This is a genomic window from Phycisphaeraceae bacterium, from assembly GCA_019636655.1.
GTDB lineage: Bacteria > Planctomycetota > Phycisphaerae > Phycisphaerales > UBA1924 > JAHBXB01.
The window spans coordinates 690,991-748,661 of sequence record JAHBXB010000002.1; the positions used below are offsets into that span (position 1 = coordinate 690,991).

At 68.8% G+C, this 57,671-nt stretch carries 50 protein-coding genes and 1 other RNA gene (2 of these 51 only partly in view); 19 read left to right on the forward strand and 32 right to left on the reverse strand.

The genetic code is table 11. From position 1 onward, the window contains the following. From plsY to KF745_08370, 3 genes are all read left to right on the forward strand, one after another. Positions 1 to 49, forward strand: partial view of a glycerol-3-phosphate 1-O-acyltransferase PlsY gene (plsY, locus tag KF745_08360; protein MBX3358427.1) — the end only. Its footprint begins 656 nt before the window's first position; the window shows 49 of its 705 coding nt (coding positions 657-705); its start codon lies off the left edge, out of view; its stop codon occupies positions 47 to 49. Positions 50 to 289: 240 nt separating this feature from the next. Continuing rightward, on the forward strand, positions 290 to 598 hold the full coding sequence (locus KF745_08365; GenBank protein ID MBX3358428.1) for a hypothetical protein: 309 nt from the start codon (positions 290 to 292) through the stop codon (positions 596 to 598). A gap of 97 nt (positions 599 to 695) precedes the next feature. After that, the gene (locus KF745_08370) at positions 696 to 1,922 is read left to right on the forward strand and encodes a Nif3-like dinuclear metal center hexameric protein (protein ID MBX3358429.1); all 1,227 of its coding nucleotides are present in this window, start codon (positions 696 to 698) and stop codon (positions 1,920 to 1,922) included. Positions 1,923 to 1,933: 11 nt separating this feature from the next. Here the strand turns inward: KF745_08370 and KF745_08375 are convergent, their stop codons facing one another. Both KF745_08375 and KF745_08380 read right to left on the reverse strand, forming a co-directional pair. After that, the gene (locus KF745_08375; protein MBX3358430.1) at positions 1,934 to 2,524 is read right to left on the reverse strand and encodes an LEA type 2 family protein; all 591 of its coding nucleotides are present in this window, start codon (positions 2,522 to 2,524) and stop codon (positions 1,934 to 1,936) included. 97 nt (positions 2,525 to 2,621) lie between these two features. Beyond that, entirely contained in the window at positions 2,622 to 3,068 is a 447-nt protein-coding gene (locus KF745_08380) for a hypothetical protein (protein ID MBX3358431.1), read from the reverse strand. 176 nt (positions 3,069 to 3,244) lie between these two features. On the opposite strand from KF745_08380, the gene KF745_08385 reads away from it, so the two are divergent. Next, entirely contained in the window at positions 3,245 to 7,606 is a 4,362-nt protein-coding gene (locus tag KF745_08385; GenBank protein MBX3358432.1) for a PQQ-binding-like beta-propeller repeat protein, read from the forward strand. Between the two features lie 86 nt (positions 7,607 to 7,692). On the opposite strand, the gene KF745_08390 is transcribed toward KF745_08385, so the two are convergent. Then, the gene (locus tag KF745_08390) at positions 7,693 to 8,700 is read right to left on the reverse strand and encodes a metallophosphoesterase (protein MBX3358433.1); all 1,008 of its coding nucleotides are present in this window, start codon (positions 8,698 to 8,700) and stop codon (positions 7,693 to 7,695) included. A 246-nt stretch (positions 8,701 to 8,946) separates the two neighbouring features. Here KF745_08390 and ybeY point away from each other — a divergent pair, with 246 nt between their 5' ends. From ybeY to KF745_08410, 4 genes are all read left to right on the forward strand, one after another. Beyond that, entirely contained in the window at positions 8,947 to 9,468 is a 522-nt protein-coding gene (gene ybeY / locus KF745_08395; GenBank protein MBX3358434.1) for an rRNA maturation RNase YbeY, read from the forward strand. Then, on the forward strand, positions 9,465 to 10,871 hold the full coding sequence (locus KF745_08400; protein ID MBX3358435.1) for an HlyC/CorC family transporter: 1,407 nt from the start codon (positions 9,465 to 9,467) through the stop codon (positions 10,869 to 10,871). Before ybeY ends, KF745_08400 begins: the two co-directional genes overlap by 4 nt. Positions 10,872 to 10,944: 73 nt before the next feature. Continuing rightward, a complete protein-coding gene (locus tag KF745_08405) occupies positions 10,945 to 12,576 on the forward strand; it encodes a hypothetical protein (GenBank protein ID MBX3358436.1) in 1,632 nt (543 codons plus the stop codon). Between the two features lie 10 nt (positions 12,577 to 12,586). Beyond that, entirely contained in the window at positions 12,587 to 12,952 is a 366-nt protein-coding gene (locus KF745_08410) for a DMT family protein (GenBank protein ID MBX3358437.1), read from the forward strand. 2 nt (positions 12,953 to 12,954) lie between these two features. On the opposite strand, the gene KF745_08415 is transcribed toward KF745_08410, so the two are convergent. The 3 genes from KF745_08415 to KF745_08425 form a co-directional block, all read right to left on the reverse strand. Continuing rightward, complete coding sequence (locus tag KF745_08415; protein MBX3358438.1) at positions 12,955 to 14,394, reverse strand: hypothetical protein; 1,440 nt, start codon at positions 14,392 to 14,394, stop codon at positions 12,955 to 12,957. A gap of 110 nt (positions 14,395 to 14,504) precedes the next feature. Then, positions 14,505 to 15,581, reverse strand: a complete 1,077-nt coding sequence (locus KF745_08420) for a DNA adenine methylase (GenBank protein MBX3358439.1) — start codon at positions 15,579 to 15,581, stop codon at positions 14,505 to 14,507. A 51-nt stretch (positions 15,582 to 15,632) separates the two neighbouring features. Next, positions 15,633 to 16,457 (reverse strand): 2-C-methyl-D-erythritol 4-phosphate cytidylyltransferase, encoded by an 825-nt coding sequence (locus KF745_08425; protein ID MBX3358440.1) that lies wholly within the window; start codon positions 16,455 to 16,457, stop codon positions 15,633 to 15,635. 61 nt (positions 16,458 to 16,518) lie between these two features. On the opposite strand from KF745_08425, the gene ssrA reads away from it, so the two are divergent. The 4 genes from ssrA to KF745_08445 all read left to right on the forward strand — a co-directional run bounded on the left by ssrA (position 16,519) and on the right by KF745_08445 (position 20,652). Continuing rightward, positions 16,519 to 16,872: a transfer-messenger RNA gene (gene ssrA / locus KF745_08430) on the forward strand. A 98-nt stretch (positions 16,873 to 16,970) separates the two neighbouring features. Next, on the forward strand, positions 16,971 to 17,648 hold the full coding sequence (locus KF745_08435) for a TlpA family protein disulfide reductase (GenBank protein MBX3358441.1): 678 nt from the start codon (positions 16,971 to 16,973) through the stop codon (positions 17,646 to 17,648). 727 nt (positions 17,649 to 18,375) lie between these two features. Then, entirely contained in the window at positions 18,376 to 20,028 is a 1,653-nt protein-coding gene (locus tag KF745_08440; protein MBX3358442.1) for a DUF11 domain-containing protein, read from the forward strand. Positions 20,029 to 20,217: 189 nt separating this feature from the next. After that, positions 20,218 to 20,652 (forward strand): hypothetical protein, encoded by a 435-nt coding sequence (locus KF745_08445; protein ID MBX3358443.1) that lies wholly within the window; start codon positions 20,218 to 20,220, stop codon positions 20,650 to 20,652. Between the two features lie 82 nt (positions 20,653 to 20,734). Here the strand turns inward: KF745_08445 and KF745_08450 are convergent, their stop codons facing one another. Beyond that, positions 20,735 to 21,235 carry a histidine phosphatase family protein gene (locus KF745_08450; protein ID MBX3358444.1) on the reverse strand — a complete coding sequence of 167 codons (501 nt, stop codon included), beginning with the start codon at positions 21,233 to 21,235 and terminating at the stop codon, positions 20,735 to 20,737. A gap of 79 nt (positions 21,236 to 21,314) precedes the next feature. Here KF745_08450 and KF745_08455 point away from each other — a divergent pair, with 79 nt between their 5' ends. Further along, positions 21,315 to 22,874 carry a DASS family sodium-coupled anion symporter gene (locus KF745_08455; GenBank protein ID MBX3358445.1) on the forward strand — a complete coding sequence of 520 codons (1,560 nt, stop codon included), beginning with the start codon at positions 21,315 to 21,317 and terminating at the stop codon, positions 22,872 to 22,874. 19 nt (positions 22,875 to 22,893) lie between these two features. Here KF745_08455 and KF745_08460 read toward each other — a convergent pair whose 3' ends face one another. The 6 genes from KF745_08460 to KF745_08485 form a co-directional block, all read right to left on the reverse strand. Beyond that, a complete protein-coding gene (locus tag KF745_08460; GenBank protein ID MBX3358446.1) occupies positions 22,894 to 23,361 on the reverse strand; it encodes a 6-carboxytetrahydropterin synthase in 468 nt (155 codons plus the stop codon). A gap of 71 nt (positions 23,362 to 23,432) precedes the next feature. Continuing rightward, a complete protein-coding gene (locus KF745_08465; GenBank protein ID MBX3358447.1) occupies positions 23,433 to 24,170 on the reverse strand; it encodes a 7-carboxy-7-deazaguanine synthase QueE in 738 nt (245 codons plus the stop codon). A 25-nt stretch (positions 24,171 to 24,195) separates the two neighbouring features. Beyond that, positions 24,196 to 24,975: a 7-cyano-7-deazaguanine synthase QueC gene (gene queC, locus KF745_08470; protein MBX3358448.1), complete on the reverse strand. Its 780-nt coding sequence runs from the start codon at positions 24,973 to 24,975 to the stop codon at positions 24,196 to 24,198. 24 nt (positions 24,976 to 24,999) lie between these two features. Further along, on the reverse strand, positions 25,000 to 25,872 hold the full coding sequence (locus tag KF745_08475; GenBank protein ID MBX3358449.1) for a fructosamine kinase family protein: 873 nt from the start codon (positions 25,870 to 25,872) through the stop codon (positions 25,000 to 25,002). 39 nt (positions 25,873 to 25,911) lie between these two features. Beyond that, complete coding sequence (locus tag KF745_08480) at positions 25,912 to 27,093, reverse strand: response regulator (GenBank protein ID MBX3358450.1); 1,182 nt, start codon at positions 27,091 to 27,093, stop codon at positions 25,912 to 25,914. 155 nt (positions 27,094 to 27,248) lie between these two features. Next, positions 27,249 to 28,223, reverse strand: a complete 975-nt coding sequence (locus KF745_08485) for a hypothetical protein (protein ID MBX3358451.1) — start codon at positions 28,221 to 28,223, stop codon at positions 27,249 to 27,251. Positions 28,224 to 30,231: 2,008 nt separating this feature from the next. On the opposite strand from KF745_08485, the gene KF745_08490 reads away from it, so the two are divergent. Beyond that, complete coding sequence (locus tag KF745_08490; GenBank protein MBX3358452.1) at positions 30,232 to 31,191, forward strand: hypothetical protein; 960 nt, start codon at positions 30,232 to 30,234, stop codon at positions 31,189 to 31,191. A 6-nt stretch (positions 31,192 to 31,197) separates the two neighbouring features. Here the strand turns inward: KF745_08490 and KF745_08495 are convergent, their stop codons facing one another. From KF745_08495 to KF745_08510, 4 genes are all read right to left on the reverse strand, one after another. Beyond that, complete coding sequence (locus tag KF745_08495) at positions 31,198 to 31,950, reverse strand: hypothetical protein (protein MBX3358453.1); 753 nt, start codon at positions 31,948 to 31,950, stop codon at positions 31,198 to 31,200. A 165-nt stretch (positions 31,951 to 32,115) separates the two neighbouring features. After that, entirely contained in the window at positions 32,116 to 32,943 is an 828-nt protein-coding gene (locus KF745_08500; protein MBX3358454.1) for a type II secretion system protein, read from the reverse strand. Positions 32,944 to 33,027: 84 nt separating this feature from the next. Then, positions 33,028 to 33,342, reverse strand: a complete 315-nt coding sequence (locus KF745_08505) for a hypothetical protein (protein ID MBX3358455.1) — start codon at positions 33,340 to 33,342, stop codon at positions 33,028 to 33,030. A gap of 84 nt (positions 33,343 to 33,426) precedes the next feature. Next, a complete protein-coding gene (locus KF745_08510) occupies positions 33,427 to 34,992 on the reverse strand; it encodes a DEAD/DEAH box helicase (protein MBX3358456.1) in 1,566 nt (521 codons plus the stop codon). A 242-nt stretch (positions 34,993 to 35,234) separates the two neighbouring features. On the opposite strand from KF745_08510, the gene KF745_08515 reads away from it, so the two are divergent. Next, positions 35,235 to 36,677 carry an alanine racemase gene (locus KF745_08515; protein ID MBX3358457.1) on the forward strand — a complete coding sequence of 481 codons (1,443 nt, stop codon included), beginning with the start codon at positions 35,235 to 35,237 and terminating at the stop codon, positions 36,675 to 36,677. Between the two features lie 26 nt (positions 36,678 to 36,703). Here KF745_08515 and KF745_08520 read toward each other — a convergent pair whose 3' ends face one another. Beyond that, positions 36,704 to 37,573: a glycosyltransferase family 2 protein gene (locus tag KF745_08520; protein MBX3358458.1), complete on the reverse strand. Its 870-nt coding sequence runs from the start codon at positions 37,571 to 37,573 to the stop codon at positions 36,704 to 36,706. Positions 37,574 to 37,637: 64 nt separating this feature from the next. Here KF745_08520 and KF745_08525 point away from each other — a divergent pair, with 64 nt between their 5' ends. Beyond that, positions 37,638 to 38,501 (forward strand): hypothetical protein, encoded by an 864-nt coding sequence (locus tag KF745_08525; protein MBX3358459.1) that lies wholly within the window; start codon positions 37,638 to 37,640, stop codon positions 38,499 to 38,501. A gap of 46 nt (positions 38,502 to 38,547) precedes the next feature. Further along, positions 38,548 to 39,588 (forward strand): class I SAM-dependent methyltransferase, encoded by a 1,041-nt coding sequence (locus tag KF745_08530; protein MBX3358460.1) that lies wholly within the window; start codon positions 38,548 to 38,550, stop codon positions 39,586 to 39,588. 42 nt (positions 39,589 to 39,630) lie between these two features. On the opposite strand, the gene KF745_08535 is transcribed toward KF745_08530, so the two are convergent. The 10 genes from KF745_08535 to KF745_08580 all read right to left on the reverse strand — a co-directional run bounded on the left by KF745_08535 (position 39,631) and on the right by KF745_08580 (position 49,407). Next, positions 39,631 to 40,101, reverse strand: a complete 471-nt coding sequence (locus tag KF745_08535) for a hypothetical protein (protein ID MBX3358461.1) — start codon at positions 40,099 to 40,101, stop codon at positions 39,631 to 39,633. A gap of 11 nt (positions 40,102 to 40,112) precedes the next feature. Continuing rightward, on the reverse strand, positions 40,113 to 40,658 hold the full coding sequence (locus KF745_08540) for an NAD(P)H-dependent oxidoreductase subunit E (GenBank protein ID MBX3358462.1): 546 nt from the start codon (positions 40,656 to 40,658) through the stop codon (positions 40,113 to 40,115). A 54-nt stretch (positions 40,659 to 40,712) separates the two neighbouring features. Next, entirely contained in the window at positions 40,713 to 41,471 is a 759-nt protein-coding gene (locus KF745_08545; GenBank protein MBX3358463.1) for a lamin tail domain-containing protein, read from the reverse strand. A gap of 15 nt (positions 41,472 to 41,486) precedes the next feature. Continuing rightward, positions 41,487 to 42,629, reverse strand: coding sequence for a glycosyltransferase family 2 protein (locus KF745_08550; GenBank protein MBX3358464.1), 1,143 nt, complete (start codon positions 42,627 to 42,629; stop codon positions 41,487 to 41,489). Between the two features lie 203 nt (positions 42,630 to 42,832). Continuing rightward, positions 42,833 to 43,213, reverse strand: coding sequence for a hypothetical protein (locus KF745_08555; GenBank protein MBX3358465.1), 381 nt, complete (start codon positions 43,211 to 43,213; stop codon positions 42,833 to 42,835). Beyond that, entirely contained in the window at positions 43,210 to 43,596 is a 387-nt protein-coding gene (locus KF745_08560) for a hypothetical protein (protein MBX3358466.1), read from the reverse strand. Before KF745_08560 ends, KF745_08555 begins: the two co-directional genes overlap by 4 nt. Position 43,597: 1 nt before the next feature. Beyond that, complete coding sequence (locus tag KF745_08565; GenBank protein MBX3358467.1) at positions 43,598 to 44,014, reverse strand: hypothetical protein; 417 nt, start codon at positions 44,012 to 44,014, stop codon at positions 43,598 to 43,600. 57 nt (positions 44,015 to 44,071) lie between these two features. Further along, positions 44,072 to 45,544, reverse strand: a complete 1,473-nt coding sequence (locus KF745_08570) for a glycosyltransferase family 39 protein (GenBank protein MBX3358468.1) — start codon at positions 45,542 to 45,544, stop codon at positions 44,072 to 44,074. Between the two features lie 121 nt (positions 45,545 to 45,665). Then, positions 45,666 to 46,976, reverse strand: a complete 1,311-nt coding sequence (locus KF745_08575) for an NADH-quinone oxidoreductase subunit D (GenBank protein MBX3358469.1) — start codon at positions 46,974 to 46,976, stop codon at positions 45,666 to 45,668. Between the two features lie 91 nt (positions 46,977 to 47,067). Then, complete coding sequence (locus KF745_08580) at positions 47,068 to 49,407, reverse strand: glycosyltransferase (GenBank protein ID MBX3358470.1); 2,340 nt, start codon at positions 49,405 to 49,407, stop codon at positions 47,068 to 47,070. 86 nt (positions 49,408 to 49,493) lie between these two features. Between KF745_08580 and KF745_08585 the strand changes: the two genes are divergently transcribed. Further along, positions 49,494 to 51,800, forward strand: coding sequence for a glycosyltransferase (locus KF745_08585; GenBank protein ID MBX3358471.1), 2,307 nt, complete (start codon positions 49,494 to 49,496; stop codon positions 51,798 to 51,800). Here the strand turns inward: KF745_08585 and KF745_08590 are convergent. The 4 genes from KF745_08590 to KF745_08605 form a co-directional block, all read right to left on the reverse strand. Continuing rightward, a complete protein-coding gene (locus KF745_08590) occupies positions 51,778 to 54,105 on the reverse strand; it encodes a hypothetical protein (GenBank protein MBX3358472.1) in 2,328 nt (775 codons plus the stop codon). The genes KF745_08585 and KF745_08590 overlap by 23 nt on opposite strands. A gap of 39 nt (positions 54,106 to 54,144) precedes the next feature. Next, positions 54,145 to 55,278, reverse strand: a complete 1,134-nt coding sequence (locus KF745_08595) for a hypothetical protein (protein ID MBX3358473.1) — start codon at positions 55,276 to 55,278, stop codon at positions 54,145 to 54,147. A 150-nt stretch (positions 55,279 to 55,428) separates the two neighbouring features. Beyond that, positions 55,429 to 56,931 carry a leucyl aminopeptidase family protein gene (locus KF745_08600; GenBank protein ID MBX3358474.1) on the reverse strand — a complete coding sequence of 501 codons (1,503 nt, stop codon included), beginning with the start codon at positions 56,929 to 56,931 and terminating at the stop codon, positions 55,429 to 55,431. Positions 56,932 to 57,041: 110 nt separating this feature from the next. Then, positions 57,042 to 57,473, reverse strand: coding sequence for a CBS domain-containing protein (locus tag KF745_08605; GenBank protein ID MBX3358475.1), 432 nt, complete (start codon positions 57,471 to 57,473; stop codon positions 57,042 to 57,044). A 135-nt stretch (positions 57,474 to 57,608) separates the two neighbouring features. Here KF745_08605 and KF745_08610 point away from each other — a divergent pair, with 135 nt between their 5' ends. After that, positions 57,609 to 57,671 carry the start of an HIT domain-containing protein gene (locus KF745_08610; GenBank protein MBX3358476.1) on the forward strand. The gene runs 600 nt beyond the window's last position, so 63 of the gene's 663 nt are visible here — the first part of the coding sequence; the start codon lies at positions 57,609 to 57,611; the stop codon falls past the right edge of the window.

Sequence of the window (57,671 nt, forward strand, 5' to 3'; positions counted from 1 at the left end):
GCCGCCAGACGGCGGCGCCGCCGGCGCGTCGTCGGGCGCCACGCCCTGATTGACCGATCGGTCGCGGCGGATGATCGGACCATGACCGGCTCGGGGTTTCCGCGGGGCCGAGCGAGGCCTACGCAGTTCGCGAGGGCCGGTTGCGGCAACCGCAACGGAGAGTTTGGTCCGCAGTCTGTGTAACCCGAATATGACGCTCAGACCGATTCATCTCAGAGCGTGGAGGGCCGATGAACGGGGGTCCGGGATCAGGGTCTGTCCGGCCCTCGCCCGGACCTGGAGTGACCACATGGTGACCAAGCTCAGGCTCATCGGCGATCGGTCGCCGACCCAGGAGAGAGAGCGGGACCACGGCCGTCGGCTGGTTTTCCCGGTCGAGGCGGCGCGCCAGCTCGGCGCCCGCCCGAACCGGCCGGAGGCTCGCGCGCCGGGGCGAGAGGCCCAATCGGACATGCTCCGCACGGACGACATCGTCCATGAGGTGGAGCGGCACCTCGACGTGCTGCAGCAGAAACTCGACCGGGTCAAGAAGGAAGTAGCCGGCGCTATCGGGCGCGAGGGCGGGGGCGATCGGACCGATCGCCCGAGCGCCGCGTAGGGCCCGGCCAACAGGTCTCACAACACATCTCCGTGCGCCAGCGCCCCGGGCCTTTTGCCCGGGGCGTTCTCGTTGGCGGCCTCGCGGACCGGTTAGGATGAACACGGAACGGGCGCCCGAGCGCGTGGAGGTGGCGATGAAGGTCCGCGATCTGATGGAGGCGATGCAGCAGATTGCACCGCTGCGGTACGCCGAGTCGTGGGACAACGTCGGGCTGCTGGTCGGCTCGGCGCGGAAGGAGATCCGCGGACCGGTCCTGCTCACGATCGACCTGACGGAGGCGGTGGTGCTCGAGGCCGCGGGGATGCGGGCCTCCGCGGTGGTGGCGTACCACCCGGTCATCTTTCACCCCATCCGGCGGATCGCCGACGAGGGCCTCGGCGGGCACGCCGCGATCCTGCTCAAGGCGATCGAATCGGGGCTGGCCGTGTACTGCCCGCACTCGGCGCTCGACGCGGCCCCGGGGGGGATGACGGACTGGCTTGCCGACGGCCTGCTGGACCGCAAGGGCGTGGTCAAGGCGGACCGGCGGGCCCTGGTGCCGCACATCCACCGCCACGACAGCCAGCAGGTCAAGGTCGTGACATTTGTTCCCGCCAAGGACGTCGAGCAGGTCCGTCTCGGGATGGCCACGGCCGGGGCGGGGCTGATCGGCAACTACGAGGTCTGCTCGTTTGCCTCGGATGGGCGCGGCACATTCCGGGGGCTCGACGGGTCCAAGCCGTCGGTGGGCGAGGCCGGCAAGCTGGAGGAGGTCACCGAGGTGCGGCTGGAGATGGTCTGCTCCAGGCACGCTCTTCCCCTCGCGGTGGAGACGCTGCGGCAGTTCCACCCCTATGAGGAGCCGGCGATTGACGTCTACGAACTCTCGGGCGTGCCCGAGAGGAGCGCGGGCGCCGGGCGGAGGCTGGTGCTGGACCAGCCCGTCAGCCTGGAGCGGCTCGCCGACCGGCTCAAGACGCACCTGTTCGGGCGCGGGCGCGGATCGGGCCCGCCCGGGGCGGTGCAGATCGCCGCGGCGGCGGGCGCGGAGGGCGCCCCGGTCTCGTTCGTCGGGATCTGCCCCGGCGCGGGGGCGTCGCTGGCGGGCGTCGCCAAGGCCGAGGGATGCCAGGTCTTCGTCACCGGCGAGATGAAGCACCACGAGGTGCTCGAGGCCATCGAACCCGCCGAGCGGACGCCGGGGATGAGCGTGATCGTCGCCGGGCACACGGCGACCGAGCGGGGCTACCTGCCGCGACTGGCCGAGCGGCTCCGCGAGATGCTCGACGGGGTCAAGGTTGAGGTCAGCGCCGTCGACCGCAGCCCGTTTGTGCTGCAGTAGGCGCGGCGGCGTCACGGCTGTTCGGGCTCGGGGTCCGTCGGCACGGACTCGTCGGGAGAAGGAAGCGGTCGCGTCGGCAGCGTCGTCGGGATCCCCGGGCCGATCGGGGCCGGCCCTTCGCCGAAGTTCAGCAGCCCGGACTCGTTGTAGGAAACGACCGGCCGGCGCACGCCGGTGTCGAACAGCACGTTGGCCAACGCCCCGGGGGTGATGTAGGTGAGATTGACGGCGAGGCGGTAGCGGTGCTCCCCGGTCGGCCGTTCGGGGAGCGCATCGGACGCGTCGGAGCCGGGGCCGATCGCGAGGGCCACCGGGATGACCATCCGGTGCGAGCCGTCGGCGCGGACGGTGCCCTCGGGGGAGCGGGTGCCCTCGAAGACCCGCTTGTTGTCGAGGTCCAGGGCGTACCGGACCTCGCGCAGGGGGAGCGCCACGTTGTTCTGGTTCTCAGCGAGGACGGTGAAGGCGATCACCAGCCCCTCGGGCGACTCCTGGGCGACGGCCACGTTCGCGACGGAGAGCCGGGGCTCCTTGTAGTCGGAGCACCCTGCCAGCAGGGCCGCCAGCAGTGCGAGAAAACCAATCGTCGGGCCTTGTCCCATGCCGAGAATGTAGCGACCGGGCGGACCGGGTGCTCAGGGCGCGGCCGGGGGCTGATTGGGGCGTTGGGGGCGGGGACCCAACCGCGCGGGGGCGGGGTCAGTTCGGCAGGGAGACCCACCGGGCGGTCTCGGCCTGGGTCAGGGTGTACAGGGCCGGTGTGACCGTGGTGATCTCATGGATGTACGTCGTCCACTGAAGGGTCAGCCAACCCAGGATGGCGAAGCAGATCCAGGCCCCGATCTCGGCCGATCGCGTCTTTCGTGCGTAGATGAGGATGAGGCAGGCCAGCGAGACACTGGTGAGTTTCCACCAGATCAGCAGGGACGATGAGCCGTGCTCCATGATGAAGCGGGCGATCGGGTTGCCCTCGGACATGCCCACCGAGCGGAGGTAGGTCAGCGTGATCACGAGGTCGGCGATACTCATCAGCGCCACAGCCGCGGTGAGCCCGAGAACCCGGGTGGTCCGCCGGCGGATCGCGCTGTCTTTGCCGGGTGCGGCGAGGATCGGCGCGGCGGGTATGAAGACCGGGGTTGAACGCATGGAGCGGGGCCTCCGATCGGTCGATCGGACCCTGGGGTCCCGCAATCAAGGGATGCAGCATGCCCGGCGGATCTAGAGTGATGCGTGTGCCGGGCGTGCCGTCTGGGCAGGGCGGGCCACTCGCCGCCACGGCGGGGTGTGCCGGCGGAAGCGGCTGGGTAAACCGGAGGGCCGGGATGGGTGTGCTCGCGACAACGGTGGTCCTGTGGCTCGGCGGCGTGGCGGCCCCGGCGTCGCTCGGCCAGCCCGAGCCCCAGAACAACCCGGTGTATGTCGACGACGCCCCCGCCGCGACCGAGTCGCTCGCGGGGGTCCCCTCGCAGCTGGCGACGGGGAACATTGATGCGGCGGTCCGGGTGCTGCAGCGGCTGCTTGACGAAGAGGGCGAGCGGGTGGCGTTGGCGCCGTGGGGCGACCCTGACCTGTTCGTGTCCGTCCGCTCCCGGGCGCACGACACGCTCTCCAAGACTCCGGCGCTCTTGGCGCGGTACCGCGAGGTGCAGGGCCCGGTTGCCGACCGCATGCTGGAGGAGGGGGCCGACGACGCGGTGGAGCGGACGCGGCTGCTGACCCGCGCCGGGTTCGAGGCCGCGCTGCGCGTGGCCCAGCGGGAGCTCGAGGCCGCCCGCTTTGAGTCCGCACTCCTCACGCTCCGCCAACTCGAGACCCACCCGGACCGCACCGGCGAGGCCGGTCGCGACGCGGCGGAACTGCTCCAGGTCGTCGCCCGGTACGTCAACCGCAGCGACGTCTGGGACCGAGCGGAGCGGTGGGCCCGGCAGGCCGGGGCGCCGACGGGACTCCGGGGAGCCGAGACGTGGCCCGAGGCGACGCTGCGGCGCGGCCTGAGCCCGCTCGATCACCAGGCGCCGGTGTCGCTCACTGGGATGCTGCTGAGCCCGCTCTGGTCCGTGCCCGTGGGCACCGGGCCGGTGGCGCCCATCGGCGGCCGGTCGATCGGCGACGTGCCCGCGTTCGCGCAGGGCCTGTGGATCCTCCCGACGCTGAGCGACGAGACGGTCTACGCGAACGATGGGAACACCATCAGCGCGTGGGACCGCTTCACTCTTTCTCGCCTGTGGTCGACGACGCCGCAGGTCGAGCTCGACCAGGGCCTCGCTGCGAGGGAGTTGGAGGGAAGGCGGACCCGCTTCCCGCTGCGTCCGCGCGGCGCACTGGGGATCGAGGATGCGGCGACTGTCACCGTCGCGGGGCGCGACATTCTGACTGTCACGGGGGTTGCCGGGCCCGGCATCCTGCCGGGCGCGCAGGAATCGCGCCGAACGTCCGAGGGAATCCACGCCATCGATTCCAAGACGGGCCAGGTCCGCTGGAGCGTGGCCCCGATCGAACTGGACCAGGTGCTTACGGACACGAGCGTCCGGGGGCCGCTGGCGGTCAGCGAGGGCACGGTGATCGCCGGGGCCCGGCGCGCCAGCCAGTCCCAGCGGCTTACGAGCCTCTACCTGCTCGGCCTGGAGCAGGGGACCGGGCGGCTGCGGTGGAAGCGACTGGTCGGCAGCGCGGGGTCGCTCCCGTATGGCAGCCCGCCCTCGCTGCGCGATGGGAGCGAGGTCGTCGAGGGCGTTGTCTATCGCGGGGACCAGCTCGGCGTGATCGGCGCGTACGAGGCGGGCACGGGACGCTGCGTCTGGGTCCGCCGGATGGGGGCCCCGGCCTACGGCACGTCGGAAGCGTCATCGCCGTGGGAGATCAACCAGCCGATCATCGACGGCCCGACGATCGTGATGCTCACGCCCGACCGCACCGAGGTCGTGCGGCTGGATCGCGAGTCCGGGCGGATCCTCGGCCGGCGTCCCGCGGCGGACTTCAGCACACCCGGCCCGGCGTACCTGCTCCGCGTGGGGGACACGCTCGTGGGTGTGGGCTCGCTGCGCCTGTCGATGGTCCCGATCGGCGCGTTCGAGACCGACGGCATCCGGCAGGAACGGCTCGAGGAGCCGGGCGCCCGGGGGCGGGTGGTGGTCTCCGGCGATCGGCTGCTCGTGCCGACGGCCACCGGGGTGACGCTGGTCTCGATCCCGGATCAGAAGTCCGCGCGGGTGCCGCCGGAGACACTGGCGCTCGCCAGCCCGGGCAACGTGCTCCCGGCGACTAGTCAGCTGCTGGTGGTCGACGACAGCCGGCTCCACGCGTACCTGCTCTGGGACGAGGCCGAGCGGGTGCTCCGGCAGCGGATGGCCCGCGACCCGGCCGATGCCGGGCCCGCGGTGACGTTCGCGGAGTTGGCGTATCGAGCGGGCAAGGCGGGGCAGATTCTCGGGGCCGTTGATGCCGCGCTGAGCGCGCTGGACCGGGGCGCGGACGGGCCGCACCGGAAGGAGAACGAGGCCGCGCGTCGGCGGCTCTGGGACTCCGTGCTGGGGATGCTGAACGCGAGTCAGGAGCCTGATCCCAGCGCGATCGTGAGCGCCGACTCCGGCCGGCTGGCCGATTCGGAACTGGTCGGCGAACTGGTGACCCGGCTGGGCCGCATCGCGTCCACCGCCGATGATCGCGCCACCCACCTGCTGACGCTCGGCCGGTTCCGCGAGGGACGGGCGGATGCGGTCGGCGCGGTGGAGGCGTACCAGCGCATCCTGGAGGAGCCGATGCTCGCCGGGGCCACGTGGACCGGCCCGCGTGTCACGCTGCGTGCTGAACTCGAGGCGACGTGGCGGCTGGAGCGGTTGCTCCGCGAGCGAGGCCCGGCGATCTATGCCCCGTACGACATGGCGGCGCGTTCGGAACTCGCGGCGCTGGGGCTTTCGCCCGACGCCGCGGCGCTGGAGCGGCTCGCGCGCCGATTCCCGCTCGCGGCGGTGGCGCCGGGGGCGTGGCTCGCGGCCGGCGAGGCGCTGGAGGCCCACGGCCGGCCCGCGGCTACGGCGTACGAGGCGGGGCTGCGGGCGGCGCAGCGCCGACCGATGGACTCGGCCGACCGGATCGGCCCTTTGGCGGGGCGGCTGACCCGGGCTCTTGAATCCGAGGGGCAGTGGGGCGCGGCCGCGCAGGTGCTCAGGCAGACCGCCGCGAAGTTCCCGATGGCGGTGATCACGGACCGTTCCGGGCCCGTCGACGCCGAGTCGCTTGCCGCGGACCTGCAGCGCCGCTGGGAGACGGCCCATCGCTGGGCGAACATCGGTTCGATCTCCCGCGAGGCCCCGCAGGTGCTCGCCGGTTGGTCCATCATGCGTCCCATGATCCGCGATGTGAGCGAGCGGGTCGCGCGGGTCATCGCGATGGAGAACGGGGAGGACTTCGCAGTCTGGACGTGCGGCGGATCGGGCGGCAGCGAGCCGTGCACCGGGCCGCTCGTCAAAGCGTGGTCGGCCCCGATGGACGGGCAGATGGTGTCGCTGATGCGGGTTGACCAGGATGCGGCGTACTTCTTCCGGCAGGACGCAACCGGGGTGTCGCTGATCAAGGTGCTGGGCGGTCCTGGCTCCGAAGGGGGAGGGAGCGTCGCCTGGAAGACCGAGACGTTCGGCAAGATGTTCGCCAGACAGGAGGCCATGCGGTCCAAGGACCCCGGCCGGCCCGCACCCGATGCGCCCGAAGCGCCCTCGGAAGTGCAGGTCATCCAGACGCCGCTCGACGGCACGGTCACGGCCGACGACCTCATCTACCGGACCGACGAGCGGACCATCGTCCTGTTCGATCGGGTCGGGCGCGGCGTGGGCCTCGATGCCCAGACCGGGCAGGTGCTCTGGGCGGTGCGGGCGCCGCTCTCACGGGTCTTTGACCTCGATATCCGCGCCGGCGTGCTCGCCCTTGCCGGCGAGCAGGACGAGAGCCGCGGCGGCGGTCGCGCCGCGGCGCCCAACGGCGATCCGGTCGGCATCATCGCCGTGCTCGATGCCCGGACTGGACGAGAGACACAGCGGTTCACCCCGCCCGGGGCGGGGCGCATCCGCTGGGTGCTGCTCAGCGAGATCGGGTCGGTCATCGCCGGCACCGATGTGGGCGTTGTCTCGGTCGATGCCGCGCGCGGGCAGGCGAACTGGGCGGTGTTCGACGGCGCTCTTCGCGCCAGTCTCGGGGCGTGGATGGCGGGCGACCGGTTCTTCATCCTCGGCGCGGACCGCCAGCTCTGGAGCGCCGCGGTTCGTGATGGCAAGGTTCGGACGGCGGCCGTCGCGATGCCACCCGAGCAGCTCGACGAGTCGCAGCCGCTCTACGTCGCGAAGGTCCAGGGCCCGCCGGGACAGGATGCGTTGGCCTTCAGCACGCTCCGCGGCATCGCGGTCGTGGGGACCGACGGTGGGATGCTCGGGATCGATGCGCTCGGCGGGCTCGATGCGCTCGTCCCGGCGCTGCCGGGCGAGGGTGTCCTCGTCACCGCCGAAACGGTCGCCAGCGGCCACGAGCCCGACGGGATGATGATCTTCAACGTCCACCTTGTCGACTCGGCCTCGGCCCGCGTTCAGGAGTCACGCGCTCTCGCGCTGGGGGCGCGCCCGCGGCGCATGGCGTTACTGGATGGGCGGATCGCCATCACCGCCGGCAGCACCACCGTGGTGCTCCGGGCCGACTGACCCCCCTCCCCCCACCCCCCATTCCTCACCGTGCGTGCGAAACAGTGCCGCGACCGCGGTTCGAACATGGCCGTGTCCCTCGCGGGTTACTCGCGGGCTTCCCAGCCGTACCCGATGAACTCGTGCCCGAAGGTCCCGTCGTCGTACAGGTCCACGACGCCGTACCCCTCGCCGAAGCCCTGGTGCTTCCCTTTCCACCATGCGCCGCTCACCGCGCCGTCGCAGATGTAGGTCACCCCGGAGTAGTCCACACGGTCGCACTGGTGGATGTGCCCGCTGAGGCACAGCTTCACATTGGGGTGCTTGCGGAAGAGGTCTCGCAACGCCCGCGCATCCAGGTGCATGTTCCCGCCGGGGACGGTCCACTTGCCCTCGTCCACTTCGCGGTTGCGGCTGTCGAAGAGCATGCACGCCGCGAGGATCGGGACGTGCGAGAGCACCAGCACCGGGGTCGTCGCGGGCACCGCGGCGAGGTCTCGCTGCAGCCAGTCCATCTGCGCTTCATCGAGCCGTGCCACGTAGCCGGTGCCCCCGTCGCTCTGCACGCTGTCGAGGATGACGAAGTGCCAGCCCGCTTTGTCGAAACTGCGGTACGGGCGTGCCAGCCCCAGCGTCTGCATCGCCCACGCCTTCCCCCAGGTCGCCTCCGTGCCGTTGGTGCCGCTCTTGGCCTTGTTCCAACCCCAGATGTCGTGGTTCCCCAGGCAGTGCTCGACCGGGCACGGCGCTCCGTCACGGAGCGTTCCGGTGAACAGGTCCCACAGCATCTTGCTCCGGTCGAAGGGCTGCTCGAAGACATCCATCACCAGGTCGCCGCCGGTGAGGATCAGGTCCGGCCTGTCGTTCAGCGCCGCGACGTGCCGGAGGCACGCGGCCATGCCCTCGGCCCCGTGCCGCTCGGGCTGCACATGGAAGTCCGTCAGGTGGGCCACCCGCAGCACGCGACTGCGACCCGGCCCGCCGGCGGGGGGCGCGGCCAGCCGTCGTGCCGCGGCGAGTACCGACGATGGCCCGCCCAAGGCCAGGGCCGCGGTCAGAAGCCCGGCTCCCTTCAGAACATCTCGCCGCGTTGGTACGGGTCGCTGCTGGTCCATTTCTCGTCCTCCTGATGGCGGCCGCCACCATACACGACGCGGTTCGGAATGGACGTTATCGGTCTGCAAAGTTGATCGGAAACACCCTAATCCGGGGTGATCATCCCATGTTCGCAGGTTCCGTACGCTGCCGGCTCGGCTTGTTGGCTCGCCGAGCGCCTTGTCGTAGACTTGGCATCGCGATCGGCGCCTCGACTTGGCGGCTGGCCGCGATGGGAGTCTGGTGGGCGGGGCCGGGGGGCGGCGATGATGGACGGAACCCTGACAATATCCGATCGATCTGGCCCTGAGGCGGGGGCCGCGGTTGATGTGGCGGACCCTGGGGGGGAGTTCCCGGAATCGGCGCGGCGGTTCGTGCAGGACACCGCGGTTCGTGCCGTGAGGCACCTGGGGGCCGTGGGGGAGGTGCGGGTCCGCATCGTCGGTGACGAGGCGATGGCGGCCGCCCACCAGCGGTACCTGGACGACCCGACAACCACGGACGTGCTGACCTTTGATCTGACGGAGGGTCGTGGCGGCGCGGAGGCTCCGCCGCGGCTGGATACCGATGTGCTGGTGTGCGCCGATGTGGCGAAGCGCGAGGCGGCCCGGCGCGGGATCAGTCCCGAGCATGAAGCGGTGCTGTACGTGCTGCACGCCATCCTGCACTGCCTGGGGCACGACGATCACACTCCCGCGGGGTTCGCCCGCATGCACGCGGCGGAAGACGGAGTGCTGAGCGCTCTCGGTGTGGGCCCTGTCTTCGGTGTGCCGGAGAACCGCGAGTGAGTGCGCTGTGGGTGCTCATCGCGTCGACGGTCCTCGCTGGGATGCTCGCCACGCTGCACTATGCGTTGGCGGACCTGGCGCGCGCCTCGCTCGAAGAAATCGCCTCGGTCAAGAACCGTCCCGCCGCGACGCGGCGCGTGGACGCGATCCTCCGCGATGTCTCGGGCCATTCGAGGGCGATCGCGGTGCCCATGATCCTGTGCCTCGCCGCGGCCGTGGCCGCCGCGGTGGAGGAGACGACCAACCTGCGGTCGGGCACGGGCATGCCGGTCACGCACGCCGACGAGATCATCGGCGTGCTCGCGGCGTCGCTGATTCTGTGGGTGCTGTGCGTGTCGCTGCCGATGTCGATCGCCTGGCACGCGGGCGAGCGGCTGGTCTACGCCTGGTCGCCGCTGGTGCGCGGGATCTACCACCTGGGCGCGCCGCTGCGTGCCCTCGGGCGGTTCCTGGACGAGATGGTGAAGCGGCTCGCGGGGGTCCAGGGCGACACTCGCAACGAGGTGCTGCAGGCCGAGTTGATGAGCGTTGTCGAGGAGGGGGAGCGCGAGGGGCAGATCGACCTTGAGCAGCGCGAGATGATCGAGGCGGTCGTCGAGTTCCGGAACCTCACCGCCAAGCAGGTCATGACCCCGCGCACCGAGATCGAGGCGTTCGAGGAGACGAACGAGCTCGGCGCCGTCACGCGGATCATCAAGGAGATCGGCCACTCCCGCATCCCGGTCTACCAGGGGTCGCTGGACAATGTCGTCGGCATCTTCTACGTCAAGGACCTGATGCGCTGGCTCGCCGGCGACGGCACGCACGCGCCCGGCAAGCCCTTCTCGCTCCGGGCCATCCTGCGGCCCGCGCTGTTCGTGCCGGAAACCAAGCCCGTCCGCGAGCTGCTCCGCGAGCTGCTCAAGAAGAAGGTCCACATCGCCATGGTCGCGGACGAGTTCGGCGGCACCGCCGGGCTGGTCACCATCGAGGACATGGTCGAGGAGATCGTCGGCGACATCCGGGACGAGTACGAGCCGACCGAACCGGAAAAGCCCGACGTCGAGGTGAAGCTGCACGAGCGCACCGCCGAGGTGGATGCGCGGGCGTACATCGACGATGTAAACGACGCCCTGTTGCCGCTGGGCTGGTCGCTGCCCGAGGGGGACGACTACGACACCGTCGGCGGGTTTGTGATCACCACGCTGGGCCGCATCCCCGAGCAGGGCGAGTCATTCCGGCACGACCGCGCCACGGTGACCGTGCTCGAGGCCTCGCCGACCCGCGTCCTCAAGGTCCGGCTGGAGGTCGGCCAGGACGACGACGATCACCACCATGATGAGGATGATGAGCCTGCCAGCCGCAACGGGGGGCCGGTCCCCCAGCGCCCCGGCGATCGGCCCGCGGAACCTCGCACCCAGTAAGCACTCGCCGCCCGGTTCGGCGGTGCGGCTGGCGCTCCCTCGTTTGCCCGGGCCGTGCCTCTAGACTTGGCCCATGCCGCTGCGCCTGTACAACACGCTGACCCGGACGATCGAACCCCTCGCGCCCCGCGACCCGGCGATGGTCACGTTCTACACCTGCGGCCCGACGGTGTACGACGACGCCCACATCGGCAACTTCCGCTCGTTCCTCGCCGCGGACCTGCTGCGCCGCTTCATCGAGTCGCCCATGTGCGAACTCGCAAGCCAAGACGGCTCGCCGAGCAAGGGCCCGCGGCGGGTCGTGCACGTCATGAACATCACCGACGTCGGCCACATGACCGACGACGCCGAGGGGGGCGAGCACGGCGAGGACCGGATGGCGGTCGCGGGCCGCCGGCTCGCGGAGGCCAAGAAGGCGGGCAAGCTGCCCGCGAGCGTCGAGATCAATCCGAACGACCCGTACGCCATCGCGGCGTTCTACGCGGAACGGTTCATGGAGGACGCCAGGAGGCTGGGGCTCAAGGTCGCCATCGAGGCCCGGACCGATCCGACGCTGATGCCCTTGGCCACCGCCAACATCGGCGGGATGGTCGCCGCGGTGCAGCGGCTGATCGAGCGCGGCCACGCGTACGTCGTCGGCGAAACGGGCGCCCGCGTCGTTTACTTCCGCGTCCGCTCGTTCCCCTCCTACGGCCGGCTCTCGGGCAACACGCTCGACGCGCTGCGGGCCGGCGAGGGCGGTCGCGTGCTGGCCGAGAACCAGGCCGGCAAGGAGCACCCGGCGGACTTCCTGCTGTGGAAGGAGGATCCGAGCCACATCATGAAGTGGGACTCGCCGTGGGGCAAGGGCTACCCGGGGTGGCACATCGAGTGCACGGTCATGGCCGCGAGCCGCCTGCTTGGCCCCTCGGTGTTCGGGGATCTTCTCAGGGGATCCGGCGCCACGGGCGGCATCATCGACCTGCACTCGGGCGGCGAGGACAACATCTTTCCGCACCACGAGTGCGAGATCGCCCAGTCCTGCGGTGCGTTCAACACGGAGGAGTCCATCCAATCGGGCGAGGCGACGTTCTCCCGGCTCTGGTTCCACCCGCGGTTCCTGCTCGTCGAGGGGACGAAGATGTCCAAGAGCAAGGGCAACTTCTTCACCGCGCGGGACCTGTTTGCCCGCGGCGTCGAGCCCGCGGCCCTGCGCCTCGAACTCATCAAGACCCACTACCGCAGCAACGCTAACTTCACGTTGCAGGGCCTCACGGATTCCCAACGCACGATCGACCGCTGGCGCCGCATGCTCGAATCGCCGGAGCCCGGCAACGGCGACGGCGCGCGGCGGGATCGCTGCGCCCGCGAGTTCGCCGAAGCGATGCACGAGGATCTCAACATCGCCGCGGCGCTCGGGGCGTTGAACTCGTGGGCGAACGACACCAGGTCCCCCACTCGCTCGGACGCCGCGCTGCTCCGGGACCTTGATGCGGTCCTGGGCGTTCTCGGGCTCGAGCGCCCGGCGAGCGCGCAGACCGAGATCGGGCTGTTCGCCCCCGGCCTGGCGCCGGACCCGGCAGTGGTTGCCCTGCTCATCGAGCGGTGCGACGCCAAGGCTCGCAAGGATTTCCCGCGTTCCGACGCCATCCGCGACGAACTCGCCCGGATGGGCTATGCCATCAAGGACGTCGCGGGCGGCAAGGTCGAGGTCAGGCGGGCGTGAGGAGGCTGCGATGCGGGCGCTGGTGACGGTCGTGCTGCTGGTCTGCTCGAACCTGTTCATGACCTTCGCGTGGTACTACCACCTCAAGAAGCCCGGGTGGCCGCTATACACCGCGATCGTCGCTTCCTGGGGCCTCGCGTTCTTCGAGTATCTGCTGCAGGTCCCCGCCAACCGCTACGGCCACATCAGCCACGCCGGCCCGTTCACGGCGCCGCAACTCAAGATCATCCAGGAGGCGATCACGCTGACCGTGTTCGCGGCGTTCTCGATCGTCGTTCTGGGCGAGAAGCTCCGCCTCCAGGACGCGGTCGCGTTCGCGCTGATCATGGCGGGCGTCGCCGTCTCGATGTGGGGCCGGGGGAGCGCCCCGGCCTAGCGTCAGCAGTTGCCCGACAGGGCGTTGAACCACCCGTTCACGAACGTCGCGATGTCTGCGGGCTCGATGAGCCCGTTCCCATCAACATCGCCCAGCAGCGACGGGGCCGCGATCGACGTGACCCAGTCGTTGATAAATCCAGCAATATCCGCCGGTTCGACGGCGCCGTTCATGTCCCAATCAAAGGGGCACCGAAGCCCGGGGGGAACACTCACGCCGATGATGGCGACCACCTCGGTGCCGCCGCCGATGGGAACCAGATCGACGTTGGCGTACACCACGGGCTCGTTGGAAATATCGAGACCCGGTCCGATCGCGAGCGAGGCGTTGAAATCGGTCAGCGTGTAGTCGGCGATGGTGTCGTTGTCGACATCGATCGTCGCCCCGACCGAGAGCAGCCGCTTCGTACGGCTCCCCAGCAGCGGCCCGTACCCATAGAACAGCGTCTCGGTGGCGGTGGGGCTGAGGATGAACGCGACCTGGTTTCGGTTGTTGATCGACACGGAGTTCACGGCCGCGCCCGACGGGATCGCGATCCCGTCCACCACATCACCCTCGCGGACCTTGATCAAACCGTTGTAGGCGATGAACAGGTCGACGGCCGTGGCGGCGCTGGTGTCGCCGCCGAACACGTAATGACCCGAGTCGTTGATCGAGACGCCGGCGTAGTTCTGCCAGTTGTCGGCCAGCGGCGATCCGGTCGGAGAGCCCTCGCGGTGGCGCATCTGTCCATCCACGTAGATAAAGGTGTTGGCGGCCGCGGCTTCGGTCGTGTCGACCTGGTGGATATGGTGCAGGCCGTTGTCGGAGATGCAGTAGCCGAAGTTGTTCGCGCTCGACAGGAGGGTGAACCCATCGATGACATCGTTCCCGCCCAGCAATCGTGTGAACACGGGGCCGGGGAACGCCGCCCGGTACAGCGCGCGATTCGTCGTGGAGCCGCCGGACGTCGCGGATTCGCCGGCGACGAAGTAGGCCGTGCCGTCGGCCCCCATGCTGGGCCGGCTGGCGAACGACCAGAACAGACCCGTGCCGGGGATGTCGTCGTCGCTGACCGCCAACGCTCCGAGCTGCGTCCAGACCGAGTCGTTCCCCTCCGTGCTCGGGCTGTAGATGAACTGCCCGGAGTTGCCCACGCCCATCGTCCCTTCTGCGCCGGTCAGCACGCCGGCCCCGGCGTCGGAGTTGCGCCACACGACCTGGTTCTCGAAGAACACGAAGTAGTCGGTGCCGCTGAGCGTCGTCAGGCTCCCGGTGAACCCGATCTTCCCGTTGCCGGCGGTGAACGGCGCGTTGAGGGTCGAGACCGTGTCTGTTCCAGACCCGGCGAGCACCTGGTTGCGGATGGCGACGAGCGTGACCGACTGCTGAGCGACCGCGATCGCGGCGCTCCCGGCAACGGCGAACAGAGCGGCGGCAGCGGTGTGGCGTCGTACGTGCATCGGATGTTCCCTTTCCTTCGCCTCGTGCAGGCACTGATCCGCGACCGAGCGGCCGCGATCCGGGCAGTTTACTTGGCACCGAATTCTGGGCAAGGCCCGGGCCGTCAAGTTCAGCAGACCTCGGGGGCTCCCGAATCCGCACCCCTCCCCGAACCCGCGACCGCCGCACCGTCATCCTCGACCGACGCCACGAACAAGTACTCCGTGTTCCGCGCCGGGCCCGGGACGCCCACCCGCTCGCCCCGCGGGTTGTGGATGCCGATCTGGGCTCCGACATACCGCTTGAAGTCGATCGGCCGAGTCGAGACCCGGCCGCGCCGGCCCAGGACCGCCTCGACCTCCTCGCGAGAGAGGTACCCCTCGTCACTCACCGAAACGATGATCGACTGGACGCGGAGCGTGCACACCAGGCGTTCGAACGCGCCCGGCGCCCCCCGGCGCGAGTTGAACTCGCTCTTGCGCGTCCGGCAGTCCTCCCGCTTGCACGCCACACCGTACACGCCCGGCTTGTCCCACCGCACCAGCGACTCCCACACGTGGTAGTTCCCCAGGTAGGAGTGCTGGTTGTACGGCGGGTCGATGTACGCAACATCCGCCTCGAACGCGGCGGCGGCCTCCAGCGCGTCCATCCCGTGGGCCTCCCCTTTTCCGGCCGGCGCACGGGTCAGCACGTCGGGCGTGCGCAGTTCCAGATCCTGCCTCGCCCTCGGGGCCCAGTCCTTCAGGTACGCCATCTGCACCCCGGTGGTCGAATCCACGCGGTCCGCCGCCTCCAAGAGCGACACGAGCACGACGGCCTCGATCTCCGGACCCAGGCCCTTCGCCGCGATCGCCTCGCGGATCGCGTCGATCCGCTCTCCGTTCCGGGGCTGGATGTAGCGGGACCGCACGCAGAACGTCTCCGTGAAGTACCCCGCCCGGCCCGGTAGCGCGTTGAACTCGGCGATCAACCGGACCGCATCCTCGAGCACGTCCTCGCGGTCCGCCTGTACATAGCACCGGGCCAGCGTCTGGGCGTAGGCGTTGTGGTCGTTCGCGATTACCCGCCGGCCGAGCCGCTTCATCGTGTGCCCGACGCGCGATGTCCCCGAGAACAGGTCCAGCACGGTCTCTGATCGTGGCAGCGACGCCACCGCCTCCACGATGTGAGGCAGGAGGAGCCGCTTTGAACCGAGGTACTTGATCATGCACGGGACCGATGCCGCGGAGGGCTCGCGAGACGCGCCGGCGCACGCGGCTCAGAATCGCTTGTGCGCCTCCCGACCGGCCGGCCCCTTGACGCCCAGGACCAGACGGGCCAGCAGCAGGTCGCGCGGGCGGGTGATCTTGATGTTCGACGGGTCCCCCTCGACGACCACGACTCTCTCTCCCAGTCGCTCCACCAGTTGTGCATCGTCCGTGCTGCTCAGGTCCGCCTGCGCGTACGCCCGCCGGATCAGGTCGATCCTGAATACCTGCGGCGTCTGCACGGCGACCAGCCCCGACCGGTCGACTGTCTCTTCGACCGCCCGGACCGAGGCGGCCGAGGCGCCGGCGCTGCCGAGGATCGCCGCGAGCGGGTCCGGGGCCTCCGGCAGGTGATCCTTCGAGACTCGCTTGAGGGTGTCGGGCACATCAACGCCAGGGATCGCGGCCCCGTGCCGCTCCGCCGCGCGGAGCACCCGCTCGATCAGTTCCTCGGAGGCGCACGGCCGCGCCGCATCGTGGATGGCCACGTGGGTGCACCCTCCCGCAGCGCCATCGGGGATCTCCCGGAGCGCGTTCGCCACGGTTTCGTAGCGGTGGTCCCTCCCGCCGCGGCAGAGCCGGACGCCCAGCAACCCGAGCTTGTCTGCGTGCCGCAGGCGGAACTGGGCGAAGGCCTCCTCGTCCGCCGGCCCGGCGACGATGATGATCGATACCTCCGGGATCTTGGTGAAGAGTTCCACCGTCCGGTGCAGCACCGGCCGTCCGCCGAGATCCTCGTCGAGTTTGGACCGCCCGCCGGACTCACCCCCCAGTGGAGCGCCCTCGCCGTAGCGGCGCGACGAGCCCGCGGCGGGAATGATGACTGCAAGGTTCATGCGGCAGGGTAGAACCGGGCCCGGCGATCGGGCGTTCTACAATGACGCCTCTTTGACAACCGGGGCCGAGACGGCAATCGACCGGACAGAGCCGGTCCGTCGTGGCGCGTCGGGGAGCATGCTGGCCCCGTCAACAAGCATGCACAACACATAGTTGCCAACAGCAACTACGCTCTCGCGGCCTAATTTAGGCTGCGCGATCCCTGCCCGACGCCCGATGGGGCGGGGATCGAATGCATCGGGCTGGTCCGCCAGTGGCGCCCCCGGGCGACGCGGATGAGAATCAGCTGGGGGCTGGGCCAAAGGGGATGCCGCCGGAGGCAGCCCCAAGGTCGAGATTAATACTCCGGATACACGCGTAGAGGCGACGGGTCGACTGGACGGCACCGGGGTTCGACTCCCCGCGGCTCCATTGGGCTTTCAAGTGCGGGGCTCTGCGCGCCCGTGGGCCGCATACAGTCATCGCCGGAGGCGGCTGTCGCAACCGGAACCAGGGGGTTGGAGAACGAACAAATGATCTCGAGCAAGTGGTCTGGCGTCCTGGCGTTTGTCGCAGCAGCGGGCATCGCATCCTGGGCCCTGGTCGATAGCGCCCCGGCGTATGGGCAGCCGGTCAAGGTCCCCAAGAAGGAAAAGGACAAGAAGGACACCAAGTCCAAGGACTCCGCCAAGAAGAAGGGCGCCGGGGTGAGTGTCGGCGACACGGCCCCTGACTGGACTGTCACTGGGGTCGACGGCAAGGAGCACAAACTCTCGGACTTCAGGGGCAAGATTGTCCTGATGGACTTCTGGGCGACCTGGTGCCCGCCGTGCAGGGCGGCCATGCCCGGCATGCAGAAGATCCACGAGGAGTACAAGGACAAGGGCGTCGTCGTTCTCGGTATGAACTGCTGGGAGCGCGGCGACCCCAAGGCCTTCATGGAATCCAACAAGTACACCTACGGCCTCATGCTCAAGAGCGATGCCGCCGCGGAGGCGTATGGGGTCAATGGCATCCCCGCGTTCTTCCTCATCGGTCCCGACGGCAAGGTGCTCATGGTCGAGCGCGGCTTCGCCGAGGATGGCGAGAAGAAGATCGCCTCCACCATTGACAAGCACCTGAGCAAAGAGAAGTCCGATGCTCCGGCCAAACCGACCGACGATGCGGCTGCCGGTAGTCCGAAGAAGGGCGCGGCGGCACCGAAGCACTGAGTTTCGTCGGCGACTACTTCCGATGGTCGCCGATCCAACCACGACCAACCCAATCGGACCGCTCGGACTATGACTGCGGTCCGATTTCTTTTGGTATTCTCAGAACTCGCCGCTCAGCGATCGACAAAGGCTGCGGCTTTGTGTTTTCTCATTGTGCCGCAAGTACTTATCTCACGCGGGCACATCCCAACCCGGACACTGTGCGAAATGCAATGCCCCGGTTGAAGGGAGTTGCTCCCAAGAGCGTGTCTCTCGCTGGCGGTCGTCATGCGAGTTGTCGTCCTCGGTACCTTCTGTGATTCCTCTGGTGTGTCGCTGGAAACGGCGCAAGCGTCGTGCAAACGCTTGCCTTGGCTGGGTCTGGCCCCTACGTTTTCTGAGCGGAATTTCTCGATGGAGAGGTTTTTTGGCGACCGACGTTGTCGCCCGAGACTGGCCTGCTGAGTGTGTCGCGCAGAGCCGGACCAAACGCAGCAGGCGCGGACCGAGGATGGATCCCGGTTCGCTGGCTGGTGTGCACGGATGTGAAGAGCCGACGACCGCCGCCCTTTTCGGTGGCGCGAAGTCCGGGTATCGGCCGAGAGCCTCGGCGCCGTCCATGTCGACGGAATGAAACGGTTTGTTTGTGCGAACAATGCTCGTGTTCCCGGAATGTTCCGGTGTGGGCATGTGTTCGATGGATTCACCACGTATGCAGCCGGGCGGGGATCGAAAAGGAGCCCACGGAATGAAACGAACTCGTGCAACACAACTTGTATCGCTGCTGGCGACGGCCGCCTGCGGCGCCTTGGGCCTGATGGGTTGCGAGGCGCAGCAGGGCACCGAGAAGGTGACCTACCGCTACGGCGGCGGCCAGACGATGACCGAGTACCGCGCCACCGGCGCCCCGGCCCCGGCCCCGGCTCCCGCCCCAGCGCCGGCCCCGGCACCCGCCCCGGCCCCGGCTCAGCCTCCCTCCGGCGGCTGCCCCGTCGGCACGGACATGGCCCAGTCTGTCGCCTACCTCCCGACCGGTGATCGCAACACCAGTGCGATCATGATCCAGAAGGTCTTCCCCAACGAGGCCATCGTCGGCAAGACGTTTGATTACACGATCTGCGCCACCAACCTCACCTCCATGTCGCTCATCGACGTCGTCGTCAAGGATGCCGTCCCCACGAACTACAAGGTGGCCTCGACCGATCCCAAGGCCGAGATGTCCGGCAACAACATGCTCTTCCGCCTCGGCGATGTCGGCCCCCGTCAGACCCGCGTCATCAAGGTCTCCGGCGCCGCCGCGAACAGCGGGCAGGTCATGAACTGCTCGTCGGTCAGCTGGGACAACAGCATCTGCATGGCGGTCAACATCGTCCAGCCGGCGCTCAAGGTCACGCGGACGGCCACCCCCGAGGCCACGCCGTGTGATTCGGTCCTCGTCAAGATCGATGTGACCAACACCGGCTCGGGCATCGCCGAGAACGTCAAGATCACCGACACCCTCGGCGCCGGCCTGAGCACCGCCGACGGCAAGACCGGCACGCTGACCCTTGATGCGGGCAACCTCGGCCCCGGTCAGACCAAGTCCTTCCCGATGACCATCAAGGCCGCCAAGACCGGTGTCTACACCAACACGACGACGGCGACCGCCTTCGGCGGGCTCAGCGCGACCTCGAACCAGACCACCACCACCGTCAAGGCCCCGGCCCTGGCGATCAAGGCCGAGTGCACGGCGACGTCCTACGTCGGCCGCACCGTCATCGGCCGCTACGTGGTCAAGAACACCGGCGACGCCCCGGCGACCAATGCCCAGGTCATCGCCAACCTCCCCGGCAACGCCAAGTTCATGTCCGCCGACTCCAACGGGACGATGGCCAGCGGCCGCGTGACCTGGAACCTCGGCACTATCGGTGCGGGCGAGTCCAAGACCGTCTCGTTCACCGTGATCCCCAACACCGTCAGCAACCTCCAGTCGTCCGCCACGGCCACCGCGACCTGCGCCACCGCCGTGACGGATCAGTGCACTGTGAACGTCGTCGGCGTCGCCGACATCGAGAGCAATCTGGACGATGAGTCCGGCGTCGTGTTCGTCGGCGAGACGCACGACTTCGTCTACACCCTCAAGAACCAGGGCCAGGTTCCCCTCACCGGGATCACAGTCAAGGTCGACCTCTCCGACGGCCTGGAGTACGTCTCGTGCACCGCGGAGACGCAGCCTGTCCGGGAGGGTAACCTCTACGTCTTCAAGTCCAACAGGACGCTGCCCCCGGGCGAGATCCACAAGTTCGTCCTGACCCTCCGCGGCACGGCCGCCGGTGATCAGTACTGCAACACGCAGACCAGCACGAACGAGATCAAGACCACCGCCCGCAACGACGGCCAGGTCACCTACGTCGCGAAGTAATCGCGCCGCGGGATAAACGGTTTTCTCCGAGTCGCGCCCGGAAACGGGCGCGACTCGCTTTTTGGAAGCATTGGAAGAGGCACGGCGTAGCGTGCGTTGACCATGCAGAGGCCAACCACCCGTGCCCCGTCCTGGCGGGTCCCGCCGAACCAAACGGGTGCCGTCTCACACCTAACTGGGAGACTCTCGATGCGGTACGCAATCCTGACGATGGCGATCCTCGGCCTGGCGTTTGCTGGATGTGAGGAGAAGAAGACTCCGAACGTCGAGAACTCGGTCTCCGGCGCCATGGACACGGTGAAGGAGAAAGCCGGGGCCGCGATGGACGACGTCATGAAGAAGAAGGACGAACTGATCGCCGCCGCCAACACCAAGATGGCCGAGATGGAGAAGGCGGCCGCCGACTGGAAGGCCAAGATCGAGGCGATGCCCGAGGCCGCACGCGGCGCCGCCAACTCGCTCGTCGAGTCCTATCACTCCGCCGTCGCTTCCGCCAAGGAATCCGTCGCTAAGCTGAAGGATGCAACAGCCGAGAACTTCCCCACGCTCAAGAGCAATGCCGACGCCGCGATCAAGAAGGTCAGCGATGCCTACGAGGCCGTCAAGGCCAAGCTCGGCGCCTGACGCCAACAGCGACATTCCGGATCAACAACTACTTGGGCGCTGAACCACGGGAGGCTTCCCTGGTTCGGCGCCCAGTTCCGCTTCAGTCTTCCTCGCCCTCGAGCCGCAGCGTCTCCACCACGCGGCAACTCCCCGCGAGCGGAGATGACGCGTCGTCCGGCGCCTCCAGCACCACGCACTCTCCGGTGCGCACCACGATGCCGCCGCGGGCGCCCGGGCACAACGCCGCGACAAGGTTCTCCATCGTGGGGTTGTGACCCACCACGGCGAGCACCCGTCGCGATGGGTCGAGTCTCCGGACTGTCTCGATCAGCCCGATCACTGCCGACGCCGTGGTGTCCGTCTCGAGTGCCCGCTCGATCCGAAGCACCGACCCCAGCACGCCCTGGATGATCCGAGCCGTCTGCACCGCCCGCAGGATCCCGCTCGAGAGCACCAGGTCGGGCGGAGCCGCATCAGCGGCGAGCGCCTCGCCCAGATGGCGTGCCTGCCTCTCGCCGCGGCTGGTGATCAACCGCTCCGCATCCCGGCCCGTTGACGACTGTTTCTCGGCCTTCGCATGCCGGATGATGTGGAGCCGCATGCCACGATCGTAGCGAAGGTTCGCCCTGTCCCGGCGCGTCGAACCCCATGAGCATCGCCGAAGGTGGTAGATTGCCAGCGTGACTGCTCCCGCTACCGGTGATGCAACCCCCGCGATCAGTCCTTCGCGACTGGCCGCCCTGGGCAACCTCGGACTCGTTGCGGGTCCACTGCTGGCCGCGGCCGTCTACTGGTTCCTCCCGCCGCTCCCCACCGGCCTCTCCCACGAAGCCCGGTCCACCGCCGCATTGGGCGTGCTCATGGCCATCTGGTGGATGACCGAGGCGATTCCGCTCAGCGCCACCTCGCTCCTGCCGATTATCGCACTCCCGCTCCTCCGCGTCACGCCGGTCGGGGCCGCGGCGGCGCCCTACGCGGACCCGCTGATCTTCCTGTTTCTCGGCGGCTTCATCCTCGGCCTTGGCATGCAGAGGTGGGGGCTCCACCGTCGTCTCGCCCTGCTCACCATCCTCACCGTGGGCGGAAACCCTCGCCGCACGGTCCTGGGCTTCATGGTCGCCACGGCCATGCTCAGCATGTGGGTGAACAACTCCGCCACCGCGATGATGATGATGCCCATCGGCCTGAGTGTCATCGCCCTCGTCTCCGCCCGCCTCGGACGGGGCGACCTCTCGAATCCTGATGCCGAGGGACTCCCGGGCCGCAACTTCGCCACCTGCATCATGCTCGGCATCGCCTACAGCGCCAGCATCGGCGGCGTGGGCACGCTGATCGGCACCCCGCCCAACCTCGTCTTTGCGTCGCAGGCCCGCGCCATCTTCGGCCAGGAGATCGGCTTCCTCCGCTGGATGTGGCTCGGTGTCCCCATTGTCATGATCCTCATCCCAGTCGTCTGGATCTACCTCACCTTTCTCGCCTTCCCCGTCCGCATCCAGTCCATCCCGGGCTCCCGCTCCATGCTCCGGGATGAGTTCAAGCGCCTCGGCCCCATGTCCCGCGGCGAGATCGCCGTCATGGTCGTCTTCTTCATTGCCGCCGCGTGCTGGATTACCCGGCCACTGCTGACGGCCCGCGGCCTTCCCATGCTGCACGACTCGGTCATCGCCGTCGCGGCCGCCGCGGTGCTCTTCCTCATCCCGATCGACCTCCGCGCCCGCCGTTTCGTGATGGACTGGGAGACCGCCGAGAAACTCCCGTGGGGCGTTCTCCTGCTCTTTGGCGGTGGCCTGAGCCTCGCGAGCGCGTTGACCGCCACCGGGGTCGACGCCTTCATCGGCCATTCGCTCGCCCGCATGGACGGCGTGCCCGACCTCGTGCTCGTCGCCGCCGTTGCCGCCGCGATCCTGTTTCTGACGGAGATCGCCAGCAACACCGCGATCGCCACGGTCATGATGCCCGTCCTCGCCGGCGCCGCCGCCGGGCTCGGCGTCCACCCCTACCTGCTCATGATCCCGGGCTGCCTCGCCGCGAGCCTCGCGTTCATGATGCCGGTCGGCACGCCTCCCAATGCGATCGTTTTCTCGACCGGCCGCGTCACCATGCGACAGATGGTCCGCGCCGGCTTCTGGCTCAACCTCGTCAGCATCCTCGTAGTGACCGTCGTGGTCTACTACGCTGGCTCGTGGCTGCTGGGCATGGACCTCCACACCGTGCCGCCCTGGGCCAGGCTGCCCGGCTAACCGAACCAGCGGACCGGCCTTACGCCCGCCCGTACTCCGCCCAGCTCGACGATGTCTCGCTCACCCGCACCCGTTCGAGCACCACGCCTGGGTTGAAGCGGTACTCGCCTCCGTGCGCCTCGCGGTACGACCCGCCGCGCGCAATCTCCCCGGCAAGGAACTCGTAGATGTACTTCGCGAAGACCTCCGTCGTCGGGTCCTGATCATTGAAGACCACCAGCCGCTCCCGCTGCGCCGCCGGGAGATGGCCCACGACCGGGTCGTTGCTGTTCACCGCCATCGCATGGTCGAGCCGGTTCAGAAACTCGCCGACGGCGAGCCGCACGACCTTGAAGTCGCACACCATGTCGTACTGGTCGAGCGTCTCACACGCCAGCACGACCTCCACCCGGCGCGTGTGTCCGTGCAGAAACCGGCACAGCCCGGGGTGCTTGTGCAGCATGTGCCCCGACTCGATCTCGAATGACTTGCAGACCCGGTAGACCATCGTAAATCAGCGGAAAGAGCCCGCCCCCGGCGTGGCCGCCCATCGTAGGAGGAGCTTCCCTCCCCGGCCGCCTATGTCCTCCGCGTGTGCCCGAACAACTGGATGTGCAGCCGCGGGCAGTATCGCCACGATCTCGCCACGCAGTGCCGCAGGATCATGTCGGTCAGTGCCCGCGCCGGCGTCGAGACGCCCTCGGGCATGAGCAGCACGTCGACGGGGGCCCAGCCGGTGAGGCGGGCCAGCACTCCCTCGATCTCCGCGATGTCCTCCTCTCGCGATACGACGAACTTGAGTTGGCACGCGGGTGACGGGTGCGCCTTGATCAACGCCTGGATCGCCGCGAAGTCCAGCCGCCGCTCCTCGTGCCGCGCCGCCCACGCACCCCCGGGGTCGCGGGGATCGCCCGGGCCCGGCGTCGAGTTCGCGAGTTTCGGGCTGATGCTCATCAGGTGGCACGACACGGGCCTCACCACCGTTCCCGCCGTCTCGATGGTGATGTGCATCCCGACCTCGTCCGCGAGCCGACGGGTCAACTCGGTCACACCGGGGAACATCATCGGCTCACCGCCGGTCACCACCGCGTGCCGAACACCAGACCGCCGTGCTTCGACGACCAGATCGTCGATAGACCGCCGCGGCCCCTCCGGATTCCAGGAGGCGTGCGGCGTGTCGCACCATGTGCAGCGGAGGTTGCACCCGCTCAACCTCACGAACCACGACGGGATTCCGACGAGTTTCCCTTCCCCCTGGATCGAGACGAATGTCTCTGCGATCCGCAGGCCAGCATCTGCCGTCGGCTCGGCCGTCATGGTGTGCGTCCCTGTCCCGCCGGCCCTACGCGTGGACCACGGGCGGCTCATTGGCGTACAGCGTTGGATCGGATACCCCGGCCTCGGCGAACCCACGGGCCCTGATGAGGCACGAATCGCACCGGCCGCACGCCTGCGCGATGCGATCGGCGCCGGCCGGCGCCGGCGAGGGGTCGTAGCACGAGGTCGTCAATCCCAGGTCCACCCCGAGATCGCACCCCATCCGGATGATCTGCGCCTTGGTCAGGCTCACCAGCGGCGAATGGACCGTAAACGCCCGGCCGTGCTCGGCTCCCGCCGAGGTCCCCAGCGTCGCCGCCCGCTCAAACGCCCGCAGGAACGGCTCCCGACAATCCGGGTACCCCGAGTAGTCCACCGCGTTCGCCCCGATGTACAGGTCCGTCGAACCGAGGGTCTCGGCGAGGCCCGCGGCGAGGCTCAGAAAAATCAGGTTCCTCGCCGGCACATAGGTGACCGGGACCCCCCCTCCTTCCCCCCCCTCTCGCCCGCCTCGCCGACCGATCGTCGCGCTCGGGGTGTCCTTCGGAACCGCGATCGATGGGTCCGTCAGCGCCGAGCCCCCGATCGCCGCGAGATCCACTCCGATCACCGAATGCCGCGATACCCCCTGCTGCGCGGCGACCGCTCGCGCCGCATCCAGTTCAAGCGCGTGCCGCTGCCCATAGTCGAACGAAACCGCCACGCACCCGTACCCGCTCGCCCGCGCTGCGCCCAGCGCCACCGCGCTATCCAGACCGCCCGAGAGCAGAACCACCGCGATGGGACTCGTGCTGTTCACCTTCAATCGTAGGAGATCGCCGGCTGATCCTCACCACCCCAGCCGATCCAGCGTCCCGCACACGGCGCCGACATATCCGCCGCCGAACAGCCGGACATGCACCAGCAGCGGGTACAGGTTGTAGATATGCCGCCGCTCCTTGAAGAACCCCGGGGCGATCGGGCTCAGCTCCTGATACCGTTCGAAGAACGCGGGGCCGAACGTGTCAAAGAGCGTGATGAACGCCAGCTCGATCTCCCGGTGCCCGAAGTACACCGCCGGGTCCAGGAACGCGGTCAGGCGCCCACCCCGCGCCAGGACGTTCGTGGTCCAGACATCCCCGTGCAGCAGCGAGGGCCGCTCGGGCTCGCCGATCAATCGCGGGAGTTCGGCCGCGAGCCGTTCGATCCGCCCCAGCACATCCCACGGCAACCGCCCCTCGTTGCGGGCTGCCCGCGCCATGTGCAGCAACCGCCGGTCACGGAAAAACCCCACCCATGATCCGCACCACCCGTTGGGCTGCGCCAGCCCGCCGATCAGGGTGTCCCGCTCGAGCCCGAACCTCCCATCGTCACTCGAGGCGGTGTGCAACTCCGCGAGCAGTTCCGCACCATGTCGCTGCGCGGCCTCGTCAAACCGGCTCTCCCCTTCCATCCGCTGCATGACCAGCAGCGAGGGCGACGCGAACAACACCCGCGGCACGGGCAGGCGCGATCGCTGGCGCAGCACGCCGAGCATGTACGCCTCGACATCCAACGAAGCGAGTGCTACCCCCTCTGCGTGCTTTGCGACCACGTCCACCGGCCCGCCATGTGTGGCGATCGTCGCGCCATAGACCGCAGCGACACACCCGCCGTGCAGCGGTACCAAGCTGCTAACGGATGCGCCAAGTGCTCGCTCAATGGCGGCGGCGACGTCGGACATCACGTCTCAGCCTACGCGCTTCCTGCCGCGGCACCCGGCTTAGCCCGCCCGCCGACGGGCGTTCGCGGAGCGGCACGCCTCGATCAACCGCCCGAGCTCTTCGGTAGCCCCGGTGGCCCCGCCGGTGCGTTCCATAGCCTTCAGCACCGTGTCCGCAAGCCCGCCGATCCCCGCCAGCCCCATATGCGGCGTGGTTTCCCTGAGTTGCGTGCACAGCTTGCGGATGTCCTGCGTCGACCTGTTCCTGAGGAGGTACTCGAGCCGATCCGCGTCGCCCCGTAGGTTCGCGAGGAACCCGGCCGCCATGGATGGCGAACGCTCCGCTGTCGTCGGGCCCGGCGCCTTGCCTGCCGGCATAGCCCGCAGGAGGAACTCGGCGGCCGCACGCAGCAGGAGCGGCTGCGACAGCGGCTTGACCAGGCACGCCTGCACATCGATCCCTTCGACGCGCTCGCGAGTGACCGTGGAATCGTCCGCCGTGACAAGAATCACCGGGGTGGCAATGCTCCGTCCGCGGATCGACGCGACGCACTCGATCCCGTCCGGCCCGGGCAGGCTCAGGCTGCACACGATGAGGTCCACCCCCTCCAGCGCCTTGTCCAGCCCGCTGTCGGCGTCCTCGGCCGCCACCACCTGCATGTTCGTGTCACGGAGGTAATAGCGGATCAGCCGCCGGTCCGCGGCCGAGTCATCGATGCACAGCAGCGTCCCGCGCAGGTCCGCGGGGTCGACCTGCTCCCTCGTATAGAAGTCGGCGAACAGGTCGTTGGACAGCAGCAGCCGGGTGTCCAGCGCCTCATCGAACTTGATCCCCAGTTCGTGCACCATCCCGCGCCGGTGCGAGCACCGCACCACCTGCCCGCGCACGCTCACGTGCGAGCCGGTCGGCATCGGCAGCGCGATGGTGCACGGCGTTCCCAGGTGCACGTACGCGTTGTGGAGCACGCTCAGTCCGCCCGTCGAGATGTTCCGGCAGGCCACCGGGAACGTTTGCAGACCACCTCCCGGCTGGAACACCTGCATCGGGATCCGCGTGTGGCGGAACCGTCGCCGGATGTACTTCCGCACCGGCGCGTTCTCCGCATCCGTGTTCGCGCCCTCGAACGAGTCGAGGATCTCGTCCAGTTCGCGCCGGTTCAGCCCCACGGTGTTGACCCGACCCGATGAGGCGAGCACGCCCGATGGCCGGCGGGACGGTGAGGGGTTTGGTGATCGAGTCATCGATGGCTCCGGCACGAAGGGCGCGGCCGGCGTCCGAGAACTCGGCGCTCGGGCGACCGTTCCCAACCGATCATGCATCGACCATCCAACGCCCGGACCCCAGCCACCCCCCGCCGCCAGACCCCCTTTCGGCAGCGCCAGCGGGTGATAACTCGCTACACGTCAAGGTTCTTGACCTCCAGCGCATGCTCCTCAATGAACCGGCGCCGGTCCTCCACCTGCTCGCCCATCAGGATCGAGAAGAGCGTGTCTGCCTCCGCCGCACCGTCCCAGGTCACGCGGAACAGCGTCCGGCGCGACACATCCATCGTCGTGTCCCACAACTGCTCGGCGTCCATCTCGCCCAACCCCTTGAACCGCTTGATTTCCAGCCCGTGCCGACCAACCTCGTGCAGCGTCCGCAGGATCGACGGCGTGCTTGGCGCCTCGACAAGGGTGGCCTCGTTCCTTGCCTTGAGCCGCCCGCCGCCTGTCTCGGCTCCCTCCTCACCGTCCTGCGGCTCGCCAGCCGCCTCATCGCCCTCGGGCTGGGCCGGCGAGCCGGCCTGGGCGGCTGCCACCAGTTCCCAGGCGTACCGCGTCGGCAGTTTCTCCCCGGTGACCGACTCTTCCTGCACCAGCGCGTAGTCGTCGATCAGGACACCGTGGGCCGCGAGTTGCTCGAACAGCCGCTCCAGCTCCCGGTTCTCGTGCAGTTCGCGCATCGACGCCAGCTTGCGCCGCGAGCCCGGCGCCTCGCCCGCCACGGGCGTCGCCTCACCGTTCGCTCCGCCCTGCTCGTCGATCTCGCTCAGCACCAGCCCCTGTTCCGCGGCGATCCCCCTCGCCTGCACCTCCGACCACGCGAGCGCATCCCCGCCGGTCCACACCAGCCGGTGCGTCGGCAGCCGGTTCCGTTTCTCGGGGTCCTCCGATCGGGACGTCAGCATGTCGGAGAACTTCATCCCTCGCCGCTCCGACACCGCGACCAGCTCGGCGAGCCTCGCCAGCAGCTTGAGCAGCCTGGCCAGTTCGGCGCCCTCCAGCGTGCGGACGACCCTCGCCTCGCCCGGCGAGCCGTTGGCGCTGCGCATGCTGTCGACATCCCGGATCAGCAGCCGTGCCCGCTCGAGGCCGACCTGCGTCAGCATGGAGTCGAGTTCCGCGCTGTCGATCACGTAGCGTGTCTTGCGAGCCTTGCCGTGCCCCCACGCCAACTGGAACAGCGGCGGCTGAGCGATGAACACCCGGCCGCGCCGGATCAGTTCCGGCATCTGGCGGAAGAAGAACGTCAGCAGCAGCGTCCGGATGTGGCTGCCGTCAACGTCCGCGTCCGTCATGATCACGATCCGGCCGTACCGCAGTTTCGTGTGATCGAACTCCGGACCGATCCCGCACTTGAGCGCCGAGATCAGCGTCCGGATCTCCTCGAATCCCAGCACCTTGTCGATGCGAGCCTTCTCCACGTTCAGCAGCTTGCCCCGCAGCGGCAGGATCGCCTGCGTCTCGATGTCGCGCCCCTGCGTGGCGGACCCGCCCGCGGAGTCGCCCTCGACGATGAACAGCTCGCTCCGCTCGACGTCCTTGGTCTGGCAGTCCCGGAGCTTGTGCGGCATTGACCCCGAGTCGAGAGCGCTCTTGCGCCGCGTCAGCTCCCTGGCCTTGCGCGCCGCCTCCCGGGCCTGCGCCGCCACGATCCCCTTCAGGCACAGCCGCTTGGCCTCCTGCGGGTGCTCCGCCAGCCACGCCTCCAGCCCGTCGGACACCGCCGAGGCGACAAAGGTCTCGATCTCCGGGTTCAGCAGCTTTTCTTTCGGCTGATTGTTGAACGCCGGGTTGGGCAGCTTCACCGACACGATCGCCACCAGGCCCTCGCGGAGATCCTCGCCGGTCGGCACCGGGTCCTTCTCCTTGAGGATGTTCTCCTTCCGGGCATACGCGTTCAGCGCCCGCGTCAACGCCACCTTGAACCCCTGGCCGTGCGTGCCCCCGTCGACATTGTTGATGTTGTTCGCGAAGGTCAGCACCGACTCGTTGTACCCGTCGTGGTACTGCAGCGCCACCTCGCAGATCAGCGAATGCTCCGGCTGCTCCCGGCGGATGTACACCGGGGCCGACACGGAGTTCTTCCCACCCATCAGGTGCACGACGTACTCGAGCAGACCGTTGTCCGCCTTGAACGAGTCTTGCTTTATCTTCCCGTCCGGCCCCACGCGCTCGTCCCGCAGCCGGATCGTCACCCCGGGGTTCAGGTACGCCAGTTCCCGCAGCCGAGTCGCCAGCGTCGTGTAGTCAAGGCGCGTGTCCGCAAAGATCTCCGGGTCCGGCGCGAACGTCACCTTTGTCCCGGTCTTGAACGGGGAGTCCGCCGGGATCTCGCCGACCACCTTCAACGGCTCGCTGGTCCGCCCGCGCTCGAACCCCATCCGGTAGATCTTCTCCCCCCGGTACACCTCCACCTCCAGCCACTCGCTGAGCGCGTTCACGCACGACACACCCACCCCGTGCAGGCCGCCCGAAACCTTGTACGCCGACTGACCGCCCTCGTTCTCGAACTTGCCCCCGGCGTGCAGCACCGTCATCACGATCTCGACCGCGGGCTTCCCGTCGTACGCCGGGTTGTCGTGCTTCTTGGGGCCCACGGGGATCCCGCGCCCGTTGTCCACGACCGTGCACGATCCATCCGCGTTCACCGTCACGGCCACAGTCGTCGCGAACCCGGCCATCGCCTCGTCGATTGAGTTGTCCACCACCTCGTACACCAGGTGGTGCAGCGGCCCCACGCCCGTTCCGCCGATGTACATGCCCGGCCGCATCCGCACCGCCTCAAGCCCTTCGAGAACCTTGATCTGGTCCTCGCCATAGGCCTGCGGCGGCTTGGCCGGCGTTGTGGGAGTCTGCGGTGTCGACGATGCGCGGGACGGGGTCTTTTCGGCCAAGGGTTCACCCGGCTCGCAACGAGCCAAAACGCGGCAAAAAGCCGCAGATTTATGCTTCCATCCGGAACCTCACAGTCTAGGCGCGCCGACCCTCTCCCGCCCCTCACTCCGGCCCCTGTTCGCTACCAAATCTTCCCCGGAAACCAGCGCCGCAGCCGTCCGGCCCGGGGCATAATGCAGCCCCTCCTCGGACCCCCGGCGGGAAGGCGGACAACTAGCGATGCCCGACGCCCCTCCCAGCCCGCCGCCGACCCCTGCCGCAGCCGAGTCCTGCCGATTTGTCCAGTCCGGCCACCGGTCCACGATGGCGGCCGGCGCCATCATGCTCCTGATCCTCGCGGCGTTCCCCGTCCTGATCACGCTCCTGGCCCTGGGCCTGGGGCGGTTCCTCCAGGGGGTCCTCGGGCTCGCCGGCGTCACCGGGCCCCTGGTCGCAGTGGTGGGCACGGTCGGCTTCGTCGTGCTTGTCATCGCCTTCGTCCGCTGGTACCGGGTCAGTTCCAAGTACGAGCGGCTTCCCGGGCTTCTGGACAGGACCATCCGCATCCAGGTTGTCGCCTGGGCCCGGCAGGTTCCCGAGCTTCAGGCCATTGGCGATACCCCCTTCGAGCCCCGAATCGCCCGCCTCCCTCTGGGTGTCTTCCGCATCGCGGCCGTCGGCCCGCAGACCACCCCCCCTACACGGGCCGAGATGGCCGCGGGCGCCCGCCGGGGCGTCGGCCTTGCGGTCGGCATCAACGCCACGGTCTGGCTCCTCACCTTCGGCATCCGCCATTCCTCCCCCACGATGCAGCTGGCGATCCCGGCGATCGTCTTCTTCGCCTTCGTCCTCCTTTGGTTCTGGCCCGTGTACATCCGGGTCACACCCGGCCGCCTGGAGGTCATCAGGTTCAATCCCCTCCGCGGCAGCTCCCCTCCAGCCGTCGAGCGGTTCGACCTGCGGACCCAGCGCCTCGTTGTCGACATCAAGACCTGGCTGATCACGATCGAACCGCCCGAGGAGGGCAAAGCAGGTGCGACCGCCGGGCCCGGCACGATGAACAACCAACCGCCCGCGCTCCGGCGCGACATCTCGCTGCTCTTTGTTCCTTCCAGGCGCGAGCTCGCCGAAGCCGTGATCATGGGGGCCCTCTCGACCACCCCGACCCCCGAACTCGCCGCCGACGACCTGTCTCATTAGTCTCGTTCAGCACCCGCCGACCCCCGCGAACCACGCGCCGATGAAGACGGCGATATCCACCGGCTCGACAGTGCCATTCTCGTCCACATCCGCCGCGAGACCGCCCGACGACACATCTGAGAGCCATTGGGCGACGAAACCGCCGATGTCGGCCGGTTCGACCACCCGGTTGCGGTCCCAGTCGCCCAAACACCCGACCCGGCCGTACACGTATTCCGCCGCATCGGTCGCCGCCTCATGCTCGGCCTCCGGCCGCTGCTTGTTGATGACCAGCCACAGTGGGCGGCTCTCCGCGACCGCTGGATCGGTGCTGAACATGGAGAGTTCCAGCAGGTAGATCCCGGGCTCCGCCGGCGCGGTCAGGGTGTATTCCAGGTGGTGGTGCCAGTCTCCCGCGGCCAGCACCTGAACGGTAAACCCCGTGACAATCTCCCCGGGAATTGTCGGCGTGAACACCGGGCCCAGAGGTGGAAACAGCGAGAGCGTCACCGCGATTTGTTCCGCGCCGGCCGCGTTGAAGTCCGCCCCGTTCCACCGGCGCAGCGGCCCCCGCAACCTGAACCCGAGGCTTGACCCCGGCGCGAACACACCCACCTCCGAGTCGAACCCCGGCTCGTTGGTTGAGTTCTCGCCCAGGTCGCCCAGTTCCGCCGGGAATACCCGTCGTTCGGGCGGCGGGTCCCCGGCTTCACCTTCTGTACCGGTTACGATGCGGCCCTCCACGACGCTGAGCAGGATGTCGCCATCGTGCTGTGCCACCGCACCAACACTTGCACCCGAGACTACCAGCGCACCGAGACACACTCGAACACTCATGGACATGATGAATGACCTCGTTCATTCCGCCGAAGGCGATACTCGCCGCGGTGGATGGATAACGGAACTTGGATAACCAACGCAGAGAAGGGAACTGATGGATGTGCGTCAGAACGCGTATGGCGGCCAGAACTTCTGCCGCTCCCGGTTCTTCCACACCTCGCCGAACTTCAGTGTCGCCGCGTGACCGTCGAGGAAACCCCAGTTGCCGACCGATCCGAACGAGCGGGGCGGCCCGCCGTGCGCATCGATCTGGACCTGCGCACTCGCGTTTCCTGGCACCTCGGAACCTGACCCCATGACCGGGGCCCAGTTCTCGATGTGCGTGTGATCGGAGCGAGCAAACTCTCCCTCGAACGCCATCATCAGGAAGTGCACCGTGCCGTACGGCCGCTCGACCGCGCTGATGCGGTCAAACAGCGGCCCACCAGGCCTGGCCGAGAATGTCTTGCTCGGCACGACCAGATTGTTCAGCCCGTAGCTGGTCCACCGGCAGATATCGCCCGCCCGCGGGTCGTTCGAGGGATCATCGTCCTCCAGCCGATCCCACGCCTGCCGCAGTGTCAGGCCGCTGCTCGTTCCTCCCTCGAGCACGCTCCACTGCGTGCTCCGATCCACCGGTGATCGGATCACCAGCGGCGTCGAGAAGTACTGCTGCAGCGTCTGAACCCACGACCGGCGCGGATCCCCCGCGCCGCCGTGGGGCAGGTCCGCATCGATGAACAGACCCTTGGAGTCGTCCATGTACATGGTGTGACCGACCTCGAGCATCCGGATGTTGCTCAGGCACACCGCCGCCTTCGCGGCGCTGCGGGCCCTTGCCATCGCCGGGAGCAACAGGCCGACCAAGACCGCGATGATCGCAATGACAACCAGCAGCTCGATGAGCGTGAACGCGCGAACGCTCCGCCCTCGAACCCGAGGGAACGCGTGCATGACCACTCCAGTGCAAGTGTGGTGGGCGCAGGGAACGCCTGATTCAGATAGGGCCGGTCCCCTCCTCAAAAGGAGAGGCCGACGTCACGCGTCGCCAGGCGGCGGGCCACGGGCTCGCAGGGCAAGGTCGACCCACCGGTGCGCCGACCTCGCATCGACCACGACCACTGTGCCGATTCGTTGCAGCGGCCACACCGCCGGCGCCTCAGCCCGAGGCGTCATCGTGGGGAGGTGGTGCACGGCGTAGCAGACCGCGCACGATTGCTCATCGTGCCCGTCCCCCTCGTCGTGGTCGTGATGGTGCCACGCCGGCGCCGTGATCGCCGCCAGCAGCGCCACGGCGGCAAACACCGCTGCCGCGCGTCGCCACAGGCCTTCAAGCCACGCCGACCGGCTCATGAGAATAGATTATCAATAAGCCGACGGGGCGTCAACAACCACGCCGGCCTTTCCGGCAGATTCCTGCTCGCTCCGGGTGGTCCCTTACCCGCCCTGCGCCGCCGGCGGCTCCGTCGCGGGCTTGTTGGCCCCGACCGCCGCCTGCGAGATCGCCGCCTTCATCGATCGCGTCGTCTTCGTCTTCCCGTACATCCGCTTGGGTGGCATCATCGTCGGCACCACCCCGCCCGGGAACTTCGTTGGGTCCGGCCGTGCGGGGACCACCGGGTTCGCCGTCACCGCGAAGCGGTTGAACGACTGCGTCAGTTTCGCCTGCTGCTCGTCCTGCTCGCGGGACTTGAGCACGCTCTCGGGCACCGGACCCGGCTTGAAGTCCGGGTAGTCGAGTTTCGGGATCTCCGCGTTGATCAGCAGTTCGATCTGCGTCAGCAGTTTTCCCTCTTCCGGCGTCACGAACGCCCACGCCACCCCGCCTCGCCCGGCCCGCGCCGTGCGGCCGATCCGGTGCACGTACAGGTCGGGATCGTCGGGCAGGTCGTAGTTGATCACGTGCGTGATTCCCTCGACGTCCAGCCCGCGCGACGCCAGGTCCGAGGCGATCAGCACCCCGAGGTTCCCCTTCCGCAGCCGCTCCATCACCTTGTTCCGCGATGACTGGTACATGTCGCCGTGCATCGCGTGCACGTCGATCCCCTTGGTCTGCAGGTACTTGGTCAGGTCGTCGACGGTCCGCTTCATCCGGCAGAAGACCACCGTCAGCGCCGGCTCTTCGTGGGTCAGCAGGTGGGCCAGCAGCCGCCGCTTGTCCCACCGCTCCACCGTCAGGTGGAACTGCTTCACCATCGTGGCCGTCAGAGCCCCGCTCGTGGAGACGATCTTCTGCGGGTTCAATGCGTGCGACCGCGCCAGGCTTTCGATCTCCCCCGAGATCGTCGCTGACACGAACACCGTCTGCCGCCCGCCCTGGTCTCGCGGCCCGGGGGCCGGGCACGACCGCAGGATCCGGCGGATGTCGTCGCGGAAGCCGATGTCCAGCATCCGGTCCACCTCGTCGAGCACCACCGTCCGCACGTTCCTGTAGTGCAGCAGACCCCGCTGGGCCATGTCCATGATCCGGCCCGGTGTCGCCACCAGGATCTCCGGGCCCTTGGCCAGCCGCTGCGCCTGCGTCTTGACGTTCTCCCCGCCGAACACGGCCGATGTCTTGATCGGCGTGTGCACCGCGAACCGGGCGATGTCCGAGGCGACCTGCACGGCCAGCTCCCGGGTCGGCACCAGCACCAGGCCCTGGAACTCCTTGCCGCGCTCCGCTCCGTGGATCATCGGGAGTCCGAACGCGGCGGTCTTGCCGGTCCCCGTCTTGGCCTGGCCCAGCACGTCGTGCCCCGCGAGGATCACCGGGATCAGCGTTGCCTGGATCAGCGTCGGGTGCACGAACCCCAGTTCCTCGATCGCCTTGAGCACGCTGTTGCGCAGGCCAAGGTCGGCGAACTTGGTGGTCGTGTTGAAGATCTCGTTCGCCCGCGCATCGCCCGCGGGCGGCACGTGCGGGTGACCTTCGCCCGATGGCGCCGCACCCGCCGCGGGGGCGCTGTCGGCAGGGAGCGGGTTGGTATTCGGACTGGGGATCGGGGAATCGGGCTGCGTCATGGATCTCGCCGGCGAAGGGTCAACTCAGGCGGTCTGAAGCCGCCGCGGGCCCGCCACGCCCGTGAACGGCCCCTGCTCGGGGCCGCTGGCCGGTACGATGGCGGCAACTCCGGGCGGACCGCCCGGCGCATGCGGGACTTGGCTCTCGGCCCGCTTCGCGATTGATCGTAGGGACGCGTCCGGGTCGATACAACACGCGGGTCATCCGCGGGGTTTCGACGAACAGGGAGGTTCACAGCCACGTGCCCAGCAGCCGCCTCGAAGTCGATCTCCATGCCGTGGACCACAACCTGCGGGTGATCCGCTCCGTGGTCTCTCCGGCCTCCCGTCCCACCTCCGATCCTGCCGCGGCGGAGATTGTCCGCCCCCCCGCGTCGGCCCGTCAGCCCGTCTCCATCTGCGCCGTTCTCAAGCAGGATGCCTACTCGCTCGGGGCTGTCCGGATCGCCAAGCGGATCGCGTCCGGCCTTGGCCCCGGTTCCCCTGACAGCGTCGAGATGATCGCCGTCTACGCCCTCGACGAGGCCCGTGAACTGGCCGAGTCCAACATCACCACGCCGACATTGATCCTCAAGCCGGTTCGCGACATCGACCGCACCGACCCGGTCTATCGCGCCGCCGCCGCCGGACGCCTGCACCTCACCCTCCACGACCTCGATCAACTCGCCCACCTCGAGCGGCTCTGCACCCGGTTGGGATTCGTCATCCCCGTCCACGTCTTTGTCGACACCGGCCTGGCCCGCGGCGGGGCTCTCCCCTCCGAAGCCGCCGCGATGGTCCAGCGGATCATCCGCGGCGTCGGCCCCTCGGGCATGGGCGGCCCCCGGGTCCGCCTCGCCGGGGTCATGACCCACTTCGCGAGCCCGTGCGACGACGCCGCCTTCACCCGCGAGCAGGCCGCCAGCTTCCGAGAGTGGGTCGCCTCGGTCCGCGACACGCTCCCCAACGGCGGCTCGGGGCTCGCCCTCCACGCGGCGAACACCTGCGCCACCTTCCGCTCCGAGAAGTACCACGGGACGATGGTCCGCATGGGGCAGTCGCTCTACGGCTACGGCCTCGACGAGGGGTGCAACCTCAACGAGTTCGGCTTCGCCGATGCCGCCCGCTCGCTCAAGGCAGCCGTGCGCTGGCTCGCCCCGATCGTTCAGATCAAGGACATCCCGCCCGGCCACCCCGTCGGCTACGGCTCCACCTGGCGCGCCCCGCGCCGGCATGACGGCCGGCACACCCGCATCGCGCTCGTGCCCGTCGGCTACGCCGACGGCTACCCGCGCTCCCTGGGCAACCGCGCCAGCGCCGGCCTCAACGCTCGCCCGTTCGATCGCAAGGGCGGACCGGATGACGGGGTCGCCACGACCGTTTTTGCCCCGGTAGTCGGCCGCGTCAGCATGGACCAGATCTGCCTCGATGTGACCGAGGCTCCCGAGTCGCACGTCTTCGCGGGGTCGGAGGTCGAACTGGTCGGGGCCGACCGTACGTCACCGAACTACCTGCCCGCACTCGCCTCCGCCGCGGGCACCATTACCCACGAGCTGCTGGCCCGCATCAACCCCCGTATCGAGCGGGCCCACAAGTACCACACCGCCGCCGCGGCACCGCCGATCCCGATCTCCCGCCCGGCCCCGCTGATCGCTCAGGGCCGTACCAGCGGTGGCCATGGCGGGCCGGCCGCGGTCGCTCGGTAGCGTTCCCCCCACTCATCCCGCGCGGCTCATCGCTCCGGACTCCTGCTCATCTCGATGAGCATGGCGTGCTTCATGAGCGCGCCCGCTGCCGATGACGCCGCGGCGAGCCACCCCGGATAGCCATCAAGGAACGCCCGCTTGAGGATCAGTTGCTTGAGCAGGGCCGCGATCGGCGAGACCAGGAGCGCGGCGTATGAGCCGCGCGAGCCCGCCGCGTGGAGGCTGCGGGCCATCGTCCGCGAGTGGTCCCACTGCTTGCGGAAGTGCTCGCTGAAGGTCTCGAAGGAGTCGTGCCGGAGCGTTCCCTCGAGTGAGCCGATCCAGCCGCCGGCGGTGCAGCGGCCGGTGAGCTCCATCGCGTCGTGCGGGTCGATCCCGCCCCAGCGGCAGCAAGCCGGGCGGACGAGCCGCAGACGAGGCTCCGGCTGCCAGACGTGGTTGAGCGCCCGCCCGCGGTAGAAGACCTTGCGGTTGAGGCGGTACCCGGCAACGGCGACGTCATTCCGCGCCACGGCGGCAAGGATCGAACGCTCCAGCGCCTCATCGGGCGACTCGTCGCTGTCGAGGCAGAGCACCCAGTCCGAGGCGCAGGCGTCGAGTGCGAGCTGCTTGGTCCGCACGTGCCCGAGCCACTCGGAATGGATCACCCTCGCGCCGTGGCCGGCGAGGAGTTCGAGCGTGCCGTCGGTCGATCCGGAGTCCACAGCGACCACTTCCCCCGCTCCTCCCCCGCCCGGTCCGGCCGAGCCCCCGTTCCCGCCGGTGGCATCGACGAGGCGGCGAGCCGACTCGAGCGTCCGGGCGATCGTGCGCGCGTTGTCGCGGCAGACCACGGCGACCGAAAGGGTCGCGCGCCGCGGGACCGGGGCGTTGTCCTGCATGCGACGATCGTCCATTGGCCGCTCTCGCGTGTCAACCCGTGTACCCCGACCCGTCGAGCGGCCGGGTACGCTGACGGCCATGTCCGATCGTGCCGCTCCCGCCATCCGAATCCTCCGTGCCGACCCCGGCGCGACCGCAAACCAGTGGCGGGAGCGGGTAGCGGAAGCATGGCGCGACGGAGGAGGCCGCGTGCTCAAGGACAGCCCGGGCGGCCGCGTCGAGGTGCTCGAACTCGGGGGGAAGCCAATGGTTCTCAAGACACGGCCGATCGGCTCGCTCCTGGATCGGATCCGGGTTGAAGTCGGCCTCTCGCGGCACGCCCGGCACTGGCACGGCGCACGGTGGCTGGCGGCCAAGGGGTTCAGCACCCCCCGGCCGCTGGCTCGCGGCGTGCTCCGTGGCGGTGGACTCCATGGCGGACGATCGGCCGAGTTCCTGCTGCTGGAGTTCATCCCGGGCAAGACGGTGCTGCGACACCTGTCCGACCGCGACCTGGGCGTGCGCGAGGAGCACGCCGTGGCGAGGTCCCTGGCACGTGACATGGTCCGGTTCTTCACTCTCGGGCGGTTCAACCGGGACCACAAACCGTCGAACCTGCTCGTCGTCGAGCCGGTACGGGGCGATGTCGGGGTTCGGGTCGCCGTGCTGGATGCCGATTCGATCCGGCCGTCGACGGTGGCCAACTTCAACTCGGCCGAGCGGATGGCGGCGTCGCTGGTGATCGAGGCGATCGGGTGCGGGTGCGAGCCGCGACGGGCGCTCAAGGCCCGGGTGATCCACGAGTTCGTGGCTCAGTTCGAGCGGCTGGCCGGGCTAACCTCCGAGGCCTCGCTGTCGCACCGCGATCGCCGGGCGAGGCTGTGGCGATGCGTGGCCCGGCGGGTGGCGGCGCACGGGAATCCGACGCCGACAATCAATCCGCTGAGGGGAGACACCGGATGACGCCGCGTAGGGCGGTGGTGCGGCCAGCGTCCTATCCTCTCTTCTTATGGCAGCCGGTTCAATGTTTCGAAAAGCCGCCGCGAGGGCCATCACTGCTGTCGGCGGTCCAGGCGCGACCGCGACCGTCAAGGTGGTGATGTCGAACCTGGGGCTGACGCAGCCGGCACCGGGATTCCCCCAGCCGGACTTTGGGCCGACTTACACGCCGCCGCGGGACGGGGAGATCCACGGGATGCTGGGGACGCCCGACGGGGCGGTACGGGTGGTGCCGGCGCGGGGGCAGTTGCCCAACTCGAACTCATACCCGGCGGCGCCGCCCGCGCCGCGGGTGCCGCGGCGCAAGTCCGAGGTGCCGCTGAAGGAACTCAAGTACCTACCCGTGTGGCACACCGAGGGGCACCCGACGCACTGGGAGTTTCCGGCGTTTCTGGACAACCCGGGGTGCCAGTGGCTGCAGGGGCTCAAGCGGCTGTACGCGAACCCGCTGAGTTTCCCGTCGTCGCTGTCGCCCGAGGGCGGGCTGCTGGTGCACTCGCTGATCCGGAACATCCGGCCGCGGCTGGTGATCGAGACGGGGACCTTCGTCGGGGTGTCGACGATCTGGATCGCGGCGGCACTGAAGGAGAACGGGGATGGCGGGGTGATCCACACGTTCGACGACTTCGGACCGATCAAGGCAGCGCCGTGGCGGGAGGTGGAGCTGAAGTCGGGGCGGCTGGAGTTTGTAGCCAGGAACGTCACATCGGCCGGGCTGGCGGACCAGGTGGTCTTCCACCCGGGGAACTCGCCGTTCGAGATCCGGGCGGCGCAGGAGGAGTTCAACGCGGCGGGCGGGTGCCAACTGGCGTTCCTGGATGCGGACCACGGGATCGTGGGCGCGTGGCACGATCTATGGGCGACCGAGCCGGTGCTGAACACCGGCGGGTTCGTGCTCCTGCACGACACGTTCCCGCACATCTGCTCGTACGACGGACCGCGGAACGTGCTGGACAACATCAACAAGAACGCGGTGGGGCGGTACGAAAAGCTGGATATGTACCTGTCGCCGATCAACTACGGGCTGGGGCTGATCCGGCGGATCGGGTAGGCCGGCGTCGATTCAGGCTCGGCGCCGTGCCGGACCCAGGCATCACTTCTTAAGGGTGAGCTTCGGCACGTCCTCGGGCAGCAGGTCCCCCAGGTACTCAACCGTGATTCGGTCGGCGGGCATCACGGCTCCGCTATCGGTGAGCCGCTCGAACCGCATCGCGGAGCGGTCGCCGGCGAGCCGCAGCGTGTACGGCCCGGGCTCCCACATCGTGACGCTCATGGCACGCCAGGTCTGGTTGACGGGGGAGCGCCAGAAGATCACCGTGTACAGGCGACCGACGCCTGTCGCGGGCAGGTCCTGGAGGGTGCGGGTGGTGACCGAGCCGGGTACGACGTCAAAGACCTTGGTGTCCGGCGGATAGTCTCGCGGGAGGCCGGCGCGGCCGTCGGTGTGGGCCTGCACGCGAACGACGGTATCGAGGGCGTTTTCAACGCTGATCGTCTGCGTCGAGCAGCCCGCGGCGATGGTCGCGGCGGAGATGGCCAGCACGATCGGCGCGCGCCGCGTCATGCATCGATCCCCTAGTGGTGGCCCTTGGCGCTGTTCCGGGCCCCATCGATGAGCGCAGCGACCTGGTCGGGCCGGACGTTCTCGTGCAGGGTCTCGTCCACCAGGAGCGCCGGCGCGGTGCCGCAGGAGCCGAGGCACTCGACCTCGATGAGCGTGATTGCGCCGTCGTCCGTCGTCTCGCCGACGTCGACGCCGAGGGCGTCCTTGCAGGCCTCGGAAACGGCGCCCTGCCCGCAGAACTCGCACGCAATCGACCGGCAGACGGCGACCAGGTGCTTGCCGCGGGGCTTGAGCCAGTACTCCTCGTAGAACGAGGCGGTGTCGATGACATCGCTGGGCTGGAGGCCGTAGAAGTCGGCAAGTTCCTCCATGGCCTGGGGCGGGACCCACCCGTACTCATGCTGGATCATGTGGAGAGCGGGAAGGAGGGCGCCCTGCTTGCGCTCATAGCGCGGGAGGATGTCGCGGCTCAGGCGGTCCTTCATCGCGCCGGTCAGGTACGGCTCGCTGCGCCGGTCGACGGCGGTCGTTGCGGAGTTCTTGGTAATCCAGGCCATTGGGTGCTCCTCGCGCCGGGCTCAGATGGTAGCCGAGGGGTGCTGATGCGGGGTTCACCCGCCGGCGGGCGCCCGCTCCGCCGGATCGCCGAACTCGCCCGGGCTGTAGAGCGGCTTGGCGAGGTCCGAGTGCGAGAACAGAGCCGACGAGGGGTCGCGCCGCGTCACGCTGGACCGGCTCACCAGCGGGGCCTCCTCGACCAGGCCCTTCTCAGGCTTCTTCTCGGCGAACTTCCCCCACCAGACGCAGTGCACCGCCTCGCCGGAGGGGTCGCTCAGGAGCACCCAATCGCCCCCGTTCGCCCACGAGATCGAGGACGAGGTTGCATCGATGGTGAAGACATACGCACCGTGGAACGCCGCGTTCCCCTCGGCGGGCGCGGACTTGGTGGTGCCCACAGGGCCCTTCCACTTCTGCCCCTGGCCGTTGAAGACAACGACCACGCCGCCGGGCGGCAGTTCGAGCGCCGGGAAGGTGAACCTGAGTTGAGCCCGGCCCTCGTTGCGGTCGGTGATCGTGTAGCCGCGGAGGTTGATCGGTCGGTCGTGCGGGTTGATGAACTCGACGAACTCATCACCCGCGGCGTCGCGCTTTCCGTCGCCATTGGCATCGCCGTCGCCGGCCCCGGGCACGGCGTACAGGATCTCGGTGATCAGGGGATGCGGGTACGGCACGATCGAGTTGGCCCCGGGCTTCGGAGCGGTCGCCGCATCCGGGGCAGCGGGAGCCGGCTCGGCCGGGGGGTCGGCAATACACACGATTACAACCGACGCCGACACCATCGCCGCGAACACCGCGCTGTATGTACCCACGAGAAGCGACCTCCGTTACCCCGCCCGCCTGTTCTGGATTCCAAGCATGCTGTAGAAGAACGACATGAGCACGGTCTGAACGCCGATGGCCGTGAGGGTCGCGCCCACAATCATGGGCCTGAGGGTGCGCCCGACGTCCAGGTTCCCAAAGCCGGCGAGCCCCCACCTGGCAACAAGCCAGCCGATCAGCCCGACACCCGCGGCGGCCACCAGCGCCCCGACAATCAGGCCCAGTTCAAGCGTGAGGTGCGAGAAGAGCCGCAGCATCACCGGGGAGGGGGGACCGATCTCTTCCCGCATCGCGAAGATCCGGGCCGCGATGCCGATCGTCAGCGCCTGGTATCCGACGATCACCATCAGGCTCGCGGCGAGGAGCGTGTGGACATCGAACGTCACTCCCGCGGCCGTCACAGGGCCCAGGGAGACGATCGCCCCGAGCACGCACCCGGCGAGCATCAGGGCCAGGCCGGGAGCGATCAGCGTCCAGAGCGGAGCCAGAAGGAGCATGAACCGGAGGTGGCGCCAGCCATCTCGCCACGGGCGGAGATGCGGCGGACGGTCCCGCCCGTCCTTGTGGAGCGTGATGGGAACTTCGCAGATCCTCTGGCCGCGAAGGGAGGCCTTGATCGCGAGTTCGCTCGCGAACTCCATGCCTGTCGTTCGGACGCCGAGTTGCTGGTATGACGCTTTGCGAAACGCTCGCAAGCCGCAGTGGAAATCGGTGACGGGGGTTCGGAAGAGGATGCGGCCGATGGTGGTCAGCGTGGGGTTGCCGATCCAGCGATTCTTCCAGGGCATCGCGCCGGGCTCGATCGAGCCGCCGCCGCGTGGGAGGCGGGAACCCATGACCAGATCGTGTCCTTCCCGGAGCCTTTGAACGAACGCCATCCCCTGTCCAAAGTCGTAGGACTGGTCGGCATCGCCCATGATGATGAACTCGCCGCGAGCGGCCTCGATACCGCCCATGAGCGCAGCGCCGTAGCCGCGCGCCGGGACGTCGACAACGCGGGCGCCAAGGGATCGAGCGATCTGCTGCGAGCCGTCGGTGCTGCCGTTGTCGGCGACGATGATCTCGGCATTCAGGGAGTGGCTGTCGATGCAGGCCTGCGCGGCCTGGACGCAGCCGCCGAGCGTTCTTGCCTCGTTCAGGCAGGGCATCACGAAGGAAACCTCGACGGTCTCTCCGGAGGGTCCGCGTCCGACCGGGGCATCTCCCGCAGACTGAGATCGGGGTTGATTGATCGGTGCGTTGATGGTGCCGGACCCCTCGCGCGCCGTCGCATGTCGGGCGGTCGGGCGCAGCGAAGAGTCTACCAGCCCGGTGCGCGTGCCGCGCGGGGCCTTGCCCGCGGCTCCGTCGATCAGTCGGTCTCGCGGACCTGGATCGGGGCGGCGGGCATGTCGTTGATCTGGGTCACTTCGTACCGCGTCGTGCCCTGGCGGAGCACGATCCACCGGATCTGGCGCGGGCTGGGCGTCACATCCACGATGAGGACGGCCTGGGAGTCGGCGGGTGTGGAGACCGGGCCGACGGTCTCATCCGAGTCCGGACCGACCGCCTCCGTGGCGAGGAGCTTCATGGCCCCCGACGCGCTGCGCTCGAAGACGGCCGCGTAGACGGTCCGGGTGGTCCGGTTCGTCACGTTCGCCGAGTACCCGGCGCACCCCGCAACCACCGCCGCCACCAGCACGCCCCCCGCGGCCGCGGCGATCGCGCGGGTGGCGGAGCGAACTCGCCTCACGGATAGACCTCGATCTCCTGCACCTCGAGCGGGCCGCCGGTGGCATCCCCCTTCTGACGGATGTTGAAGACGGTGGTGCCGGGGCGCAGCTCACGGAAGACCGGGCCGCGCGGATTGGGAAGGGTGTCGAGCGTCAGGATCGCCGTGCCGGTGGGCAGCCGCACGGGACCGATCGACTTCTTGTCGCCCGGGCCCAGCCGCTCCTCCGCCTTGACGGGCATGCTGCCATCGTCGTGCTGCTGCACGATCTTGGCGTACAGCGGCTGGGGCGTCATGTTGACCAGTGTCGCCGTATAGGAACTGTTGCACCCCACCAGGCCGCAGCCGCCGGCCGCGAAGGCCATCCCCCCGATGATCCCCGCCCGCACGCCTCGGATCGTCATATCACTGCACTCCAGGCTCCACGACCGTGACCTCGATCAGCGAGTCGATGTTCTCCGTCGTCTTCGCCGTGTCATCCCCCAGACGATACCGCCTGGCCTCTCGCGGGTTCTCTGCGACACTCCAGACGAGCAGGTCGTCCCCGACCGAATAGGCCAGCCACCGCGACTGGCCCGGCGACAGCCGCGTCGCCTTGACGACCAGGCCCGACCCCCGCCACTCCGCCAGCCCGTAGACCACCTGCTTGTCGGCAATATTCCGGATCAGCACGCGGGGGCGCGCATCGCCCGGCACTGCCGACTCAGGGACCGCGAGGTGCCGCGATTCACACCCAAGGAAAACGCCCAGCCCCAGGCACGCGGCTGCTCCGAAGACAGGCCATCGGCTTCGCGCGGCGCTGTTGGTCGGGTCTGGTGCCATGATCAAGTGTATTCGACCCTTCGGGAGCCCCGCTTAACTGCCCGAAGTGATGCCGCGTCAGGTCTTAGTATGTTCCCGCGGGCGGTCCCCTCGGAGCGAGGAGATGGTCGCCGGAAGCACACCGAGAGCGATGTACCAAGTCACCCAAGCGGGAAGACCGTAACGGCTCGAGGGCAGCAGCATCGCGGCATGGGCGGCCACGAACAGCAGGGTGCCCGCCATCAGCACGGCGACCGGGCGTCGCTCGCGCGATCGAAGCGAGACCAGTGTGACGATGCATGCCGCGATGAAGAGCGGGATCTGCGGGATGCCACGGATCTGACGCTCGGAGAAGACCCCGAACCAGCGGTAGAAACGGCGGACAAGCCCCCCATCGTCCCACTGCTGGAACTGGCGGACCATGTTGAGGTCGTGCTGGATGTGCATGTTGGGGGCGGGAGGTGCCACAGGCGTCGGTGTCTGGCCAAGACGGGCGAGGAACCAGCTTGTCTCGTTGGTCGCGACCGGTCCGGAGGATGGGAAGTTGTTGAGCTGCCAGAGGAGCGCGCGGGCCGCGGCCTTCAGGTAGGCGCCCGGATGCTCGCGCCAGCTTGCGTTGGTCCACGCCTTCAGCATGGCCAGCGTCTTCGGCGACTCAACAGCGCCGATCGCCCAGAGAAAGTGCCACGTGTCGCTGTCGGAGCGCTCCGAAGCCAGGAACGTGCCGTATGCGTTCCTTGTCGGCTCGTCGAGCGGGAACGTGTCGCTGAGCACGCCGGCACGCGCGAATCCCTGCCAGGTGACAACCTCCATGCCGCGGGCGAACCCCGCGACCGAGCGGGAACGGTTGTACGCAAGCCATGGCACGGTGAGCAGCGCGAATGCAAGGACCATGCCGATCGCCGGGACCACCACTGAACGTCGACGCCGCGGCGACATCGTGTCCCAGCATCTCAGTATCCAGGCCAGCCCCGCAAACAGGGCGAACACCTGGAGGCTGGGGCGGATGAGCACCCCCGCGGCGAGGACCGCGCCAAGCGCGACCGACCAGAGCAGCGTGCGGATCAACTCTCGACGCGAAGCGACGGCCACCGGCGCCGTGAGCGCGATCGCGGTGGCGATGACCATGCTCGCCGCGCTGGGCCCCTCGGTGAGCATGCAGGATTCGAAGCCCAGCAGCCACGGGTCGACCGCCGCGAGCAAGCCGGCGACCAGGGCCATCCGAGGGCCGGCGAGCCTGGCGACCGTGGCCGCAATCAGGCCACAGGCGAGGACGCCGAGTAAGTGCTGCACCAGGAGAATGCCGGCGGGGCTGTTGCCAAAGAGCAGGTTCACAAGGCCGAGCAGCGCGGGGTAGCCCGGAGTGCGATAGACGGAAATGCCGGCGAAGCTGCCGGCGGCGACCTGCTGGCCATACAGAACGTAATCGACGCTGTCATTGACAACCAGCAACGAGAGCCCACCCTGAGCCAGCAAGCGGGTCAGGCATGCGGCAGCAACGGTCATCCACACCGCACTGCGGCTGGAGAGGCGCCGGGTCGTAGCGAGCATGGGGGCGGACATGGGGCGCAGACCGAGTGGCGAGAGAGCACAGGGGTGCGACCGAACGAGTCGTAACGAGTCAACCGCGCCGGAGGAGAAACCCTCGCCACGCGGCGCTGCGAGCAGCAGGCTACCGATCCAGTTCCGCGGCGATGACGTTGATGCTGCCCAGGACGACCACAACATCCGAGAGCATGTGGCCCTCGGTCAGTTTCTGCATGAGCGAGTAGTTGATGAAGCAGGCAGGTCGGGTCTTGGCCCGCCAGGGACGGCTGGTGCCGTCAGAAACGATGTAGAACCCCTGCTCGCCGTTGGGCCCCTCATTCCAGCCATAGGCCTCGGCGACCGGCGGCTTCCAGCCGCGGTTGGTCATGATCATCTCGAAGTGCTGGATCAGCCCTTCGATGGAGGAGTAGACCTCCTTCTTGGTGGGCTTGACCATCTTGGAGTCGCTGAAGACATCGACAGGGCCGCCCGGGATCGCGTCGATGAGCTGGCGGATGATCTCCATCGACTGGCGGATCTCCTGCACGCGGACGTTGAATCGGGCGTAGGAATCGCCGCCGCCCTTGCCGTTGGCCGGATCGTTGCCGACGACAACCTTGAACTTGACGGCCGGGGCTCCCTGGCCGTCCCAGTTGTCGGCGTAGCAGAGGTAGGGCATGTCCTTGCGCAGGTCCCGCTCGACGCCGCTGGCGCGGGCCATGGGCCCCGAGGCGCTCCAGCCGATGGCCTCGGCCTTGGTCAGCACGCCGATGCCGGCCATTCGATCGATGAAGATGCGGTTGCGCGAGACGAGGGTCTCGAAGTCCTCCAGCGCCCGCGGCAAGATCTCGTCAACGAGTTCCTTCACCAGCTTCCTGAAGACCGCCTCGTCGGGCAGGTCCTGCATCAGACCGCCGACGCGGGTCCAGTCGGAGTGAAACCGCTGGCCGGAGATGAGGTCGCAGATGTCGTAGATCTTCTCACGAGGGTTGAAGGCGTACAGGAACGCGGTGATCCCGCCGATATCCAGCGCCGCCGCGGCGACGCTGAGCAGGTGGTTCTGGATGCGGGCGATCTCGTTCATGATCGTCCGCAGGGCCTTGCAGCGCGGGGTGATCTCGATGCCGAAGAGCCGCTCAACCGCCCCGTGCCAGGTGATGTCGTTATGGATGGGCGAGCCGTAGTCCATGCGGGAGACAACGGTGACGTACTGGTTGTAGTCGTGGTGCTCGCCGAGCTTCTCGAAGCCGGAATGGAGGTAGCCGATGTGCGGCGTGCAGCGGGCGACCCGCTCGCCGTCGAGTTCAAGTACCAGCCGGAGCGTGGTGTGCGTCGCCGGGTGCTGGGGGCCGAAGTTGAGCACCCACCGCTCGCCGGTATCGACGTGCTCCTTGAGATAGTCGACGTTCTCGACCCCGACGTCGAATCCTTCGTAGGGCTTGAGCGTGTATGGCATGCAAACGTCCCTGGAGTCCATCACCCGCCACCCCGAACCGACGCCGGGCAGCGGCGCGGCCAGACTATAGACGACCGCTGGTGAACCGCCCTCAGGCCCCGGGGCCCGTTGCGCCGGGGCGGGATCGCCGCGCATACCAGCGGTACAGGCCGCTGCCCTTGATCCGCTGGATCAGGCGGTACGGCCGGCTGGCTTTGATCTGTGCGAGCCTGACGTCGGGCGGTTCCGGGGCGGTCGGCGCATCCCACCCCCGGCCGAACCTCGCCCGGGCCACCGCGCGGTAGATCGCCATGGACTTCAGCCGCGCAACCGCCCGCCAGGCCCGCGAACCGAGGATTTGCTCCAGTTCCTGGTGCGCGCGCAGGGCCGCATCCGGGCTGTGGTCGGCAACAGGGAGACCGAGTCGCGCGCGAAGGTCATCAATCGTGCAGCGAGCCCGCCACGCATCCATGTGCTCACGGAAGAACATCGAGTCCTTCTCGGTAAGGGCGGATTCCATGTGAACGAGGTACATCGGGGCATGACGCTCGACTATCTGGCGAACGGGGATGGGGCGGTGGCGCTGCGTGTGCGAGAGCATCGAGCCGCCCGCGTGCTGGCGATACATGAACAACGGCTGGGGGACCAGCCGGCCGCGGTAGCCGACCTGGAGCAGCGAGAGCCACAGGTCCCAGTCCTCCATGCCGTGGAGCATCGATTCCGCGTACCCGCCGGCCAGGTCGAACGCGGACCGCCGGACCAACGCGGTCGCCGTGCTCAGGTTGGCGACCAGGAGCGTGAAGGGGTTGTACTCCGGGCACCGCCAGGTCCCGGTGGAGCTGCCGAAGTACTCAGCGTGGCAATACGCATAGCCCAGCGATGGGTCAGCCGCGAGCGGGGCGAGGAGGTACTCGATGAACCCCGGGCGGAGCAGGTCATCGGCGTCCAGCGGGACGAAGAACTCGGCATCGGTGGCCCGGATTCCGGCGTTCCGCGCCGCGGCGAGCCCGGCGTTGTCCTGACGGATCACCCGTGTCCCTTCGCCCCGGAGCCGGTCGAGCGCTTCGAGTGTGCCCGCCACGGTCGAGCCGTCGTCCACCACGACGACGTCGACGTTCGTATGCGTCTGGCCGCGGGCGCTCTCCACCGCCTCCCGCACGAACGCCCCGTGGTTGTAGCAGGGGATGACGACGGCCACCCTCGGGGGCCGCGGGGCGCGAGCCGCCGCGGGAATCGGCCGGCGCATAGCGACAGACTGAGCCGCGTAGCCCGCGTAGAGCGAGCCGATCTGCTCGCAGACCCGGTCGGCATGGAAGCAGCCTCGCACGCGCTCCCGCGCTGCAGCGCCCATCTTCCGCCGATCGGCCTCGGGCATGGAGTAGACATCGATCAGCGTCCTTGCTAGGTCCGCGTCGTCCCCCGCGCGCACCAGGCGGCCGCTCACACCGTCCTCGATCATGTCCCGCATGCCGGAGTAATCGCTGCCGATGCAAGGACGGGAGAGCGACATGGCCTCCAGGCACGTGTACGGGCCATTCTCGAAGAGCGAGGGAAACACGCACACCCTTGCCGAGGCGAGCCGGCGGAAGAGGTCCTCGCGTCCCATCCGTCCCGTGAACACCACGCGGTCCGCGTGCCTTGCCGGAACCAGTCGCCCGAGGAACGACCGCATCGATGGTTCGCTCGCGCCGCGCTCGGCGTCACCACCGATCAGCACCAGGCGAGCCCCCGGGCACGCATCCAGAAACTCCGGGGCGGCTCGCACGAGTTGCTCGACACCCTTGCGTTGCTCCAGTCGACCGACGAACACGGCTTCCGGAGTTGGTTCCCCGGCGTCGGTCGCCAGGTCCAGCAGGGCGGGGTCCGCGGGGTGGCGCACGATGTCCATCGGCCCGACCCGCGGCAGGAGCCTACGCAGCACTTCCTCCTGCGGGCCCGGGGGGGCGACGATCCGGTCGGCGAGCAGCATCGCCTCGTTCTCGAGCGCCTCGAGCACGGGCTTGGGGCCGTCGGCGGTGTTGTACTCGCCGATCACGCAGAGCGGGCAGTGCAGCCTGACGACGCACACGGGGCGCTTGCCCGGCGTTGTGCGCGCCAGGTAACTGAAGCCCTCCGCAAGGTAGTCGGGAAACTCGATGACATCCGCCCCCTCCACCTCGACGAATCGCTCGAGAAAATCGCCGACACGGTCCGAGTGGTCCTTCCGGTACGCGAGCGATCGGAGGGGTTCCGGCCCGCTGTGCCTCACGTGCGGGAGGCGGACGACCTCCATCCCGGCGGTGAACTCTCGCGTGACAAACGGGTCCGCCCCTACGGTCACGACCGTCACGCGGTGCCCCTGTCGGGCAAGCCCGCGGGTCACGATGTCAACATACGTGCCGATCCCCCCGCCGATCTGCGGGGGATACTCGAACGAGACATACACCAGTCGCAGGGGTCGGTTGGTTTGCATCTCGGTCCGAGGCCTGCTCCACTTCGAGGTCGCGGCGACCACCTTATAGTTCGCGGTCGGGCGTCACGGGGCATACGGAGGCGGTCATGCGGATTTGTCTGGTCTCACGCGAGGCCTACCCGTTCATCGGCGGCGGTATCGCGGCGTACGTCGCGGAAATCGGCAGCGCCCTCGTTGCCGCGGGACATGAGCTGCACCTGCTGACGTATCCGTATGAAAGCCTGACGACCCGCGGCGCGGACGCCCTCCCCGGCGTCGTCTTCCACTCCGTGGACACCAGCGACGGCCCCGCGGCGATTCCCGGCGCCTACTTCTGCGAAGCCGCCCAGTACGCCATGGCCGTGTACTCGACGCTCAAGGGGCTCCACGAGATCCACCGCTTCGATTACATCGAGTTCCCGGAGTACCGCGGCGAGGGATACTTCGCCCTGCGGGCCAAGCGCACGCTCGGCCACTTCGAGGGCGCGGTGCTTGGCGTCCGCCTCCACACGCCGCTGTACCTCTGCCACGACCTGGACCTGCAGTCCTCGCTCTCGCTCGAGATCGAGATCCTGAGGCACATGGAGATCCGCTCGGCCGCCAACGCCGATGTGCTCCTCTCGGCCAGCCGATCGATGATGGATCGCATGCTCTGCGAGATGGGGGACGAGGCGCCGCCGGAATCGGCTCAATCCCGCGTGGTGCTCCCTCTGCCTGTTCACCTCGACACGCTATCGGAGCGGATGGGCGTGGATCTTGTGGAGGCCAAACGCCCGGTCCCCGTCACCACCGCCGGCCACGCGACCAGGACGGTGCTGTACTTCGGCCGGCTGCAACTGATCAAGGGGGTTGTGGAGCTTGTCGAGGCGGGCAAGCGGCTCCTGGAGCGGGGACTGGATCTCCGGTTCCTGCTTGTCGGCGGCGACACGCTCAGCGGCCCGTTCGGCCGGAGCATGCTCGCACACCTCGAAAAACTCGTCCAGGGCCCGTGGCGTGACCGGTTCGAGTTCGCCGGCCAGTACCCACGCGAGAGGCTCGGCCCTGCGATCCGGCAGGCCGCGGTCTGCTGCCTCCCCTCGCGATGGGAGTCATTCTCGATGGCCTGCATCGAGGCGATGTCGCTGGGCGCCGTCGTCGTCGCGGGGGACGCGGGCGGCCTGGGCGAGATCATCGAGGACGGCAAGAACGGCGTGAAGTTCGCCGCCGGCGAGGCCGCCTCGCTCGAGCAGGCGCTGCTCCGCGCCCTCGAAGACGAATCCCTCCGCGCCACCATTGCCGCGAACGCCCCCAAGCGGGCCTTCGAGATCAGCGACTCGGCGTCGATCGTCCGCGGCCTGGGCGAGGCCATCGCCGCCGCCCGCCCGATGACCGCCCGCGAGGAGCGTCGCGCGGCCGCCGCGGCGGCCCGCCGGGCGCGCGCCGAGGGGCCAGACCTGACGGTGGTCATCCCGTTCTACAACGTCGGCCACTACCTGCCCGAGACGCTCGACTCGATCCACGCCCAGACGCACCGCGATTTCGACCTGATCATCGTCAACGACGGCTCCACCGAACCGCACAGCCTCCGCCTGCTGGCCGACCTGGAACGCGACGGCTACCGCGTCGTTCACAAGCCCAATGGCGGCCTCGGCTCGGCGCGAAACGCGGGGTTCCACGCCGCTCGCAGCAAGTGGATCATCCCCATCGACGGCGACGACCTGGCGCACCCGACCATGGTCGAGAAACTGCTGGGCGCGATCAAGCGGGGCGACCCCGTCGGCGGCCTCGCCTCGGTGAGCCCGATGTTCGTCTCGTTCACCGACCGGCACGAGAACCTGGTCTCGGGCTACGCGCCGATGGCCTTCGACCGCGACCTGCTGCTGGCGCGGAACATCGCCGGGCCCGGCGGCGGATCGATCCTTGATCGCCAGGCCGTGCTCGATGTCGGCGGCTACGACGAGTGGCTGACCAGCTACGAGGACTGGGACATGTGGTGCCGCCTGGCCAAGACCGGCCGGCGCGGCGTCGCACTCCCCGAGTTCCTCCTCTACTACCGCCTCCGCCCGGGGTCGCTGATGCGCGCCGAGGCCATCCCCCGCAACCAGGCGCTCAAGTCCTACCTGCTCTCGAAGCACGCCGACATGGCCCTCTCGCCCTCGCGCGTCCTCCGGCTCGAGCACGCCGAGGCCGAGCGGTACAAGGCCCTCGCCGCACTCCGCGAATCCCAGGCGCACGACCTCGAGGCCCGCCTGCACGCCTCCGCCACACTCGACGGCGCCGACCCGATCGCCCGCACCCGCGCCGAGATCCGCGCCCGCGAACTCATCGACCAGAACATCCGCTACCGGATGGTCGACAAGGTGAACACCGCGATGAAGGCCATCCGGATCCAGCGCCCCGTCAAACGGCTGCTCAGGATGCGACCGGGGCGCTGAGCCGACGGCCCGGGGTGACGGTCACGCCGTCTCCATTGGCCCGCGCGTGGCCCGCCGGCCCGTCCCCCGTCGCGCCCGACGTCGCGGGTCCGGATCCCAGGTTCAGGAAGTCCTCAACCGACCGCCGGCACCGGGCCTCGTACGTCGGCAAGTACCGCCGGTACTCGGCCGCGATCTCCACACGCTCGTCGATCGCCCGCACCAGGTATTCCGCGATGACGTCGGCCCGCTCCGGGAACGGCACCACGAGCCGCTCGTAGAGATACCGGTTGTCCTCGAACAGATGGCTCACCGGCCCGATCAGGCACGGCACACCCATCCGCAGGCTCTCCAAGGGCAGCATCGGGCAGCACTCCGCGAACGTCACGTACATCGTGCAGTGCGTGCGCCGCATCGCCGGGAACAACTCGTCATGCGTGAGCTGGTCGCTCTGCATGCGGACGCACGGGATGCCCAGGTACTCGATCACCGCACGCGCACGTTCATCGACACCCGTCGCGTGCAGCCGCACCTCGGGCACGAGCTTGAGCGCCGAGAGCGCCGCGTGCGGGTTCTTCCGCGAGGTGAACCCCGAGAGCCACATGCCCACGTGCCGCTCATTGGGCGGCAGGTCCGTCGCCGGCTCCACGCACTCGCCATCGACCCGGTTGAGCAGCACCGCCGACCGGACGCCGAGCGAGCGGAACAGCCGATCCTGGCCGAACTTGTCCGTCGCGATGCTGTGGATCACGCCCCGCCGCGCGGCGTCGACCCACATCCCAAAGAGCTGCCACGTGTAGTCCTCGGAGAACTGCACGTACGAAGCGTGCCAGAACAGGTCAAACCGCGCCGACGGCCGCAGCCTCCGCACCGCCTCCACCAGCCGGAGCTGCGCCGTGTCGCCGCCGGAGACGACGACGTGCTCCACGCCGGTCGCCGCGATCACCGCCGCGTGGTGCTCGATCTGATCCGCCGGGATGTTGTACGGGTCTTCCTCGCGGGTCGCGGGCACCGGGTACCAGTGCTCGAAGAGCCCGCGCGTCGACGACGTCACCCCGAGCCACCTGGGGCACGAGACCGCCAGCACGCGCGGCGAGGCCGCCCGCACCGACTCGATGTACTGCTGCTCCCGCGCCGAGAACATCCGGAGTTTCGTGCGCGACGCCGTGCTCACCGGTGCCGCCGGCGCTTCGGGCGCAACCGGCCGGGCGACCGCGGCCTGCCGCATCGGGTTCTGCGCCGGGCGAACCGTCACGGTCCCCGAATCGGCGCCGGTTCCCGATACGGAAAGGTCGATCGTCTCCCGCCGCCCCATGAACTCGACCTCGACCAGCCCGCTCCACCCGTGCGACAGAAAGACCAGTTCCGGATCGGTATCCACCGGCACCCGCGCCGTCCCTGTACCGGCGCACACGAGGCAGCGACCGTACGCCCGATCCGCGGCGGCCCTCGCAGCAAAGCCCCCGTCACTCTCAATAAAGTCCCACGGCACTGGGGCTAGCCCCGCATTGGCCCGCCCCTCGAGCAGCCACACCTCAGTCCCCTGCGAGCCCGCGCCCGGGCGGCCCAGGGCACGCACCGTCACGATCCGCTGGTTGCGGTTCCTCAGCCATCGCAGCCGGTTCCACCACCCGTTGCGGCGAAGCCTCGCGCCGACGCGGTACGTCGAGTGGGCCTTGATATACGCCAACTCATCCGCCATCTCGCAGACGCGCCGGACCACCGTGTCCTCGTCCGGCAGGCGCGGCGCCGGGGGTGCCGACTCCCGCGAATGAGCCGGTGTTCCCAGCGAAGCTCGAACGTGCTTCGGATCGCTCTTCGACAGGCAGAACACGCCCACGGCGTTGCCGTCGTGGTCCGCGAACAGCGCGTGGCGGACGCACGACAACGACTCAAAGTCCCGCGGCTCCCACGACCCCGATCCGTCCGCCGGCCCGTCGCCGTCACCGAGCATGACTTGGGCCACGACATAGTCCGCACGGTCGAGCGCCGCGCCGAGCAGCGCCCTGCCCGCGTCCCTCCCGCCGCCCCGAAGAATCCCGCTGCCGACCATCACGGCATCCCACCGACCCGTCTGCGACTCCAGGACTTCCGCTGGCCTCCCCTCGTGAACGGCGTCGTACAGACCGCGGCGTGCCGCATCGAGGCCGCTGCCCGAGGCCGCGATCCCTTCAAGCCGCGCCCGCGCGCCGCGGCGGTCATCGCAGAACTCGCGCAGGATCACCCCCCACCGGCCCGAGTCCGCACTGACATCAAGCAGCCGATCCGGCGCGATCGCCCGCAGCAGATCGATGCAGAAGGGAATGTCATGCCAGGTCGTTGCCACCGTCGTTGCTCTCCGTCCCCGCCCCCACACCCACGCGTCTCACACCCCGACCCCCAAGACCCGAACCAGGCTCTTGACCAGCCGCTCACGCTCCCACGCGGCGCTCGCCGCGAGATGCTTCGCCGCGACCAGATCGGCCGCATCCGACGCCACGATCTGCTCGGCGAGGCGGTCCTTCCGGGCGACCGCGTCCCGCAGCCTCCGCACCTCGGCGGACAGATGCTCCTCCCGTTCGGCCCCCGCCGCCACGCGCGCGGCGAGTGCTCGAGCCTCATCGTGGAGCCGGGCCGTCTCCTCGCCGAGCCGGCGCGAGGTCTCCTCGAGGGCCGCGCCCACCCGCCTCAGTTCGTCGTCCAGTTCCGCCGCCCGCCGGACCGCGGCCTCTCTCTCTCTCGCCACGGGCTCGATCTCCGCAACCCGCTTCAGCAGCGAATCCCGCTCCGCCCAGAGCCGCCGGACGTGCTCGTGCGCCTCGAGCAACTCCCTCTCGTGCCGGAACCCGGCCGAGGTCAACTCCTGCGCCAGCCGCAGGAGTTTCTGGTTCTCCTCCCACAGCATGGCTTCCACTTCGCCGGCCGCCGATTCCCGTCGCTCCTCGGCCTTTCCACCAAGGCCCGCGCCAACCTCCAGGGCCTCCGCCTGGCGGGCCGGGTCCAAGAACTCGACCTGCCCCTCGGCGATCAGTTCGAGGAACAGCAGCCGCTCCCGCGTCCCGGAGTGCTTCGGCCCGGCGACGGCGGAATCGCTGTAGTGGTGCGATGGGCCCTGGAAAAAATCGAACCCGTGGAGCACGACCTTCCATCCGGCGCGAATGTACGTCATCGCCGCGAGGAGCCCGGACGAGGGGTGCTCGTACCCCAGTCGCGCGATCGTCGCCTCCACGTCGTCCCACTTCAGACGCCGTGCGTGCGGGTAGCGGGCCACCATCTCCTGCCAGTTGTCGACCGGCGGACGGGCCACGCACAGCACGCGCGGGTACTCACTCCTCGCCTGCTCCGCAAACAGCGTCCAGGTGATCCACTCGTCTGTCCGGGAGCCCACCTGCTCCTCGTGCCCGTCGATCCGGAACTCGTTGAACCGCGCCACCACGCCGTCAAAGGCGTCGACCGCAGCGCCCAGGTCACCCTGGAGAGCGCTGGGCCCGTTGCCGATCAGCAGGACACGGTCGCTCAAACCCGGTCTCCGACGCGGCCGACGGCGCCCGAAGACACAGTCGACCCGTTCCTCTCCCCCGCCGCCCCGCGACCACGGTGAAGCCGCACCTTCACGCCCGGGTACCGCTGCCCCGGCGCGTGCAAGCAACAAGTATACGCCTACGCCCCCCTAACCCCGGGCGACAAACTCCGACACCAGCCGCACGCCCCACCCCGTCGGTCCCTTCACGAACGGCCCCGAATCCCCCTCCACCGCGTGCACCCCGGCGATATCGATGTGGGCCCACGGCACGCCTTCGCTCACGAAGTAACTCAGGAACGCCGCCCCCTGGATCGGGTGCGCCTTCCGGTTGGGGTTGCTGTTCACCACGTCCGCGACCGGGCTCTTCATCATGTCCCGGTACTCCTTGTCCATTGGCAGCCGCCACCACCGCTCGCCGCTGGTCTCCATCGCGTCCTCCAGCCGGCGCCGGAGCTTGTCGTCCTCGCAGAACATCCCCGCGAACGTGCTCCCCAGCGCCACCACCACCCCGCCCGTCAGCGTCGCGAGGTCCACGATGCACGAGGGGTCCTCGTTCTCGCACGCCCAGCACAGGGCGTCGGCAAGCACCAGCCGGCCCTCGGCGTCGGTGTTCGTCACCTCCACCGTCACGCCGTTCCGGTACCGGATGATGTCGTCGGGCCGGTACGCCTCGTCGCTGATCGAGTTCTCCGCCACGCTCAGCAGCGCCACCACGCGCGTCCGTGGCTTCACGACGGTCGCGATCGCGTGCATCGCGCCCAGCACCGCGCACCCGCCGTCCTTGTCCCGCTTCATCCCCACCATCGAGTTGTTGATCTTGAGCGACAGCCCGCCGGTGTCGTAGGTCATCGTCTTGCCCACCAGCACCACCGACTTGCCGCCGCGGGACGATCCCCTCGCCGGCTTGTACTCCAGGCGGATCATGCAGGGCTTGTTCTCGCTCGCCTTGCCGACGTTGATCAGCCCCGTCAGCCGCTCCTTCTCCAGTTCCTTGCCCTCGATCACGCGGCAGGACATGCCCGTCGCCTTCGCGATCTGCTTCGCCTTCGCCGCGATGAATCGCGGGGTCGCGATGTTCGGCGGCGTCTCGCTGAGCGTCCGCGCGATGTTCACGCTGCGCGCCAGCGCCAGCCCCTGCTCCATCCCGCTGGAGAACGCGGCGCTGGGCGACGACAGCACCACCGCCACGCGATCGGGCCCCTTCCCGCCGTTGCTTCCGGTGCCCTTGAACTCATCGCACACCCAGCCGAGCAGGCCCATCCCCTCGCCGAAGCACCGACCGGCCGCCCCAAGGTCCGCACGCACCGCCTTGAGCGGCCCGCTCAGATCCACCCGCACCTTCCCCTCCTTCACCGCCGCCAGCCGGCGCCCCACCGCCGCCGCCGCCGCACGGAGGTCCCCTACTTTGAACGAGTCCCTGCTCCCCAGCCCGACGATGATCACCCTCGCCGTCCCCCCCCGCGCCTTGGCCGGAAACGCCTCGGCGATCCGCCCGAGGTCCCCGGTGCACTCGCCCCGCCTTGCCGCCGCCGCGATCGACGCATCGGTATCCAGGTCCCGCGTCTGCTTGTCCAACTCCGCTTTCTGGAACACCCCCACCACCAGCACCTCGGCGGACCCGCGATCGGCAACCTTGATCGACTGAAACATGCAGACTCTCCTTGCGGCCTTTTCGCGCGGTACTCACACCCCACGCGGCCGCAGAGTCTATTCCCCGGCATGTTCCAGGATGCACCCCTCCACCCTCTACTGATCATCCGCTACGCCGCAGCGCGCGGCCGGCACACGGCCTCCTGCGCCAACCACCGCATCACGTCACGGTCCGTCACGATCCCCGACAATCGACCCTGGCGGTCCATCACCGGAAGGCAGGAGATCGCCATCGAGAGCATCGTCGCCGCGCCCTCGGCGATCGGCGTGTCCACCGTCGCCGAGGCGACCTTGCGCGTCATGATCTGGTGCGCCCGCTTGGAGAGACAGGCCACGTCGCGCTGCTGCTCCGCCAGTTGACCCACGAACGGGCTCAGGTGCTTCAGCACGTCACGGTCCGACACGATGCCCACCACCCGCTTCTCGTGCACCACCACCAGGTGGTGGAATCCGTGCTCCAGGAGCAGGCCGCGGATCGACTCGAGCCGCTCATCCATCCCGATCGTCACCACCTCGCGGGTCATGATCGTCTCGAGTGTCATGGTTCGCCCTTTCTCATTTGGCAAGGCCCGCCTGCCCCATCTTGGATTCTGCAATTCAGTCGCACCCTCCCCGCCCGACCCGCGCCCGCCCGAGTCCGCGCCCCCGCGCATCCACTATGGGTTACCCTTCCTGACATGCGGCACCCAAACTCGCCAGACCCTTCCGCCGACCCTCTGGCCTTCCCGATGGCCTCCCTC

Excerpts from the sequence above, each read along its gene's own strand:
- KF745_08475 (MBX3358449.1), bottom strand. The coding sequence starts at position 25,872 with ATGTCCGACGTCGCCGCCGCCATTGAGCGAGCACTTGGCGCATCCGTT.
- KF745_08525 (MBX3358459.1), top strand. The coding sequence starts at position 37,638 with ATGTCCGATCGTGCCGCTCCCGCCATCCGAATCCTCCGTGCCGACCCC.
- KF745_08460 (MBX3358446.1), bottom strand. The coding sequence starts at position 23,361 with ATGGTCTACCGGGTCTGCAAGTCATTCGAGATCGAGTCGGGGCACATG.
- KF745_08575 (MBX3358469.1), bottom strand. The coding sequence starts at position 46,976 with ATGCCATACACGCTCAAGCCCTACGAAGGATTCGACGTCGGGGTCGAG.
- KF745_08440 (MBX3358442.1), top strand. The coding sequence starts at position 18,376 with ATGAAACGAACTCGTGCAACACAACTTGTATCGCTGCTGGCGACGGCC.
- KF745_08450 (MBX3358444.1), bottom strand. The coding sequence starts at position 21,235 with ATGCGGCTCCACATCATCCGGCATGCGAAGGCCGAGAAACAGTCGTCA.
- KF745_08540 (MBX3358462.1), bottom strand. The coding sequence starts at position 40,658 with ATGGCCTGGATTACCAAGAACTCCGCAACGACCGCCGTCGACCGGCGC.
- KF745_08365 (MBX3358428.1), top strand. The coding sequence starts at position 290 with ATGGTGACCAAGCTCAGGCTCATCGGCGATCGGTCGCCGACCCAGGAG.
- KF745_08385 (MBX3358432.1), top strand. The coding sequence starts at position 3,245 with ATGGGTGTGCTCGCGACAACGGTGGTCCTGTGGCTCGGCGGCGTGGCG.
- KF745_08425 (MBX3358440.1), bottom strand. The coding sequence starts at position 16,457 with ATGAACCTTGCAGTCATCATTCCCGCCGCGGGCTCGTCGCGCCGCTAC.
- KF745_08380 (MBX3358431.1), bottom strand. The coding sequence starts at position 3,068 with ATGCGTTCAACCCCGGTCTTCATACCCGCCGCGCCGATCCTCGCCGCA.
- KF745_08570 (MBX3358468.1), bottom strand. The coding sequence starts at position 45,544 with ATGCTCGCTACGACCCGGCGCCTCTCCAGCCGCAGTGCGGTGTGGATG.
- KF745_08600 (MBX3358474.1), bottom strand. The coding sequence starts at position 56,931 with ATGTTTCAGTCGATCAAGGTTGCCGATCGCGGGTCCGCCGAGGTGCTG.
- KF745_08410 (MBX3358437.1), top strand. The coding sequence starts at position 12,587 with ATGCGGGCGCTGGTGACGGTCGTGCTGCTGGTCTGCTCGAACCTGTTC.
- KF745_08580 (MBX3358470.1), bottom strand. The coding sequence starts at position 49,407 with ATGCAAACCAACCGACCCCTGCGACTGGTGTATGTCTCGTTCGAGTAT.
- KF745_08445 (MBX3358443.1), top strand. The coding sequence starts at position 20,218 with ATGCGGTACGCAATCCTGACGATGGCGATCCTCGGCCTGGCGTTTGCT.
- KF745_08435 (MBX3358441.1), top strand. The coding sequence starts at position 16,971 with ATGATCTCGAGCAAGTGGTCTGGCGTCCTGGCGTTTGTCGCAGCAGCG.
- KF745_08485 (MBX3358451.1), bottom strand. The coding sequence starts at position 28,223 with ATGCTGACGCAGGTCGGCCTCGAGCGGGCACGGCTGCTGATCCGGGAT.
- KF745_08500 (MBX3358454.1), bottom strand. The coding sequence starts at position 32,943 with ATGCACGCGTTCCCTCGGGTTCGAGGGCGGAGCGTTCGCGCGTTCACG.
- KF745_08370 (MBX3358429.1), top strand. The coding sequence starts at position 696 with ATGAACACGGAACGGGCGCCCGAGCGCGTGGAGGTGGCGATGAAGGTC.
- KF745_08505 (MBX3358455.1), bottom strand. The coding sequence starts at position 33,342 with ATGAGCCGGTCGGCGTGGCTTGAAGGCCTGTGGCGACGCGCGGCAGCG.
- KF745_08605 (MBX3358475.1), bottom strand. The coding sequence starts at position 57,473 with ATGACACTCGAGACGATCATGACCCGCGAGGTGGTGACGATCGGGATG.
- KF745_08510 (MBX3358456.1), bottom strand. The coding sequence starts at position 34,992 with ATGACGCAGCCCGATTCCCCGATCCCCAGTCCGAATACCAACCCGCTC.
- KF745_08565 (MBX3358467.1), bottom strand. The coding sequence starts at position 44,014 with ATGGCACCAGACCCGACCAACAGCGCCGCGCGAAGCCGATGGCCTGTC.
- KF745_08520 (MBX3358458.1), bottom strand. The coding sequence starts at position 37,573 with ATGGACGATCGTCGCATGCAGGACAACGCCCCGGTCCCGCGGCGCGCG.
- KF745_08490 (MBX3358452.1), top strand. The coding sequence starts at position 30,232 with ATGCCCGACGCCCCTCCCAGCCCGCCGCCGACCCCTGCCGCAGCCGAG.
- KF745_08550 (MBX3358464.1), bottom strand. The coding sequence starts at position 42,629 with ATGCCCTGCCTGAACGAGGCAAGAACGCTCGGCGGCTGCGTCCAGGCC.
- KF745_08405 (MBX3358436.1), top strand. The coding sequence starts at position 10,945 with ATGCCGCTGCGCCTGTACAACACGCTGACCCGGACGATCGAACCCCTC.
- KF745_08415 (MBX3358438.1), bottom strand. The coding sequence starts at position 14,394 with ATGCACGTACGACGCCACACCGCTGCCGCCGCTCTGTTCGCCGTTGCC.
- KF745_08480 (MBX3358450.1), bottom strand. The coding sequence starts at position 27,093 with ATGACTCGATCACCAAACCCCTCACCGTCCCGCCGGCCATCGGGCGTG.
- ybeY (MBX3358434.1), top strand. The coding sequence starts at position 8,947 with ATGATGGACGGAACCCTGACAATATCCGATCGATCTGGCCCTGAGGCG.
- KF745_08535 (MBX3358461.1), bottom strand. The coding sequence starts at position 40,101 with ATGACGCGGCGCGCGCCGATCGTGCTGGCCATCTCCGCCGCGACCATC.
- KF745_08585 (MBX3358471.1), top strand. The coding sequence starts at position 49,494 with ATGCGGATTTGTCTGGTCTCACGCGAGGCCTACCCGTTCATCGGCGGC.
- KF745_08560 (MBX3358466.1), bottom strand. The coding sequence starts at position 43,596 with ATGACGATCCGAGGCGTGCGGGCGGGGATCATCGGGGGGATGGCCTTC.
- KF745_08375 (MBX3358430.1), bottom strand. The coding sequence starts at position 2,524 with ATGGGACAAGGCCCGACGATTGGTTTTCTCGCACTGCTGGCGGCCCTG.
- KF745_08420 (MBX3358439.1), bottom strand. The coding sequence starts at position 15,581 with ATGATCAAGTACCTCGGTTCAAAGCGGCTCCTCCTGCCTCACATCGTG.
- KF745_08390 (MBX3358433.1), bottom strand. The coding sequence starts at position 8,700 with ATGGACCAGCAGCGACCCGTACCAACGCGGCGAGATGTTCTGAAGGGA.
- KF745_08465 (MBX3358447.1), bottom strand. The coding sequence starts at position 24,170 with ATGACGGCCGAGCCGACGGCAGATGCTGGCCTGCGGATCGCAGAGACA.
- KF745_08530 (MBX3358460.1), top strand. The coding sequence starts at position 38,548 with ATGGCAGCCGGTTCAATGTTTCGAAAAGCCGCCGCGAGGGCCATCACT.